This window comes from Photorhabdus sp. P32 (assembly GCF_038085095.1).
Classification (GTDB): domain Bacteria; phylum Pseudomonadota; class Gammaproteobacteria; order Enterobacterales; family Enterobacteriaceae; genus Photorhabdus; species Photorhabdus luminescens.
The window spans coordinates 1-57,671 of sequence record NZ_JAZGJN010000272.1; the positions used below are offsets into that span (position 1 = coordinate 1).

General features: G+C 43.7%; 55 protein-coding genes and 2 tRNA genes (1 of these 57 running past the window's edge). 25 read left to right on the plus strand and 32 right to left on the minus strand.

Annotated features, from left to right (window positions below; all coding sequences use genetic code 11):
• Positions 1–678: 678 nt before the first annotated feature.
• From V2H77_RS13880 to nrdG, 6 genes are all read left to right on the plus strand, one after another.
• Positions 679–1,923 carry a hypothetical protein gene (locus V2H77_RS13880; RefSeq protein WP_265378121.1) on the plus strand — a complete coding sequence of 415 codons (1,245 nt, stop codon included), beginning with the start codon at positions 679–681 and terminating at the stop codon, positions 1,921–1,923.
• 403 nt (positions 1,924–2,326) lie between these two features.
• The gene (locus V2H77_RS13885; RefSeq protein WP_265378122.1) at positions 2,327–2,878 is read left to right on the plus strand and encodes a class I tRNA ligase family protein; all 552 of its coding nucleotides are present in this window, start codon (positions 2,327–2,329) and stop codon (positions 2,876–2,878) included.
• Between the two features lie 285 nt (positions 2,879–3,163).
• Positions 3,164–3,628: an aspartate carbamoyltransferase regulatory subunit gene (gene pyrI, locus V2H77_RS13890; protein ID WP_323839386.1), complete on the plus strand. Its 465-nt coding sequence runs from the start codon at positions 3,164–3,166 to the stop codon at positions 3,626–3,628.
• Between the two features lie 216 nt (positions 3,629–3,844).
• Positions 3,845–4,231 carry a 2-iminobutanoate/2-iminopropanoate deaminase gene (gene ridA, locus V2H77_RS13895; RefSeq protein WP_088374136.1) on the plus strand — a complete coding sequence of 129 codons (387 nt, stop codon included), beginning with the start codon at positions 3,845–3,847 and terminating at the stop codon, positions 4,229–4,231.
• 255 nt (positions 4,232–4,486) lie between these two features.
• Positions 4,487–6,625, plus strand: a complete 2,139-nt coding sequence (gene nrdD, locus V2H77_RS13900; protein WP_341499274.1) for an anaerobic ribonucleoside-triphosphate reductase — start codon at positions 4,487–4,489, stop codon at positions 6,623–6,625.
• 18 nt (positions 6,626–6,643) lie between these two features.
• The gene (gene nrdG, locus V2H77_RS13905) at positions 6,644–7,108 is read left to right on the plus strand and encodes an anaerobic ribonucleoside-triphosphate reductase-activating protein (protein ID WP_341499275.1); all 465 of its coding nucleotides are present in this window, start codon (positions 6,644–6,646) and stop codon (positions 7,106–7,108) included.
• A gap of 2 nt (positions 7,109–7,110) precedes the next feature.
• On the opposite strand, the gene V2H77_RS13910 is transcribed toward nrdG, so the two are convergent.
• Both V2H77_RS13910 and bhsA read right to left on the minus strand, forming a co-directional pair.
• Entirely contained in the window at positions 7,111–7,542 is a 432-nt protein-coding gene (locus V2H77_RS13910) for a YhbP family protein (protein WP_341499276.1), read from the minus strand.
• A gap of 123 nt (positions 7,543–7,665) precedes the next feature.
• Positions 7,666–7,917 carry a multiple stress resistance protein BhsA gene (gene bhsA / locus V2H77_RS13915; RefSeq protein WP_088374133.1) on the minus strand — a complete coding sequence of 84 codons (252 nt, stop codon included), beginning with the start codon at positions 7,915–7,917 and terminating at the stop codon, positions 7,666–7,668.
• A 274-nt stretch (positions 7,918–8,191) separates the two neighbouring features.
• Between bhsA and V2H77_RS13920 the strand changes: the two genes are divergently transcribed.
• A complete protein-coding gene (locus tag V2H77_RS13920) occupies positions 8,192–8,506 on the plus strand; it encodes a GIY-YIG nuclease family protein (RefSeq protein WP_341499277.1) in 315 nt (104 codons plus the stop codon).
• Here V2H77_RS13920 and V2H77_RS13925 read toward each other — a convergent pair.
• Together V2H77_RS13925 and V2H77_RS13930 are read right to left on the minus strand one after the other, a co-directional pair.
• Positions 8,475–8,978, minus strand: a complete 504-nt coding sequence (locus V2H77_RS13925) for a GNAT family N-acetyltransferase (protein WP_341499278.1) — start codon at positions 8,976–8,978, stop codon at positions 8,475–8,477. The two genes, V2H77_RS13920 and V2H77_RS13925, sit on opposite strands and share 32 nt — an antisense overlap.
• Positions 8,972–9,268, minus strand: coding sequence for a hypothetical protein (locus V2H77_RS13930; protein WP_341499279.1), 297 nt, complete (start codon positions 9,266–9,268; stop codon positions 8,972–8,974). The genes V2H77_RS13925 and V2H77_RS13930 overlap by 7 nt, the downstream gene beginning before the upstream one ends.
• 620 nt (positions 9,269–9,888) lie before the next feature.
• On the opposite strand from V2H77_RS13930, the gene V2H77_RS13935 reads away from it, so the two are divergent.
• The 7 genes from V2H77_RS13935 to V2H77_RS13965 all read left to right on the plus strand — a co-directional run bounded on the left by V2H77_RS13935 (position 9,889) and on the right by V2H77_RS13965 (position 20,049).
• Entirely contained in the window at positions 9,889–10,833 is a 945-nt protein-coding gene (locus tag V2H77_RS13935; protein WP_341499280.1) for a prenyltransferase, read from the plus strand.
• A 20-nt stretch (positions 10,834–10,853) separates the two neighbouring features.
• Positions 10,854–13,358: a phosphotransferase gene (locus tag V2H77_RS13940; protein WP_341499281.1), complete on the plus strand. Its 2,505-nt coding sequence runs from the start codon at positions 10,854–10,856 to the stop codon at positions 13,356–13,358.
• Positions 13,359–13,521: 163 nt separating this feature from the next.
• Entirely contained in the window at positions 13,522–16,266 is a 2,745-nt protein-coding gene (locus V2H77_RS13945) for a phosphoenolpyruvate synthase (protein ID WP_341499282.1), read from the plus strand.
• Positions 16,259–17,314, plus strand: coding sequence for a hypothetical protein (locus tag V2H77_RS13950; RefSeq protein ID WP_341499283.1), 1,056 nt, complete (start codon positions 16,259–16,261; stop codon positions 17,312–17,314). The genes V2H77_RS13945 and V2H77_RS13950 overlap by 8 nt, the downstream gene beginning before the upstream one ends.
• The gene (locus V2H77_RS13955) at positions 17,311–18,897 is read left to right on the plus strand and encodes a fatty acid CoA ligase family protein (RefSeq protein ID WP_341499284.1); all 1,587 of its coding nucleotides are present in this window, start codon (positions 17,311–17,313) and stop codon (positions 18,895–18,897) included. The genes V2H77_RS13950 and V2H77_RS13955 overlap by 4 nt, the downstream gene beginning before the upstream one ends.
• Positions 18,894–19,517 carry a CDP-alcohol phosphatidyltransferase family protein gene (locus V2H77_RS13960; RefSeq protein ID WP_341499285.1) on the plus strand — a complete coding sequence of 208 codons (624 nt, stop codon included), beginning with the start codon at positions 18,894–18,896 and terminating at the stop codon, positions 19,515–19,517. The genes V2H77_RS13955 and V2H77_RS13960 overlap by 4 nt, the downstream gene beginning before the upstream one ends.
• The gene (locus V2H77_RS13965; RefSeq protein ID WP_341499286.1) at positions 19,507–20,049 is read left to right on the plus strand and encodes a CDP-archaeol synthase; all 543 of its coding nucleotides are present in this window, start codon (positions 19,507–19,509) and stop codon (positions 20,047–20,049) included. The genes V2H77_RS13960 and V2H77_RS13965 overlap by 11 nt, the downstream gene beginning before the upstream one ends.
• Positions 20,050–20,146: 97 nt before the next feature.
• Here the strand turns inward: V2H77_RS13965 and V2H77_RS13970 are convergent, their stop codons facing one another.
• The 3 genes from V2H77_RS13970 to V2H77_RS13980 are packed head-to-tail and all read right to left on the minus strand — an operon-like array spanning position 20,147 to position 23,416.
• Positions 20,147–21,292, minus strand: a complete 1,146-nt coding sequence (locus tag V2H77_RS13970; RefSeq protein WP_341499287.1) for an ABC transporter permease — start codon at positions 21,290–21,292, stop codon at positions 20,147–20,149.
• Positions 21,292–22,437, minus strand: coding sequence for an ABC transporter permease (locus V2H77_RS13975; protein WP_341499288.1), 1,146 nt, complete (start codon positions 22,435–22,437; stop codon positions 21,292–21,294). Before V2H77_RS13975 ends, V2H77_RS13970 begins: the two co-directional genes overlap by 1 nt.
• A 7-nt stretch (positions 22,438–22,444) precedes the next feature.
• Positions 22,445–23,416, minus strand: a complete 972-nt coding sequence (locus tag V2H77_RS13980) for an HlyD family secretion protein (RefSeq protein WP_341499289.1) — start codon at positions 23,414–23,416, stop codon at positions 22,445–22,447.
• A gap of 236 nt (positions 23,417–23,652) precedes the next feature.
• Between V2H77_RS13980 and V2H77_RS13985 the strand changes: the two genes are divergently transcribed.
• The 5 genes from V2H77_RS13985 to V2H77_RS14005 all read left to right on the plus strand — a co-directional run bounded on the left by V2H77_RS13985 (position 23,653) and on the right by V2H77_RS14005 (position 28,812).
• Positions 23,653–25,350: a sensor histidine kinase gene (locus V2H77_RS13985; protein ID WP_341499290.1), complete on the plus strand. Its 1,698-nt coding sequence runs from the start codon at positions 23,653–23,655 to the stop codon at positions 25,348–25,350.
• 2 nt (positions 25,351–25,352) lie between these two features.
• Entirely contained in the window at positions 25,353–26,069 is a 717-nt protein-coding gene (gene btsR / locus V2H77_RS13990; RefSeq protein ID WP_341499291.1) for a two-component system response regulator BtsR, read from the plus strand.
• A gap of 170 nt (positions 26,070–26,239) precedes the next feature.
• Complete coding sequence (locus V2H77_RS13995) at positions 26,240–28,042, plus strand: carbon starvation CstA family protein (RefSeq protein WP_341499292.1); 1,803 nt, start codon at positions 26,240–26,242, stop codon at positions 28,040–28,042.
• Positions 28,043–28,163: 121 nt separating this feature from the next.
• On the plus strand, positions 28,164–28,445 hold the full coding sequence (locus V2H77_RS14000; RefSeq protein WP_341499293.1) for an AbrB/MazE/SpoVT family DNA-binding domain-containing protein: 282 nt from the start codon (positions 28,164–28,166) through the stop codon (positions 28,443–28,445).
• Entirely contained in the window at positions 28,435–28,812 is a 378-nt protein-coding gene (locus tag V2H77_RS14005; RefSeq protein WP_341499294.1) for a type II toxin-antitoxin system PemK/MazF family toxin, read from the plus strand. Before V2H77_RS14000 ends, V2H77_RS14005 begins: the two co-directional genes overlap by 11 nt.
• A gap of 87 nt (positions 28,813–28,899) precedes the next feature.
• Here V2H77_RS14005 and V2H77_RS14010 read toward each other — a convergent pair whose 3' ends face one another.
• From V2H77_RS14010 to rlmE, 17 genes are all read right to left on the minus strand, one after another.
• Positions 28,900–30,801: a DEAD/DEAH family ATP-dependent RNA helicase gene (locus tag V2H77_RS14010; protein ID WP_341499296.1), complete on the minus strand. Its 1,902-nt coding sequence runs from the start codon at positions 30,799–30,801 to the stop codon at positions 28,900–28,902.
• Positions 30,791–30,871: a protein YrbN gene (gene yrbN, locus V2H77_RS23670; RefSeq protein ID WP_110742800.1), complete on the minus strand. Its 81-nt coding sequence runs from the start codon at positions 30,869–30,871 to the stop codon at positions 30,791–30,793. The genes V2H77_RS14010 and yrbN overlap by 11 nt, the downstream gene beginning before the upstream one ends.
• Positions 30,872–30,972: 101 nt before the next feature.
• Positions 30,973–31,857 carry a lipoprotein NlpI gene (gene nlpI / locus V2H77_RS14015; protein WP_036776503.1) on the minus strand — a complete coding sequence of 295 codons (885 nt, stop codon included), beginning with the start codon at positions 31,855–31,857 and terminating at the stop codon, positions 30,973–30,975.
• A 124-nt stretch (positions 31,858–31,981) separates the two neighbouring features.
• Entirely contained in the window at positions 31,982–34,111 is a 2,130-nt protein-coding gene (gene pnp, locus V2H77_RS14020) for a polyribonucleotide nucleotidyltransferase (RefSeq protein WP_341499297.1), read from the minus strand.
• Between the two features lie 246 nt (positions 34,112–34,357).
• Positions 34,358–34,627 carry a 30S ribosomal protein S15 gene (gene rpsO / locus V2H77_RS14025; RefSeq protein WP_015836102.1) on the minus strand — a complete coding sequence of 90 codons (270 nt, stop codon included), beginning with the start codon at positions 34,625–34,627 and terminating at the stop codon, positions 34,358–34,360.
• Between the two features lie 125 nt (positions 34,628–34,752).
• Positions 34,753–35,700 (minus strand): tRNA pseudouridine(55) synthase TruB, encoded by a 948-nt coding sequence (truB, locus tag V2H77_RS14030; protein WP_341499298.1) that lies wholly within the window; start codon positions 35,698–35,700, stop codon positions 34,753–34,755.
• Entirely contained in the window at positions 35,700–36,110 is a 411-nt protein-coding gene (gene rbfA, locus V2H77_RS14035; RefSeq protein ID WP_049585104.1) for a 30S ribosome-binding factor RbfA, read from the minus strand. Before rbfA ends, truB begins: the two co-directional genes overlap by 1 nt.
• A 68-nt stretch (positions 36,111–36,178) precedes the next feature.
• A complete protein-coding gene (infB, locus tag V2H77_RS14040; RefSeq protein WP_341499299.1) occupies positions 36,179–38,908 on the minus strand; it encodes a translation initiation factor IF-2 in 2,730 nt (909 codons plus the stop codon).
• A gap of 24 nt (positions 38,909–38,932) precedes the next feature.
• Positions 38,933–40,441 carry a transcription termination factor NusA gene (gene nusA / locus V2H77_RS14045; RefSeq protein WP_341499300.1) on the minus strand — a complete coding sequence of 503 codons (1,509 nt, stop codon included), beginning with the start codon at positions 40,439–40,441 and terminating at the stop codon, positions 38,933–38,935.
• Positions 40,442–40,462: 21 nt separating this feature from the next.
• Positions 40,463–40,915 (minus strand): ribosome maturation factor RimP, encoded by a 453-nt coding sequence (rimP, locus tag V2H77_RS14050; protein WP_023043415.1) that lies wholly within the window; start codon positions 40,913–40,915, stop codon positions 40,463–40,465.
• A gap of 211 nt (positions 40,916–41,126) precedes the next feature.
• Positions 41,127–41,203: transfer RNA gene (locus V2H77_RS14055), tRNA-Met, on the minus strand.
• Between the two features lie 58 nt (positions 41,204–41,261).
• A tRNA-Leu gene (locus V2H77_RS14060) sits at positions 41,262–41,350 on the minus strand.
• A 56-nt stretch (positions 41,351–41,406) separates the two neighbouring features.
• The gene (gene secG, locus V2H77_RS14065; protein WP_341499301.1) at positions 41,407–41,745 is read right to left on the minus strand and encodes a preprotein translocase subunit SecG; all 339 of its coding nucleotides are present in this window, start codon (positions 41,743–41,745) and stop codon (positions 41,407–41,409) included.
• Positions 41,746–41,921: 176 nt separating this feature from the next.
• Positions 41,922–43,259 carry a phosphoglucosamine mutase gene (glmM, locus tag V2H77_RS14070; RefSeq protein WP_341499302.1) on the minus strand — a complete coding sequence of 446 codons (1,338 nt, stop codon included), beginning with the start codon at positions 43,257–43,259 and terminating at the stop codon, positions 41,922–41,924.
• Positions 43,256–44,101, minus strand: a complete 846-nt coding sequence (gene folP / locus V2H77_RS14075; RefSeq protein WP_341499303.1) for a dihydropteroate synthase — start codon at positions 44,099–44,101, stop codon at positions 43,256–43,258. The genes glmM and folP overlap by 4 nt, the downstream gene beginning before the upstream one ends.
• An 84-nt stretch (positions 44,102–44,185) precedes the next feature.
• Complete coding sequence (gene ftsH / locus V2H77_RS14080; RefSeq protein ID WP_341499310.1) at positions 44,186–46,138, minus strand: ATP-dependent zinc metalloprotease FtsH; 1,953 nt, start codon at positions 46,136–46,138, stop codon at positions 44,186–44,188.
• Between the two features lie 57 nt (positions 46,139–46,195).
• Positions 46,196–46,825 carry a 23S rRNA (uridine(2552)-2'-O)-methyltransferase RlmE gene (gene rlmE / locus V2H77_RS14085; RefSeq protein WP_049585096.1) on the minus strand — a complete coding sequence of 210 codons (630 nt, stop codon included), beginning with the start codon at positions 46,823–46,825 and terminating at the stop codon, positions 46,196–46,198.
• A gap of 140 nt (positions 46,826–46,965) precedes the next feature.
• Between rlmE and yhbY the strand changes: the two genes are divergently transcribed.
• Entirely contained in the window at positions 46,966–47,259 is a 294-nt protein-coding gene (gene yhbY / locus V2H77_RS14090; protein WP_049585095.1) for a ribosome assembly RNA-binding protein YhbY, read from the plus strand.
• 133 nt (positions 47,260–47,392) lie between these two features.
• Here yhbY and greA read toward each other — a convergent pair whose 3' ends face one another.
• Positions 47,393–47,869 carry a transcription elongation factor GreA gene (greA, locus tag V2H77_RS14095; protein WP_049585094.1) on the minus strand — a complete coding sequence of 159 codons (477 nt, stop codon included), beginning with the start codon at positions 47,867–47,869 and terminating at the stop codon, positions 47,393–47,395.
• Positions 47,870–48,130: 261 nt separating this feature from the next.
• On the opposite strand from greA, the gene dacB reads away from it, so the two are divergent.
• Positions 48,131–49,579 carry a serine-type D-Ala-D-Ala carboxypeptidase gene (gene dacB, locus V2H77_RS14100; protein ID WP_341499304.1) on the plus strand — a complete coding sequence of 483 codons (1,449 nt, stop codon included), beginning with the start codon at positions 48,131–48,133 and terminating at the stop codon, positions 49,577–49,579.
• 57 nt (positions 49,580–49,636) lie between these two features.
• On the opposite strand, the gene cgtA is transcribed toward dacB, so the two are convergent.
• From cgtA to rplU, 3 genes are all read right to left on the minus strand, one after another.
• Positions 49,637–50,812 carry an Obg family GTPase CgtA gene (cgtA, locus tag V2H77_RS14105; RefSeq protein ID WP_341499305.1) on the minus strand — a complete coding sequence of 392 codons (1,176 nt, stop codon included), beginning with the start codon at positions 50,810–50,812 and terminating at the stop codon, positions 49,637–49,639.
• A 128-nt stretch (positions 50,813–50,940) separates the two neighbouring features.
• Positions 50,941–51,198 carry a 50S ribosomal protein L27 gene (gene rpmA, locus V2H77_RS14110; RefSeq protein WP_011148617.1) on the minus strand — a complete coding sequence of 86 codons (258 nt, stop codon included), beginning with the start codon at positions 51,196–51,198 and terminating at the stop codon, positions 50,941–50,943.
• Positions 51,199–51,217: 19 nt separating this feature from the next.
• Positions 51,218–51,526 carry a 50S ribosomal protein L21 gene (gene rplU / locus V2H77_RS14115; RefSeq protein WP_011148618.1) on the minus strand — a complete coding sequence of 103 codons (309 nt, stop codon included), beginning with the start codon at positions 51,524–51,526 and terminating at the stop codon, positions 51,218–51,220.
• A gap of 251 nt (positions 51,527–51,777) precedes the next feature.
• On the opposite strand from rplU, the gene ispB reads away from it, so the two are divergent.
• Positions 51,778–52,749 carry an octaprenyl diphosphate synthase gene (gene ispB, locus V2H77_RS14120; RefSeq protein ID WP_341499306.1) on the plus strand — a complete coding sequence of 324 codons (972 nt, stop codon included), beginning with the start codon at positions 51,778–51,780 and terminating at the stop codon, positions 52,747–52,749.
• A 21-nt stretch (positions 52,750–52,770) separates the two neighbouring features.
• On the opposite strand, the gene V2H77_RS14125 is transcribed toward ispB, so the two are convergent.
• Both V2H77_RS14125 and V2H77_RS14130 read right to left on the minus strand, forming a co-directional pair.
• Positions 52,771–53,151, minus strand: a complete 381-nt coding sequence (locus tag V2H77_RS14125) for a DNA-binding protein (protein WP_341499307.1) — start codon at positions 53,149–53,151, stop codon at positions 52,771–52,773.
• Between the two features lie 76 nt (positions 53,152–53,227).
• A complete protein-coding gene (locus V2H77_RS14130; RefSeq protein ID WP_283256217.1) occupies positions 53,228–53,575 on the minus strand; it encodes a DNA-binding protein in 348 nt (115 codons plus the stop codon).
• Between the two features lie 185 nt (positions 53,576–53,760).
• Between V2H77_RS14130 and V2H77_RS14135 the strand changes: the two genes are divergently transcribed.
• The gene (locus V2H77_RS14135) at positions 53,761–54,027 is read left to right on the plus strand and encodes a helix-turn-helix domain-containing protein (protein WP_011148622.1); all 267 of its coding nucleotides are present in this window, start codon (positions 53,761–53,763) and stop codon (positions 54,025–54,027) included.
• Positions 54,028–54,128: 101 nt separating this feature from the next.
• Here V2H77_RS14135 and mdh read toward each other — a convergent pair whose 3' ends face one another.
• Positions 54,129–55,067 (minus strand): malate dehydrogenase, encoded by a 939-nt coding sequence (mdh, locus tag V2H77_RS14140; protein ID WP_341499308.1) that lies wholly within the window; start codon positions 55,065–55,067, stop codon positions 54,129–54,131.
• A 456-nt stretch (positions 55,068–55,523) separates the two neighbouring features.
• On the opposite strand from mdh, the gene argR reads away from it, so the two are divergent.
• Positions 55,524–55,994, plus strand: a complete 471-nt coding sequence (gene argR, locus V2H77_RS14145) for a transcriptional regulator ArgR (protein ID WP_036776550.1) — start codon at positions 55,524–55,526, stop codon at positions 55,992–55,994.
• Between the two features lie 45 nt (positions 55,995–56,039).
• Here the strand turns inward: argR and mpl are convergent, their stop codons facing one another.
• Complete coding sequence (gene mpl, locus V2H77_RS14150; protein ID WP_341499309.1) at positions 56,040–57,410, minus strand: UDP-N-acetylmuramate:L-alanyl-gamma-D-glutamyl-meso-diaminopimelate ligase; 1,371 nt, start codon at positions 57,408–57,410, stop codon at positions 56,040–56,042.
• A 165-nt stretch (positions 57,411–57,575) separates the two neighbouring features.
• On the opposite strand from mpl, the gene fbp reads away from it, so the two are divergent.
• A protein-coding gene (gene fbp / locus V2H77_RS14155) for a class 1 fructose-bisphosphatase (RefSeq protein ID WP_112877177.1) crosses the window boundary here: on the plus strand, positions 57,576–57,671 show its 5' portion. It continues 909 nt past the right edge of the window; only the first 96 of its 1,005 coding nucleotides appear in the window; the start codon lies at positions 57,576–57,578; its stop codon lies off the right edge, out of view.

Below are 57,671 nucleotides of genomic sequence, written 5' to 3' on the forward strand. Positions count from 1 at the left end.
CATCATAGCCTATAAAAATGCTAAATAAGAAACCTTATTATGAATATTTTATAGATAAATGAACATATTCTAGCGGAAGTATTTATGACAAGATTTATCTAATAAATTATAACTACTGGTTTTTATTTAAATTATATACATCCATTATGATTTCATCATATTAGTGTGTTTCATATCACATTTTCATTTTATTTTAATTATAAATTGGATTGTAATGTGATAATTTTTTTAAATAGACTAGGCACTAAAAATATTAATTCTTCATGACTTATAAAAATGCCTGATAAGAAACCTTTTCCTGAGCCTTTTATCGTACCTGAATGGATATATCTGGGTGTAAATGTTCCTGACCAGGTTGTTATTATTATTGGAGATGATCCATCTTCATTTCAATTCGGAGCTGAGCTACGTGACGGACGATTAAAACACGATAGAAATAAAAATAACATTCGTTCGCAGCGCACGAGCACTGCCAGAAGCAGGCTATTACACTTATGCTGTCTTCTTCCCGATTGTACCCCGAGATAAAGCTGGCCTGAGAATTATGCCCAATGCCAATGTTTCTACCCCACAGATGCAGGATTTCTGCAATAAGGTCAGAGAAGTCTGTCATAAATACCGCCAGCCAGACACAACAGACACTAAACCCGAAATTATAATTCTACCAGTAGAGGAAACATGATGACTATTTGGACATTGAAACAAATTGTTGCACTAGCACAAGCAAATTCACCGCTTTACAGAGAACTTTACGCTGATCTAAGTCCTGAAAGCGCCACTCTGTTGGATCTGCCGGTCCTTTCTCATGAAAGATTAATGGAAATTGTTCACAACAAAGATGCCATCCGTTTCTTTAATACCGATACGAGCGCAGGCATTATCTATCAATCCTCTGCCACAACGGGGAAACCTAAAGCTACGCTGTTTGGGCGAGATGAATGGCAGACTGCAATGAAGATGCTAGCAAACTATTATTGGAAGTTTGGTTTCATAAAAGACGGAGATATCATCGCAAATCTGTGTGTGGACAATAGTGCTTCCTTTATGTTTGTTCACGGTACCATCGAACAGTTTCCGGGACGCTGTAGCGAATTACCACTTGGCTCTGATCAGCCTTTCGACTATCTCATCAGTACTTGGCAGAAGTTTTCGGCAAATGTCCTGACTGGTATCAACTCTATCTTTCTTGGCCTTGCACATCATCTACAAAGCCAAGGAATAACTGCACCTGAGGTAAAACGCATCTTATGTACGGGAGAGCTGTTTTATGGCAAACAAGCTGAACTTATTCAGGCTGCGTTCCCTGAAGCCGTTATTATCCCATTTATATATGCCACAACTGAGACTGGCCTGATTGGCCTACAGAAACATGGCTTCTCTCTGAACGAATTTTGCGTCTGTCCGCAAACATGCATCCTGGAAATTGTCGATCCAGTCACGAAGGAGGTCATTGAAGAACCGGGACAAACAGGGCTTGCTGTGGTGACCAGCCTGCTCCGTACTGCGGCACCGGCCATCCGCGTCGAGGTCGGAGATTACGCAGAATGGATCGATCCACCGGGACATGAAGATCGTAAGTTCAGTATTCATGGAAGACGCTACCTAAAACAATATCCTTTCGGCAATACGTTTATTACGGAAACCGACATCTATAAGCTGATTAAAGACATAGAAAACGAGCTACCTTTACTCAAGTTGTGTCTCGAAATTTATGATGACAAGGCTACGATTGTCGTTTCCTGTATGAATCACGATAAAAACCATATCGATCCTAGCACCGTTATTCACGAGTCTGTTAACCGGCTTTTCCCTCATGCAAAACTGCCACAACACTATCTAAGCATTGAACTTGTTCCTTTTTCTCGTTTTATGGATGGGATAAGACGTAAGGGAAGATTTATTACCGACTTACGTACACAGTAACGCTTCATAAACAGGATCTTTAGCAACAACCTGTTATTTTAGATAGAAAAAAGGCTTTATTTATGATCTGATAATTGTCGCCAAACAAAAGACCGAGATCAGAGAATAAAGCCGATGACAATTATCTCCACAAAACCTCAGTTAATACAATTCTTCAGTGACACTTTTCTTGAAAAAACCGCCCGCAATGAGGTACTGGATTTCATCTGTCGGCGTGGTCGATTCGAATTTCGGGTCATCCAGCGTTGGTTTGCACAGGAAAAGCGCTTCTGTTTTTGGCTCACCAAGTTACAGAAAAAGAGCTGGTTGATAGGAAGCTTCCCGAAGATAAAGATCCACCAGAGAAAAGAACCGAGATCAATTACTTTTTCAAAATGAGCAACTATCTGGAACATGTCACTATGTGTGGTTTGATGCCTTACTCATTTATGTATCCCCTCTGACGACTCGGGAAAACGCCCTTAACCATTTCTGGCCTACTGTCCGGCATATTATTGGCAAGGATATCCTAAAACCACATACATTATTCTGGCTTGCAATGTGTAAAGCCCTAGAACTAATGCCTTATAAAAAGCTTTATGTGTCAGGTCACCTCTTAGGCAGTGATGGCCGCAAAATGAGCAAATCGCTCGGCAATGGGGTTACTCCTTTTTCAGCCGCTGAGAAATACAGTACTAACGTTCTGCGTTTCGTTCTGGTGCGTGAAGTGCCCTTCGGCTCTGATGGCATTATTAGTGAAGCGGTTATCGAAAATCGTCTTGAAAAAGACTTGTCTAATGATCTTGGAAACTTGGTTTCTCGTATACTTTCTATGTTAGGTCTTTACTGTAGCAGCCAAGTGCCAATCAATATAACGCCAAGCACCAAAGAGCGGGAAATTATCGCCTTTCCAAAATCAAAACTTAATGCTCGCTGTTCATTTTCCCTGCGTTGTCATGATCAACGCAGGGTGTAAGTTGGTCCCTGGTAATCAGATCATCTCTGTACTTCAAAATAACTCATGAAACTTCATTATTTCTGTGCTAACTCACGCTCTCTGCGGTGATATGGCCTCCTAATATTCCTTGATAGATTGTCCTGTCAGGAGGAGATTGGGAACAATTTGTAGTACTGAATCACCGACGCTTTATCTGGATAAACGAGGTACCACCGCCTAAAATGAAAGACGTGTCGATTCCTAACAATATTCTGGAGGATGAATACAGAAAGTTGTCACTAAAATGTATTCATACAAAACACTATGACCCAAGATCATAAACTACAAGTCGAAGCTATTAGATGCGGTACGGTGATTGACCATATCCCGGCTCAGGTCGGCTTCAAACTACTCTCTCTGTTTAAGCTAACTGAAACCGATCAACGCATTACCATCGGCCTGAATTTGCCTTCCAATCGACTAGGTAAAAAAGATCTCATCAAAATCGAAAATACATTCCTGACAGAACAACAAGCTAACCAGCTTGCTATGTATGCGCCGAATGCAACGGTGAACTGTATTGAAAACTATGAAGTTGTGAAGAAACTCCCCATTAATTTGCCTGAGTGTATTGATAGCGTATTGGTCTGCCCTAACAGCAACTGCATCAGCCACAATGAACCCGTAGAAAGCAGTTTCCGAGTTAAAGTGACAGCAGAAGATGTGGTGCTAACCTGCAAATATTGCGAGAAAGAGTTTGATCGCAATGTCGTGATACTCAACGATTAACCCTCCCATGCCAGTTGCTGAGGCAGAAGCGGACACTATAATAGTACCTTGATGAAATATTCATTTATACCCTATGGATTTCAAGATGCATCGCGACGGCAAGGGAGCGAATCCCCGGGAGCATAGCAAACTATGTGATCGGGGTGAGTGAGTGCAGCCAACAAAAAGGCAACTTGAAAGATAACGGGTATAGTTATCACATTAACAGGAGAACCTATGTCATACGAGATTAATACCAATAAAGCCCCCGCTGCAATTGGTCCCTATGTTCAGGGGGTTGATCTAGGCAATATGGTCATCACTTCCGGCCAGATCCCAGTCAATCCCGAAACAGGTGACGTCGCAGAAGATATCGCCGCTCAAGCTCGTCAATCACTGGAAAATGTTAAAGCTATCGTTGAGAAAGCAGGTCTCACTGTAAGTGACATTGTTAAAACAACGGTCTTCGTTAAAGACCTGAATGACTTCGGTACCGTTAACGCAACTTATGAAGCATTCTTCAAAGAACACAATGCATCTTTCCCAGCACGTTCTTGCGTTGAAGTAGCTCGTCTGCCGAAAGACGTTAAAATCGAAATCGAAGCAATCGCAATTCGTAAATAATCTCTAGCCTGTTTTCTACACTCCCTTGGTTGATTACTGACCAAGGGATTCTACTTTTCACCGGACCTTAACCTTAAATATAGGTCTCCATTCTTTGTTTCAGATCAAATGAGATAGTGATTATTTCACTTCAATTTACTATATATTGTGCTTAAATATAAAAACAACCCCATATATAGCCTCATTCATCTTTAAGTTGAATATCAAAACGAGAATGCTTTGCCTTTTTGGATAACATTCTCAAGGAGTCATATTGTGAAAACTGTTGTGATAAAACGGGACGGTCGCCAAGTACCATTTGATGAAACACGTATCAGAGATGCCGTAAAACGGGCCGCTTCTGCCATTGGCATAACGGATGATGAGTACTGTATCCGAGCTGCATCCACGGTAACGCAATTAATGGCTGACTACAGGCAAGTTGATGTACAAAATATTCAGAACGCAGTAGAAAAACAATTGATAGCAGACAATCATGAACACCTTGCCCACCGCTATATGCAATATCGTCACGACAGGGATACTGTCCGAGAATTACACAGCCGACTTAATCAAGAAATCAGTGGGTTAGTTGAACAGAGTAACGTGTCCCTGCTCAATGAGAATGCCAATAAAGACAGTAAAGTGATTCCAACTCAACGGGATCTATTAGCCGGGATTGTTGCCAAACATTATGCCAAACAACATATTCTGCCCCGTAATGTGGTATTGGCTCACGAAAGAGGCGAAATCCACTATCATGATCTCGACTACTCCCCCTTTTTCCCAATGTTCAACTGTATGCTAATCGACCTGAAAGGCATGCTAACCGATGGGTTCAAAATGGGTAATGCTGAAATAGAACCGCCAAAATCCATTTCAACCGCAACGGCAGTAACGGCACAAATTATCGCTCAGGTTGCCAGCCATATTTATGGCGGTACCACTATCAACCATATAGATGAAGTATTGGCCCCTTTCGTTAAAGCCAGCTATGAAAAACACTTGGCAATTGCCGAACAGTGGGATATCAGCGATAAAAAATCTTACGCCGAAGCACGAACAGAAAAAGAGTGTTACGACGCTTTCCAATCACTGGAATATGAAGTTAATACCCTGCATACCGCCAATGGGCAGACTCCTTTTGTCACTTTTGGTTTTGGTTTGGGGATGTCAAAAGAGTCCCGCCTAATCCAGCAATCTATTCTGCGTAACCGCATTGCTGGTTTGGGTAAGAACCACAAAACAGCGGTATTCCCCAAACTGGTATTTGCTATCCGTGATGGCCTGAATCACAAACTCGGTGATCCTAACTACGATATCAAGCAATTGGCTCTCAAATGTGCCAGCAAGCGCATGTATCCTGATATTCTTAACTATGATCAAGTGGTTAAAGTCACAGGTTCCTTTAAAACTCCAATGGGATGTCGCAGTTTCCTCGGTGTTTATGAAGAAAAAGGTGAACAAATTCATGAAGGGCGCAATAACTTAGGGGTTATCAGTTTAAACCTGCCTCGGATTGCTATCGAAGCCAAAGGAGATGAAAAACATTTCTGGCAATTACTAGACAAACGTCTGGCACTAGCAAAACAAGCACTCATGACCCGAATCGCCCGCCTGGAAAGCGTCAAAGCACGCGTTGCACCAATCCTTTATATGGAAGGCGCCTGCGGGGTTCGCTTAAAAGCCGATGATAATATCGCTGAAATCTTTAAGCATGGCCGGGCTTCTATCTCTCTGGGCTATATTGGTATTCATGAGACCATTAACGCATTGCACGGCAATCAGGTTCATCTATTTGATGATCAACAATTACGTGTAAAAGCACTCTCAATTGTTGATCATCTGCGAAAAGCCACTGATCAATGGAAAAAAGAAACAGGTTATGGTTTCAGTTTATACAGCACGCCAAGTGAAAATCTCTGTGACCGTTTCTGCCGCCTTGATACCGCAGAGTTTGGTGTGATTGAAGGCGTGACAGATAAAGGCTATTACACCAACAGTTTTCATCTCGACGTTGAAAAGAAGGTCAATCCTTATGACAAATTGGATTTTGAAGCCCCTTATCCACCACTCACAAATGGCGGTTTTATCTGTTACGGCGAATATCCTAATCTGCAACATAATCTGAAAGCACTGGAAGATGTATGGGATTACAGCTACTCACGTGTCCCTTATTACGGTACCAATACCCCCATCGACGAGTGTTATGACTGTGGATTCACCGGTGAATTCTCCTGTACCAGCAAAGGGTTTACTTGTCCACGTTGTGGCAATCATGAACCTTCCAGAGTATCAGTCATCCGCCGCGTCTGTGGTTATCTGGGAAGCCCCGATGCCCGTCCATTCAATGCGGGCAAACAAGAAGAGGTGAAACGCAGAGTAAAACATCTGGCAAATGGGCAATTAGGTTAATAAAGGCAGGCTGACAAAGTGAATTACCACCAATACTACCCTGTTGATGTAGTCAACGGCCCCGGAACCCGCTGCACACTATTTGTCGCCGGGTGCGAACATCAATGCCCCGGTTGTTATAACAAAAGTACCTGGCGGGTGAATTCCGGCCAACCATTTACGCAGGAGATGGAAGACCATGTAATTTTTGATTTACAGGACAAGCGCATTAAACGACAAGGACTATCTTTATCTGGCGGCGATCCCCTACACCCACACAATTCACCCGCGATCCTGAAATTGGTAAAACGGGTTAAAACAGAGTGCTCAGACAAGGACATTTGGCTTTGGACAGGTTATCTGCTAAGAGAACTTAGCGAAATTCAACGGGAAATTGTTAGCTATATAGATGTGCTAGTGGATGGCAAATTTATACAAGATCTTTATGACCCCGGTTTACTATGGCGTGGTAGCCGCAACCAGATTATTCATAAATTAAGATAATTTTATCGCTGCCAGCAGATTTTCTTACCAAATCCAAGCGTATTATCAGTCATCTTTATTTCACTGAGATCCAGTTGCCAAATAGGAGTTTTAACAGCAATTGCCACAGGAAAACGACGGCAATAACGTGCTCTGGCAGCTTTATCTTTTTCGCCCTCAAGACGAATGACTTTCCCTTTGAACTGAACGCCTTTTATCTGTGCAATATTTCGAATCTGCCCGGCAATAGTTCCAGCAACTTGCGGGTTTATCTGCATCATTTCACCGTGGCGAGTATGAAGTTCAGTCATAAACCAGAAAGCGATCTCATCGGCATTGAAAACATAGAAGCAACTTGCACACCAAATATTATCACCGGTGGCTGTACAAAGCGTCAGGACATGCTGTCTTGCAAGGTATCTGTGGATAATCTGAAAGTTTTCAGTGGCGTTCACTCTCTCTCCAATAGCAGGATTTTATCTGCCTGGAATTCCAGAACCACGCCGGGATAAACATCATCCTACGGCGTGTTCTGATATCTCCTGACAGAGCCAGGGTTCAGTATGCTCTACTATAAATTAGTTATAGATTTCAGCAACACCTGATAATTGATTCTTACCGCCAGCAGAGATAATGCGGAAAGAAGACGCCCCTGCTTTGTCAGCTTTTTTGGACAATTCGGCACTTAGGGTTTCCAAAGTATCAGCCCCCGTTACAGAAACTACACCAACTTTAGGAGAGGAAGAGGTTTGAACTTCTTTTGCCGCCATACTGCCAAAAGAGATAGCACTTAAAGCTAAAGCAACAGCGATATATTTTACGTTTTTCATACTATGATCCTTGATCAATTTTTAGTGGAATGAGTTACTCTCTGTGATATGGATCATAGTATGCTCTAAAGGCCGGAATAAAAATTAGCAATTATTGCTATTCTATTTCAATTTTTTTGAATAAAAAATACAACGTATCGCAAATTGATATATAACGGGATTTATAAAACTGTTATATTATAATAACTTAGACTAAATTATTCAGAAAAATGATATAGAAAAACGTTCGAGTAAAATATAGATATCAAAAATAGAAAATTCAGAAAAAAATTATATGACTGAAAATCAATGGGTTCTTTACTTACTGAAAACAAAATCAGGCATGCTTTACACCGGGATAACAACAAATATTCACCGCCGTTTTGCACAACATGAAAACGGAAAAGGAGCAAAATCACTGAGGGGGAAAGGGCCGTTACAGCTAGTTTTCAGTAGTCATGCCGGAGACCGCTCCAATGCATCACGTCTGGAATATCAAGTAAAACAATTAAGTAAACAGCAGAAAGAGAGGCTGGTTATTTGCCAGCCCGTCTGTATAGCAGAATATTTAGCATCAATTAGAAACTGCCAAAGTGCGAGGAGTAAGTAACCAGTCCCTGATGATCAGCCAAAAAACTATCAGCTAATTCATATACCTGAAAATAAGATTCATACGTCGGCCACTGGCAATGCAACTGGTGCTCACTGGCAAGCGTAAAACCAAACCGACGATAATAGTGTGGATCACCTAAGACTACGACAACACCATAACCAAATTCATTCAGGCTATCCAACCCTTCATACACCAGCTTTTCACCAATCCCCTGCCGACGATATTCTTCAGCAACAGCTAATGGCGCCAAACCAACCCATTGGTGATCTTCACCATTAATATCCACCGGACTAAAAGCCACGTAACCGATTACCTGGCCTTCGTCATCTGTGGCAACCACGCCTAACGTCAATAATCCATCTTCCCGCAATTGTTGGACCAATTCCGCTTCTGCCGGGGTATCAAAAGATTTCCGTAATAACCGATCTATTCCCGCTGCATCTACCGGAATTTCTACCCTGATCAACATGATAATCGCGCAGGATCGTACTGATCCACGCCCTCCAGCAAACTCTCTTTTATATATTCAGCCAATTGCAATAAACCTGCATGAAGAGCAGAAAGCATGAATCTGAACGCTATTGCATCTACCCAATTTTTAACATTCCCACCTAACTCTTTACGGGCAGTTATTAAAATCAGATCATCGGCTTCGTCACTGAAACTAACCTCTTCCTGCTTATACTGGTTGACAACTAAATAACTATCACAAATGGCAGTAAACCAGCGCAGAGTAAGATTGTGGATTTTTCCTAACACAGCTCAGACTCCTTACTTGATAAAGTAACTTAGCTATTTAGCCAAAATATATCGGCCTTCCCCGATCCTACATCAAGAATCCAATACAGACCTAACTGTAAATTTTACCTTTTAATTATTAGGGTAATATCTGACTATAAACTGCGCTAAATCAAAACATCTCATCGCTCGGTCAATTACAATTACTAATCATTTATTATTTTATTCCGGTATTTTATATGGAGAAACTTTGTCTTACAAAAAATTTATTTACATGGCAAAGTTTTTGTAGATAACAAGCAGATACCCATCAATATCAGCTCAGAATATGATATCGCCGCTTGTCGTTTTTTGATCTAAGGCGGAAATAAAAATTCATATAAACATACAGTTATAGAAAAAAATGTAAACATAAGTTGCATACTAAAATTAAAATTTACACATACTGATTATAGCCGATTGCAAACTTTTGGCTTAATGTATGACATAAGTCCATACGTATTTCCTAAGTTATTTAGAGAGATAACGCTAAAAAGCACGTATAGACTTCATATAAGATTTGCTTTTGGATTGATTATCCTCGGGCTTAATTGTCACGAATGTATATAGTTTAATCTTTATACAAAAAATAGGAATGATGTATGGAAGGCCAAGATATTTATTCAAAATTTATTGGTAAGAGGATAAAGCTATGGATGGATGAACGCTTCCCGCTACAAAATGCGCCGCTTTTCTTTATCTTTTATATCATCAGCTATTCCGTAGCTTTTTATTCAATAGGAGAAAATCCAGTTTTATCATGGGAGATCCTGCTCGGTTGCTTGATGTCCTTCTCCTATTTTTTACTATTACGGATATTTGATGAGCATAAAGATTATCAACTGGATTGTGAACATCATCCACAGCGAATTTTACAACGCGGTATTATTACGCTGAAAAATCTACGAGTACTTGGTATCTGCTGTATCGCATTGCAATTAGGCGGAAGTCTACTTTTAGATCGGGGAATTGGTTCAGTTACTTTTGCCTGGCTGTTAGTCTTCATCTGGACCTGTCTTATGGGGAAAGAGTTCTTCATCGGTGAATGGTTAAACCAACACCTTACTTGGTACGCTATTTCCCATATGCTAGTAATGCCGCTCATTATCTGGTGGTTGGGCAACATCGCCAGCCCTGACCTCAAACTGACTTTTCCAATATGGGTTTTAATGGGGTTATGCTTTTTCTCTGGATTTAGTTTTGAAATTACACGCAAATGTAAAGGCCCAGACGAAGAACGCCAGGAAATACCAACTTATTCATCTATTTTCGGCAGAAAAGGAGCCGTCGCTATTATCGCAGCGTTACTCACTGTAATGCTGGCGTTACAAGTTTGGCTAATCAATATCACCACTGATGGTATAGCGTTATGGGCGTTAATTATCTTGGTCGTTTGTTATGTATTGTGTCTATGGCAATTAGGCAAATTCCTCTATAACCCCACCATCCAAAATCGCAAACGCGATGAAGCTGTCGTGGGAATATTCATGGTGCTAGGTTATTCCGTTTGCACTGCCAGCATCTTAATAAAGCTTGGGTTTGCTTAGGCATTAAAGGAAATACAATTATGTTGCAAAAAATTCTCCAATCATATGTACGTGATGCTTCAGATAATACCACTGCTCACATAGAAAACTGTGCGCGAAGTTCTATTCTAGAATTATCACGCGACATATTCAGCATTAAACACCAAGAAGCAACCCAAACAAAATTATTGCCCCGCCGCCACCTCTATACCTATACCGAGGAAGCTCGGCAAAAACGTCTGGATTATTTAGCAAAACACACCGGACATACATTGGAACACGTGGCAGAGACACATTTGGATGCAACGAAATTAACAAAAACCATTGAGGGATTTATCGGTTCAATAGAAATCCCTGTGGGAATTGCCGGCCCCATCTTGATAAAGGGGCAATATGCTCAAGGGGTATATTATGCGCCACTTGCCACCACAGAAGGCGCTTTAATTGCATCAATATCCCGTGGTTCCTCGGCCATTATGCAATCAGGGGGGACAACTGCGCGTGTACTTGGTCAACGTATGATACGTGCCCCTCGTTTCGAATTTTACAGCGTCTCGCACAGTATTATGTTCAGTGATTGGATCAACGAACATATCAGCGAACTACGGAATGAAATTGGACGCCATTCTAAACATGCACAATTGTTGGAAATAAAACCACAAATCATCGGACGCAGCGTCCATCTGCAATTTATCTATAATACAGCAGCAGCGGCAGGTCAAAATATGACCACCATCTGCACCTGGTATGCATGTCAGTGGGTCCAACAACAGTTAGCCAAAATGGCGTTTATACCACTGCGTCACTTTATGATCGATGGTAATACTTCGGGCGATAAAAAAGTCGCTTATCAATCTTTCATCGAAGGACGTGGAACGCGTGTCGCGGCCGAAGTTTACCTAAATGCTGAATCCTGTCAGCAAATATTGCGGGTCACTCCACAACAACTCGTCGCGGCTTATCACCATATCTGCGAGGGAGCGATCGCCTCAGGGATGGTCGGCGTAAATATTAATGCCGCAAATGTCATCGCCGGGATGTTTACCGCTCTAGGGCAGGACATCGCCTGTGTACATGAATCTTCAGTCGCCCATTTACACATGACATTAACTGCCGACAATCGCGTCTATTGCAGTGTCACACTACCCTCTTTGATCGTTGGCACCATCGGCGGCGGAACCTATTTACCACATCAACGTGAATGCTTGAACATGTTGGGCTGCGCCGATGAAAACGGCACTGCCCGCCTGGCTGAGATCATCGCCAGCTATTGCCTGGCCCTTGATATTTCAACACTGTCAGCGATTGCTGCGGATGAGTTTGCTCAATCGCATGAAAAACTTGGTCGCCACCGTCCTGCACCCACTAGCAACATTGTTCCGAACACCCCGCAGGAACTTGATTTGTCATTTTTCCAACAAGCAAGTTTTAACCCTGTTTTACAAGGCGCCCATTTGACCACAATCAAACCCAAGTTTTCTGGCAATGATGAACACAGCATGCTGACACATCTGAGTTCGAATTATGCGGAACGTTTAATTGGTCTATTTCCTTTTTCTATGACGACATCCGCACAGCATGATTTACCCGTGATGCTGAAACTGAAACCCTTGGGGACGGAAGTTGTCAAGATGGTGCTGGATATCGCCAAACACTGTTCTCCTGAGTTGTTTGCTGTTTTCCAAAATTTTGCACATCAGCTTGAATTTAACCAAAGCCATAACCGTGAATTGGCTATTATGAATCAGCAAGATCCACGGTTGATGCGCTATATTCCCGTTATCTACGGTGTGATCGAAAACGAAGCAACCGGAACTTATGCCCTGATTGAAGAATTGCTCCACGATATGGTGTTAATGAACAATATTAATTTGGAAACACCTTGGGAGCAGCGCCACCTTGAAGCCGCCATCCGAGGAGCCGCCGATATTCATTCTATCTGGTTGGGACGAGAAGAAGAGCTCACGTGGAAATTCCCACAACTGCAAATTCCGAATGCCGATACGGTTTCCCAAATGAAGCCCTTGTGGCAAAAACTAGGCAATTTTGTCCACCAAACATTCCCTGAGTTATTCACCGCCGAAGAAGAGAAAGATTTCCAGTACTGGGTAGACAATGCCGCCACCTGGTGGGAAGAAATCGAACAGATGCCAAGGACATTGATCCACGGTGATTTCAACCCACGCAATATTGCCTTCCGGCAACAGGAAACCGGATTACGTTTATGCGCTTGGGATTGGGAGTTGTCTACTGTGCATCTACCACAACGCGACCTGGCAGAACTTCTGGCCTTTAGCTTAGACCAACAAAGCGATGCGGATAAGGTGGCCTATTATATTGAACTACATCGGGTTGAGCTTGAGCAAAAATCGGGGTTCTCTCTTGATCCAATAAATTGGCGTCGTGGCTATGAATTAGCGCTGCGTGATTTATGGATGAGAAGGATCCCGCTTTATATGATGGCACACAATGTTGTTGGTTATCCATTTATGGAGCGCACAATGAAAACTCTCCGCTGGCTTATTTCATTGACACGGAATCAATAATCAACCGAATAAACTATTTAATTTTACTCTTCCTCTAAAATAAGGGTGCAGCAATAGCTTGTAATACATTCATATCTTATTGATCTATTCACGCCAACAATATTACGTGCAAATAAGACCATGATGTAAGCAAAGTATACTATTGCTGCATTGGTGGAATAATATGAAATATCTCTACACTCAAGATAACGCTATTGAATTGGCGGAACATTCCTTAGGTGGCAAAGCGGCTAATTTATTATGGCTTACGCAAAATGGTTTTCCTGTACCTAATTATTGGGTCATCAGCAGCGAAGTACTCAATAGCCTACTCATCAAAGATACATTTGCCAGCAACATCATAGAACAGTTGGCTACCGTACCAGATGATATCAATCAGGAAAAACTTGATGCTATTGCTGCGCCATTGCGTCAGTGGATACAGTCGATTCCATTGCCTACTGAATTAGAAGAAGAATTGGCTCTCTTATCAGAGAATCACCCAGATACATTTTTCGCTGTTCGCTCATCAGCCATTGGCGAGGACGCCGCCAATGCCTCTTTTGCCGGGCAGATGGACAGTTACCTATTTCAGCGGGGTAAATCCGCACTTGCGAATAGCTTACGTGCTGTGATGGCCTCAGCTTTTAACACGCGTGCATTACAATATCGCCTACACAAACGGCTACCGATGGGCAATATAAGTAGTGCTGTCATCATTCAGAACATGGTTGCCGGTGAGGTCTCTGGCGTCATGTTTACTGCACACCCAGTCACGGGCAGCAGGCAACATTGCCTAATCTCATCCGCCTGGGGCGCCGGCGAAGGTGTGGTTTCCGGCGAATGCGATACCGACGAATTCTCAGTTCATCTCACCACATCTGAGATTGAACGCCATATCACACAAAAAGAGACAACAACTGTTTTCGATACCGCTAATGGCAGCGGTACAGTAACAATACCCGTCGAGGAAGAAAAACAGTGGCAGCCGACCTTACTCGATAATGAAATCTATGCATTACGAAATATTGGCAAAAAAATCGCGGCAGCACGCGGATGCCCACAAGATATCGAATGGACGATTCAAAACCATAAAATCTTTATTCTACAGACCCGACCAATAACCCGATTGCCACGTCTGGATGATAAAAGCGAACGCCATATTATCTTCGATAATTCCAATATTCAGGAATCTTATTGTGGAATAACAACACCACTGACTTTTTCTTTTGCTCGCGCCGGTTATGCCACCGTTTATGAACAGACAATACGTGCCTTAGGTTGCTCGGATAAACAAGTTAACCAACATCGCTCCATGTTGGAAAATATGCTCGGTTTAATTAAAGGCAGGATCTATTACAACATCAACAATTGGTATAAAGGGCTATTATTACTCCCCTCTTTCCAAACCAATAAAAAAGATATGGAAAGAATGATGGGGCTGGAAGACCCGGTTGATTTTGTTGAGGATAAGACACTGTCACTGGGCGATAAAATAAAGAAACTGCCAAAAATGGGGTGGGCGCTTCTGCGCCTGTTATATGCCTTTAGGACGATGGATCAACGGGCAGAACTATTTTTAGAGCAGTTCAAATGGCATGCCGCCGCCATAAAACAAACAGAACCGCATAATTGTAACAGCGGCCAACTGATCGAGAAATTGAAATATCTGGATGAACATCTGCTACGGCGCTGGACGACGCCAATTTTGAACGACTTCTACGTGATGATGTTTAACGGCCGGGTAAATCGTGGGCTAATTGCTGCCGGTATTGAAAATTCATCCGCATTACTAGGTGATCTTCTCTCTGGAGATGAAGATATTGAAAGCACCCAACCAACCAAAGTGCTGCTAAAGATGTGCCAATATGTACGCCAACACCCTGAGTTGCGCAATCTATTGACCCACGGTGATGCTCGTACCCTGCTGACCCAAGTACGCCAACTCGATGAATCATTCCACCAGCAATGCATCGATTATATTAAAAAATATGGCGATCGCACGATGGGTGAATTGAAGCTGGAAACCATCACGCTAAAACAAGATCCCAGTTTTCTATTTCTGATACTAAAAAACTACCTTGCTATCGATACTCTCACGCCAGAAACCCTATCTAGCCGGGAAAGAAAATTACGCACTCAGGCCGAAAATACGGCATTTCAACAAATACACGAGCGATTTGGCTCCAGACGTATGAACGCCTTCAAAAAGAATTTGCAGAAATTGCGTCAGGCGATACGCCACCGGGAAAATATGCGTTTCACCCGGACCCGTATGTTTGGACTATACCGGGATATTTTCCTACAACTTGGTCAAGCCTATGCTCTAGAAGGTATTCTCGCTGAACCCCGTGATATTTTTTACCTCACGTTAGAGGAGATCTACAGTAGCTACGAAGGAACAGCAATACAAACCCAACTTAAGCCTTTAGTTGCTATACGCAAGCAAGAATATGCCAACTACGAAACCGAGGATGAACCCGCTCATCACCTTTTCATTAAAGGCTCACTGTATCAGCAGCAAGATTACAGCTATCCCTATCGGGAAAAACAGGCTCTAACTGATAGCAACGTGCTACAAGGCATAGGTTGCTACCCGGGACAGGTTGAAACAACTATCCGATTAATTAAAAACCCACAAGATGAAATGTCGCTGGCGGGTCAGATCCTGTGTACTGTGCGTACCGATCCCGGTTGGGCGCCGTTATTCCCTACAGCGGGCGGATTACTAATCGAACGTGGTTCCACACTTTCACATTCCGCTGTTGTTGCTCGTGAACTGGGAATCCCCGCCATCGTCGGTATTCCCGCCGTCACACAAATTTTGAAAGATGGCGATCGAGTACGCATGGATGGCGCAACTGGGAGCGTTATTCGTTTGCACGACACCACCACAGAAGAACTGACATCAAGGAGTGAACATGTCTAATATCTTCATGGGAGAATGGTCTCCGGCCAATCCACTGCCCGAAGGTTTTCTTGACCTCCCACCAATTATTTATCGCGACTGGCCGCTCTGGCCCGGCGAAGATCGGGAAAAAGTGCAACAACAGTTCAGCCCGAAGAATTCCTGGTTTGATCACAGCAAAGCTTGGATTGGCTGTATTCCGGGGAAAGCCCGCCTTGCTGGCTTTTTAGTACCTCATCTGGTTGATGGCCGCTCTGCCGCATTTTTCGGTTTTTGGGAAACTGATCATGACATAGCAAGCAACATCATGCTGTTTAGCGCCCTAGAACAATGGGCCAAGGAAAATGGCGCGCTCAATCTGTACGGGCCGATTAACTTTTCAACCTTCGGGCATTATCGCGTTCGGCTTGATCATTTTGATGTGCCCCCCTTTGAGCACGAGCCTTATAACCCTCCTTACTATCCCCTTTTATTGGAAGGATTAGGCTTTGAAACTCGCTATCGCTATACCTCGCTATTCGACGATACCCAAGCAATAGCAGTCAACTTTCAACAGGCTCATCAACGCGCACAAAAACTTCCTGATGTTCAAGCAACATTATTGCCATTAACAACAGAATTATGGATGCAAGAGCAAGTTAAACTTTATTCTTTTATCGACTCGGTGTTTGGTGAGAATTTCGCTTATACCACGCCATCTTGGTCAGCATTTCAACAGCACTGTGGTGAGGAGTTTATTAAACCTTTTTGCCGTTACCCTGCATCATTTCTGGCTAAAACTCCTGGTGGCGAAATTGCCGGGTTAATTTTGAGTCTGTCAGTCCTGCAAAAAGGTCAGCCCGCTATCGGGCTGTTAAAAACTGTGGCAGTCGCACCGCAATACCGGGGCAGTCGGTTATACAGCACGCTGTATTGCTCATTTGAACAGAGCGCCAAACGGATTCACCCCCGTCTGGGAGGAGTCCTAATGCGTGAAGATAATACCTCGCTCAAGACCGCAGGACGGCTTTTCAACACACCGGCTGCCACCAAACATCAATACGCGCTTTACTACAGGAGGATCGCATGACAAATATTTGTCAGCCCATTGTCGATGTAGCCCAAAAACATCCTGAGCATCTAGCGCTACAAGCGCCACATTCACTGGATCACGGTAGAGGTTTAAGCTTTCAGGAATTTTTTTCTCATGCCTCCCATTTCCAGCATCAGTTAACCCAAGCCGGGTTCGTCGCGGGCGATCGCTTATTGGTGATTATTCAACCAGGCTTAGTACTTTATCCATTGCTTATCGCCATTCTGGGGCTAGGGCTAGTTCCAGTTATGCTTGAGCGCGGGCTTTCCAAAAAGCAACTGAGGGAGATACTGCGCCGCAGTAAATTATCGGCGGTGATCACTCAACCTACGTTAGGAAAATTCTGGTTTCTGATCCCTGAACTGTGGCGACTGCGGCGTTTTGTCATCGGACAACGTATCTGGGGCATGAAAGCGCTGGAAGTACCCAGTCAACATTTATCTCTGAATAGTTTTATCTGTCGAGATTTACCGCCAGATACAACGGGGTTAATTACCTTTACCTCAGGTTCCACCGGCATACCCAAAGGTGCAAACCGCACCCATGACAGCCTGTTAGCACAACTTTATGCCATAACAGCGCTTTTTTCTGAGGGAAAGAGTGAGATTGACCTACACAGTTTCCCCGTTATGGTGCTGCACTCATTGTGCTGCGGCAACAGCAGTATTCTGCCTGATTTTGACTTTGCCCATCCCGCAACCGTCGATCCGCAGAAGATCGTCAAACAAGTGCAAGACAACGGCGTTACATGCCTCAGCGGCGCTCCCGCCTATATGGGCAAAGTCACCGGTTATGCTAAGAGCAAAGGATTGTCATTCCCCAATGTGCGAACAGTCATCGTAGGTGGTGCGCCTGCCAACAAGACTCTGCTTGAAAACTGCCTGACCGTCTTTCCACATGCTCGACATTTAGTGGTCTATGGTTCCACTGAGGTTGAACCGATCAGTACCGTCGAAATGACGACCCAATTAAACCACTGGGCAACTCATGATGGTTATTTGGTCGGAAAACCGGTGACACAAGCAGAAATATGTATCCGGGAAATAACAGCTAATCCCCAACAAATTATCCCATTGCCTGCCGGTAATGCTGGTGAAATCTTGGTTGCTGGGCCTCATGTGCTTAAAGACTATATTGATAACCCTCAAGCAACGAAAGAAAACAAACTCCCACGTAAACAGGGAGGTATTTGGCACTGCACCAGTGACGTTGGCTATCTGGATACCACAGGACAGCTCTGGCTACTTGGACGGGTAAAAGACAAAGTGGTGTTAGATGATGGTCGTATCATCCATCCCTACGTATTGGAAAAAAGGATCAATGAACTGCCTGAGGTCACTCAAAACGCATTCGTGTTACATCCTTTAGGCGGAGCCGCTCTGATACTGGAAAGCGCCACACTACCGACAGATTTATCCGCCATTTTAGACGGGTTGGATCTGACACGAGTTACCCGTATTTATTATATTAATTCTATTCCTGTCGACATTCGCCATAACAGCAAAATAAACCGCATTGCGTTGATCAATATGCTCGAGAAAGGCCAATTATCTTCCGTTCCACATAAGGAAAAATTATGAACAATAATCATTTCATCATTCATCTAAACAGAGCAGACTATATTACTATTGGCGGGGCGATATTTAGCGCTCTCTCCGTGGCAGCCGCATTACAACATTGGTATTACTTAGCTATTGCGTTTTTATATCTTGCCATGCTTGGCGACGCGCTCGATGGCATTCTAGCCAGAAATTTAAATATTGTCCGTCCGTTTGGTCGCTATCTTGATGGATTTATGGATCAACTTATTTACTTGATCTCACCAGCAATTATCCTCTATCTCTCTGGTTATCAATCTTGGTATTCCCTGTTTATTATCTTAATGATCATTAGTGGTTGTCTGCGATTATCTGTATTTAATGAAGTTGGGAATATTCAGAATGAAAATCAACTCTCCTATCTTGGTATGCCCGTATTCTGGAGCTTATTTATTCTCAGTGGTTACGCTTTGGTAAGCTTGATAGTCGAATCGTGGTTAAGCCATCTCTTGCTGACATTAGCGCTCTTTGGATTCAGCATCGCCATGCTATGGGATCGCCCGTTTTATAAGTTCAAGAGTCTCAACACTATCATCAGTACAACACTTGCAGGGTTTGTTTTATTTACCGGTCTTCATTTCTGGAGTCTTTATGCTCAATAGTTTTTATCACGGATGGATTTTACTGCTCCCCGTCATCCTTGGTGGTTGTTTACATATGGTGATTGTGACGAAAAACTATTTTTCCCACTGGGCTATTCCAATACATCAACGTTATTTCGGTCGCAACAAAACCTGGCGCGGTTTTATTGTTGTACCCATTATTACTGCGCTATTTTCGCTATTGTGGTTAGTTCTCGGCACCGGAACCCAAGACTCGATTATTCCCCAGACTATTTCCTCCTGTTTACTTACCGGGTTTCTGGCAGGTTGCGGTTATATTCTTTTCGAGTTGCCAAACTCCTGGCTAAAAAGAAGACTCGGCGCACCACCGGGACAACACCCAGAGCAAAATAAACGATTGTTTATTTTATTCGATCAGCTTGATTCCGCTATTGGCGTCACGTTAGTCTATTTTATTTATCTTAATCTCACTTATATCGATGCGCTTTTCTTTTTCCTCTTTTTTTTAATCAGTGCCTTTGTTATTAAAAATATATTATTTTTGTTTTCGCTGAAAAAAACGAGATTCTAGGTGGGAAATTCGATGAAAATACCGCAGCAAAATGGCTGCGGTTTTCGTAAATAATATAATAGCATTTAATTATATGGAAAATAAAAATGTGGAATCATTACTTAAACACCCTACGCAAATAATAGGTGATTTTCCTGAATTCACCATGACGCACCATAGCTATCAAAATTCCTAGCAGAGTATAAATCACGCCAAGAACCAGCATCATAGAAATATCTCCCAATACACTCTGTAATGGCAACCCCATCTGGTTAACACCGGCAATCGCTTTTGTCGCCCAAGTAGACGGCAAGGCGGAAGAGATTGCTCTTACCCAATCAGGCATTGCCTGTACCGGCCAAATGGTGCCGGAAATATAGAACACAGGCGTTGTAAGTAGAGCAATCGTCAAATAGATCATCTCTACACTACGCATACATTCTGTCACTAATTTCCCTAATCCGAGTACCGCCAACATAAACAGAAAAGTCAGCATTAATAGCAAAGGCATAGATGCTTCCTGCCGATATCCCAACACCCACGGCCAAAGAACAAAAAATATGATGGAGAGAAAAAGCCAGATTGGTAATAACGCCGATAATGCTCCCAAATAGACGGGCAATGGTGGTTTACCTTTCGGCGTACTGCGTATCGTAATACTGACCCGCACACAAGATATCAATAACGAGTGTTGTAATAACATCACCAACAAACCGGGAAAAACAATTGCAGCAAAGCTGACACCTGGGTTAAATAATCCAACAGTTTCACTACGAATCGGCATTAATAATAATTCTGTCTGTTCAGGGCTGAAACCATATTTTAGTAGTAATTTACTGTTATATTCATTCAATAATTGCCGGTGAGCAGAAGTCAATTCTTGCTGAATTTGTCCATTTGCAAGGCGGCTGGTTGCATCGCCATAAATCGGAAAAGTGATATTTTTTCCATTAAGGATATTTTTCTCCAAGTCCGCAGGAATAATAATGATTGCAAAAATTTCACGGAGCAGTAAATCGTGACGAGCATCAGCCAGATTGTCATAACTGTGGACAGCAATTTTAGCCGTGGAGTTGAGTTGACGTATCAAAGCACGGCTAGCAGAGCTGTGATCCTGGTCGATTACAGCAACCGGCAAATCCCATACTGTTGGCCGGACATATACCAGACTCATCATACACAAGGAAACCAGCATCAACATCCACATGGGCTTTTCCAACATTCCCATTAACACCCGGCGAAAAGTTTGCCAATACATCTGCATTATTCATTACCTTGTGGCAGGTTAAGCCGTTTAAATAACCGGTTTCGTACTAATAGAAAGCAAATGACCGGATAAATAAGTAATAAAGCACAAACAGATAAAATACCCAGTAAAGAAACCTCACGTAGAAAAATATCAAACATCGCATTTAGCGCATGCGTCAAAGGCTCAATATTGGCAATTATCCGCGCCGGCAATATCATTGATAATTCTGGCACTGACATACCTGAAAAAGTTGTCGCAATACTCACTAACACCCCGATTAAACTGTAAGCCGTCAGTACGCTATTAGTGAAAGTAAATAGCAACAGGCCAACACTTTGAGCAGCAATAACGTAGAAGAAACCCACTATCACCATATATATTGGGTTACCATTCACTTTTGCATCAAATACGCCAATCAGAGCGGCCAATTCAACAATCAACAACAGAGTAAAAAACAGGGTATAAGGTGCTAATTTTCCTAATAGCGCAAAAGTAAATGGTTTCATTGTTATCAACATCTTGCTACGTGCCATGCTATAAATCGTGCAAGTTACAACAAAAAGCTGTAACAAATGAATTGTGGCCGCAAACTGCTGATAATAGATGTAACTACCACTGGCATTAAAAAGGCTGTCATAAACGAGCGTAACATTGGCTAATGGTGGTAACTGATGGCCCATTTCTGTCGCCAATATGGAACGATATTTCGCATTAATCTCTGCCATTAATCCACTGAGATCTTGAATAGAATAACTTCCCGCACCATAAAACAACGCGTTGTAATACATACGCACTGTTGGCTGGCGCCCTCTGAGCGCATTAGCTTCAAAATCATGTGGGATATAAAGTAAGGAGTAATCCTTAGCACTGCTAAGCCGTTCAAGAGATTCCTGTAATCCCCCATCATAAGATTTAATCTGCGCATGAGAAGCCGCATCTAGGTTACGTACCAGATGACGTGATAGCGGGCTCTGATCATTATCAACCACCGATACCGGCAGATTGAGCAATGTCCCTTCTGAGAAATTAGCGCTGATCAGCACAAATAGCATCAACGGAAATAACCAGCTTAACCAGTGAAAAACTGGACTACGAATCACCGCCCGAATTTCTTGGCTAAAAGCGCGTTCGAAACCACGCCATGCAACCTTGATCCGCATCAGTCACCTACTTATCCCAACGCCACAAAGCACTCATTCCAGGACGTAAACCTTCAATAGGTTGTAAGGAATACAAGCGCACTTCAAAGGTTCTTAAATCGAAATCACCGGTGGCACGAGTTGCACGTTTAGTCGCATAATCACCCATCGGAGAGATATAACGAACTTCGGCTTCGATCTCTTTATCACCTAGCGCAGGAATACGAAGTTTGACTTTATCCCCTTTGTGCACCTTTGCCAGAATGTCTTCCCGCAGGTTATAAATAAAATAAGCTTCTGGTACACGGACTAATGTCACCAAGGGGCTATTAGCATTAAATAATTCACCAACTTCTGCCGGAATCGGCCCAACCTCCCCGGCAACAGGCGCTTTGACCTGTAAATCATCACTCTGGGTTTGTAACTCAATCAGTTGCTGTTCAGCCTGACGTAAAGCTGCTGCATATTTCTGACGCAGTTCAATCCTGTCACCATGCATACCTTCATCTAATGCCGCTTTTGCGCTCTGCATTTTCTGATAGGCAACATCCCTGCTTCTGTGGGCATTATCCAGATCGTTCCGTGAAACATAACCTTTAGATGCTACGTTCTGAACACGATCATATTCACGAACCGCGTTATCGTATTCAGCCTGAGCTTGCGCCAAACCCGCTTCCAGATTCCGAATACTTTCTTCACGTGTTCCATGAAGAGATTGCTCCAATTGAGCTTTGGCTTGATCACGAGCAGCTTCTAGTGAAGCAACCTGGGCCAGTAATTCCGGGCTTTCGAGTGTAATCAGCAATTGCCCTGCCTTAACATCATCGCCTCGTTCAACGTGACGCTCAACCACTCGCCCTCTAGCTTTAGATGCTACAATCACTTCCGGTGCATCAACTTCACCTTGCAACAATAAATATTGGTTATGAGAACGAAATAACACAGCCATTGCTGTGAGCAAAATAACCAGTAAAATCGTAAAAAATGTGCTTTTTTTCATGATGTTTTACACAACCAAAATTACCCGACCTGAAACTAACGCTATAGCTTCGCATTATTCCACGGAAAATTTCTTATATATTCGTGCGTATAATCACTGATAGAAAGGAAAACGCTTTACAATAGTGTAGTGGTTTATGATTCTTGTCAAATGTTAACCTACTTAAACTAAACTCTTAATAATATTATTAGCTGTTTCTGTAAACTAACAATATTCACGATTCTCTCGGAAAGTCTATGTACGCATTTAATCTTGTGTTGTTATTACTACAACAGATGTGTGTCTATTTAGTTATCGCCTGGCTACTAAGTAAAACACCTCTATTTATTCCACTGTTACAAGTTACTGTGCGTTTATCTCATAAACTGCTGTGTTATGTCACTTTTTCCATTTTCTGTATTATGGGAACTTATTTTGGTCTGCATGTAGGTGATTCCATTGCCAATACCCGTGCTATTGGCGCAGTCCTTGGCGGACTGCTAGGTGGGCCAGGCGTCGGCGTGCTGGTGGGATTAACCGGTGGACTGCACCGCTATTCTCTTGGCGGGATGACTGCTTTCAGTTGCATGATATCGACCATTATTGAAGGTTTAATCGGTGGCATTATTCACAGCTATCTGACGAAACGTGGTCAGATAAACCGACTGATTAATCCCTGGACAGCCGCTGTCGTCACGTTTTGTGCTGAAATAATACAAATGGGTATTTTACTACTGCTCGCTCGTCCATACAGTGAAGCATTAGCGTTGGTTAAAAATATCGCCACCCCCATGATCGTCACCAATAGTATCGGTTCAGCAATGTTTATACGTATCCTGCTTGACCGACGCGCGATATTTGAAAAATACACCAGTGCATTTTCTGCTCAAGCCCTGAAAATCGCTGTCTATACGGAAGGTATTCTGCGAAAAGGATTTAATGAAAATAACAGTATGAAGGTAGCAAAAGTTATTTATCAGCAACTGGAAATAGGCGCAGTTGCTATTACAGATAGAGAAAAACTCCTGGCATTTATTGGTATCGGTTCAGATCATCATCTCCCTGGAACACCTATTTCTTCAGAACAATCCCGTCGAGCAATTGAAAATAATGAAGTGGTTTATGCCGATGGCAATGAAATACCTTACCGTTGCTCAATTAATCCAACCTGCAAATTGGGTTCCACCCTGGTTATTCCACTACAGGGGGAAAATCAGCAAGTTATCGGCGCAATCAAACTTTATGAAGCTAAAAATCGTCTATTTAGCTCAATCAACCGCCCCCTAGGGGAAGGTATTGCCAGCCTGTTATCCGCCCAAATCCTCGCAGGACAATATGAACGTAATAAACAATCACTGCTGCAATCAGAGATTAAGCTGCTTCATGCGCAAGTGAATCCTCACTTTTTATTTAATGCCTTAAATACCCTGCAAGCCGTAATCCGACGGGACAGTTATCAAGCGGGTCAATTAGTGCAATATCTCTCAACTTTTTTCCGTAAGAACTTGAAACGGTCGGAAGAGATTGTCACGCTGGCTGATGAAATAGAGCATGTGAATGCTTACTTACAAATTGAGAAGGCACGTTTTCGTGATCATCTGCAAATAAGCATTGAATTGCCGGAATCTTTGCTTCACGCCAAATTACCCGCTTTTTCTCTCCAGCCAATAGTAGAAAATGCGATCAAACACGGCACATCACAGTTATTAGAAACCGGTAGGGTTACTATTCGCGCTCATCAACAGCATCAATTGTTAATACTGGAAGTGGAAGATAATGCCGGTCTTTATAAATCTGCCTCTATGGGGGATGGACTAGGAATGAGTCTGGTAGATAAACGACTACGACTTCGCTATGGTGAAAATTATGGCGTGCAAATAGATTGCCAACCAGAAAAATTTACCCGCGTAATTTTACGCTTACCACTCATTAAAGAGGTTAATAAAACTGTGTGAATATGAATATATTAATTGTCGATGACGAACCGCTTGCACGAGAAAACCTACGTTGTTTGCTAGAAGAAGAACATGATATTCAAATTATTGGCGAATGCGCCAATGCCGTTGAAGCCATTGGCGTCATACATCATCTAAAACCCGATGTTGTATTTTTGGATATCCAAATGCCACGTATCACCGGATTAGAAATGGTTGGTATGCTCGATCCAGAACATCGTCCCTATATTGTTTTTTTGACCGCATTTGATGAATATGCAATACAAGCATTTGAAGAGCACGCATTTGACTATTTATTAAAACCTCTGGAAAAAAACCGTCTAACTAAAACCTTACAACGATTACGGCAAGGACATCAGAAACAGGATATTTCCACCCTCAAAGCAGAAGAGCCGCTAAAATATATCCCATGCACCGGCCACAGCCGAATCTGGCTTATTCAATTGGATGAAATCCTTTACGTCACCTCCCGTCCAAGTGGGGTGTATGTTATGTGTACCAATGGGCAGGAAGGATTTACTGAACTGACACTTCGCACATTGGAAACCCGCACACCATTGATGAGAAATCATCGTCAATATTTGGTCAATATGACCCATCTGCGCGAAATTCTATTTGGTGATCACGGACAGGCCGAACTGATTCTACGCAATGGTAAAACTATTCCTGTCAGCCGCCGTTATTTAAAACCACTAAAAGAAGCACTAGGATTGAAGTAACCGTGACATTCATCACATTTTCAGCAGGTTAGTCAGTTCTTACTCACCGCTCACCTGCTGAATCTGACCACTTAACCCGCCATATAACCACTCACTCAGACACTCCCTTATAGCTTCCTTTACCTATGACAAGATACGAGTAAAAATTTATAACTCTCAGGAGAAGAGAAATGCAACACGCTCTCACATTTGTTATTGCAACGTTGTGTATTCTGGTTATCTGTTACCGCTTATACGGCGTATTCTTCGTTAAAAAAGTACTGAAAGCAGATGACAGCGAGGTTACGCCTTCCCATTTACTGGAAGACGGTAAGGATTATGTACCCACGAAAAAATGGGTCAATTTTGGTAGCCACTTCGCAGCAATCGCAGCCGCAGGACCGCTGGTTGGCCCTGTGTTAGCAGCTCAATACGGTTATCTGCCAAGTATGTTATGGCTGTTAATCGGCTGTGTTATCGGCGGTGCCGTACATGATACGGTTGTTCTGTTCGCCTCAATGAAACATAGCGGTAAGTCCCTGTCAGAAGTTGCCAAAACAGAACTTGGCCCAATTGCTGGTTGGTGCACCGGCCTTGCAATGTTGTTCATCATTACGATTACTATGGCAGGACTATCTATGGTGGTCGTTCACGCGCTAGAACGTAATCCCTGGGGAACATTTGCAGTATTTATGACCATTCCGGTCGCAATCGGAGTCGGTCTATGGGAGCGCTTCACAGGTAATATGCGCGGAGCAACTTGGGTAGGTATTATCACCATTATGGCTTGTGTGATTGCCGGCCCTTACATTCAGGCATCTGCTTTCGGTGAGTGGCTGAGTCTGCGTACATCAACTGTCAGCTTGGCGCTGCCAATCTATGCGTTTTTTGCCACCGCTCTGCCTGTATGGATGTTATTGACTCCCCGTGGTTATCTTTCCAGTTTTATGAAAATCGGTGTATTCGGTGCGCTGGTTGTGGGTGTCATCTTTATTAACCCGGAGATCCAATTCCCGGCAGTCACTGAATTTATTCATGGCAATGGCCCTGTACTGGCTGGTCCGGTGTGGCCGTTTATCTCCATCACCATTGCGTGTGGTGCTATTTCTGGTTTTCATGCATTTATCGGCTCTGGCACAACACCAAAACAGATCGATAAGTGGAGTGATATTCTGCCAGTTGGTTTCGGTGCAATGTTGGCAGAATGTGTTGTTGGCGTCATGGCCTTGATCGCTGCCACTTCCCTATATCCTGCTGATTATTTCGCGATTAATTCCACCCCAGAGGTCTTTGCCACACTAGGTATGGATGTTATCCATCTACCACAATTGAGTCAGGAAATTGGTCTGGATCTGTATGGCCGTACCGGTGGCGCAGTGACATTGGCGGTTGGTATGGCAGATATTTTCACCCGCATCCCTTGGTTCAGCCAGTTGGCATCCTACTTCTTCCAGTTCGTCGTCATGTTCGAAGCTGTATTTATCCTGACAGCGGTCGATTCTGGTACCCGTGTTGCCCGTTACTTGCTGCAAGATTTTCTGGGCGATATCTGGGCGCCTCTGAAACGCATTAACTGGTTACCAGGTTCCATTGGTTGCAGTATCGTTGCTTGTTTACTGTGGGGCTACCTACTGAATTCCGGCGATATCAATTCAGTCTGGGCGCTATTCGGCGTATCCAATCAACTGATGGCCTCCATCGGCCTGATGATTGGCGCAACCATTATCCTACGTCTGTCTGAAAAACGCTGGTATATGCTGACCTGCCTGATACCACTGGCTTACCTGTACGTGACTGTGAACTACGCTGCTTACTGGATGGTGAAGCATGTTTACTTCAACCCCGCAGCAAAAGGTTTCAACATCTTCAACGGAACTATCTCCATTGTGATGGTTATCCTCGGCGTTGTGATTACGGTCTCTTCCATTATGCAGTGGCTAAAACTGTGGCGCACCCGCAGTGCAGGTAATTCAGTTGAAGTACTGAATCACTGATTTTCCTTCCACGTATCAAAAGCTGCCCTTTGTATAGAGCAGCTTTTGCTGTTATAGACATGAATGAACATGTAATTTGTGCTATAATGTGCTACATAATGCGTCTTTTTAAGGAACAGTTATGGCTACATTGACTCGATTAAGAAAGCAAGGTGGAGCTGTTGTATTAACTATTCCCAGCGATATAGCTCAATCATTGGGTTGGCGCCCCGGTACAGAAATAGAGCTAAATAAACAGGGGGAATGTCTCAATATAATATCTGCTAAAAGGCAACGGAGAGGGAGAAAAACCCTATCCCAGCTTCTTACAGAAATCAATCCTCAGGAAATAAAAGTACTAAATCAATCAGTAGCATTCTGGAACGAAACTCCGGCAGTTGGTAAGGAATACAATGATGACTAAAAGGAAAAAATTCCCAGGACGAGGAGAAATCTGGTTTGTAGATCATGATCCAGTGACTGGCCGGAAATTAAAGGGAAAACATTACTTCATTATTATCACTGAAACTATATTGAATAAAGCTTTAGGAACTGCAATTTGTTGTCCAATAACAACAGGTGGGAGCAAGCCACGCTCATCAGGTACAACAGTTGTGGTTGATGGCCGTAGTACACTTTCTGGAGAAATCACAGGTGTCGTATTATGTCACCAAATCAGAGCACTGGATTTAGAAGGAACGAAAGCGACATATGCTACAGATGCAGAGGCTGAATTGCTTGATGAAATCATTGGCAAAGTAATTGATTTAATTGATCCCCAAGAAAACTGAATCATACCGCAATTGAAACAATTAACTGATAAAAAAACGGCTCCTGTAAAAAGAGCCGCTTTTATTATTTAAATATTAATCAGACAATTACTGCGCATTACTGTTGTTATAACGACGGCGTGGAGCAGATGAACCATGATCATCGCCACGACCACGGAAATTGCCACGGTTTTGGCCTTCACCACGACCTTCCCCACTGCGGCGCTCACCACTGAAGCGACGACCACCACCATTAAAATTCTCACGATCACGACGAGGACCATTGCCATTGCCGTTACGTGGACCACCGCGACGTTCGCGGCGCTCAAATGGCTGTGCATCACCCAGTAACTGCATATTCATTGGCTTGTTCAGAATGCGGGTACGGGTAAAGTGGGACAACAAATCACCTGGCATACCTTTTGGCAATTCAATCGTGGAATGCGTTGCAAACAATTTGATATTGCCAATATAACGGCTGCTGATATCACCTTCGTTAGCAATCGCACCAACGATATGACGAACTTCAACACCATCATCACGGCCCACTTCAATACGGTACAACTCCATTTCACCGACATCACGGCGTTCACGACGAGGACGATCACCACGTTCGCCACGATCATCCAAGCCATTACGACGACGATCATCGCGCTCATTGAATTCACGGCGAGGACGACGCACTGGATCTGGAGGCAGAATCAATGGACGCTCACCTTGCGCCATTTTTAATAATGCGGCGGCCAGCGTTTCTATATCCAGATCTTCCGCAGGTTGCAATTTAGACAACAGAGTACGGTACTGATCCAGATCGCTACTTTCCAATTGCTGCTGCACATTAGCGGCAAATTTTTCCAGACGACGCTGACTCAACAACTCAGCATTTGGCAGCTCAACTTCTGGAATAGTCAGCTTCATTGTACGTTCAACGTTACGTAACAAGCGGCGTTCACGGTTTTCTACAAACAACAACGCACGACCAGCACGCCCTGCGCGACCAGTACGGCCAATACGGTGAACATAAGATTCGGCATCCATTGGAATGTCATAGTTAACAACCAGGCTGATGCGCTCAACATCCAGTCCACGCGCTGCAACATCAGTTGCAATCAAAATATCTAAACGGCCATCTTTCAGACGTTCCAATGTCTGCTCACGCAGTGCCTGGTTCATATCACCGTTTAGCGCCGCACTGTTGTAACCATTACGCTCCAGTGCTTCTGCCACTTCCAACGTTGCGTTTTTAGTGCGCACAAAAATAATCGCGGCATCAAAATCCTCTGCTTCAAGGAAACGCACCAAAGCTTCATTTTTACGCATACCGTAAACAGACCAATAGCTCTGGCTGATGTCAGGACGAGTCGTTACACTCGCTTGGATACGTACTTCCTGCGGATCGTTCATAAAACGACGAGTAATGCGACGGATAGCTTCTGGCATAGTTGCAGAGAACAACGCAGTCTGATGTTCAGCAGGGATCTGGCTCATGATGTTTTCAACATCTTCGATAAAGCCCATACGCAACATTTCGTCTGCTTCATCCAAAACTAAGCCGCTCAGATTAGACAGATCCAAAGTACCACGCTTCAGATGATCCAGAAGACGCCCAGGTGTACCCACAACAATTTGTGGCCCTTGACGCAAAGCGCGTAACTGAACGTCATAACGTTGCCCACCATACAGCGCAACAACATTCACGTTACGCATATGTTTAGAAAAATCTGCGCACGCTTCGGCTACCTGTACCGCCAGTTCACGGGTCGGCGCCAACACAAGGATCTGCGGAGCTTTCAACTCAGCATTGATGTTATGCAGTAAAGGCAGACTAAATGCCGCGGTTTTACCACTCCCCGTCTGCGCCATACCCAGTACGTCACGACCATTTAATAGATGGGGAATACATTGTTGCTGAATTGGAGATGGCTTTTCATAGCCAAGATCTTCCAGTGCAGAAAGGATAGGTGCTGATAAACCCAGATCAGCAAAAGAGATTTCAGTCTCAGTGGTCATGTAATGGTGCCTCATTAGTTATGGCGGCCAGTCTACATAACGCATTGAAAAAAATTTCGGTCATTTTCATTTAAAATGTGAACTGGCTCAAAGTATTTAATTAAACGAACAAATAAGCCCTCATCGATCAAGATGATGGACTTTGTTAATCGATATCGAAATGTTCGTCAGCTATTGCTGGTCCGATTCTGATAGGTCATCTTGTTCCTGGCCTAACAGCGCCAATTCCAACAATGCATAGCGGTGCTCAACAAAGTTATGTGCGTTGTTAGCTACCGTCAGCTTGAATAACGCAGATGCGCTATCCTTGTCCCCCAGACTTAGGTAATGCTTACCTAAATAGAAGTCAGTTTCACTGAGATGCTCAGCGAGCGAAGTGTTATCCGTTGCATTCTCTTTCAAGCGATTCATCAATGTATATTCACTAATTTTGCCTAAATAGAATTCAACTATATTCCAGCCCCATTGCCCCCGGTTCGCTTTTTCGTAGTGTTGCGACAAATTCAACATTGCCCCTTTAGGATAAAATTCTTTTTCCACCAGGTACAACCACAGCGAACGGAAAGGATCATTTGGATCGTCTTGATAAAACGCCTGCAGATCATCCTGCGCTAACTTATACCTACCACCGTAATACAACGCGATGCCACGGTTAAGACGCGCGTAATTGTAAGTTGGATCAAGCTCTAATACAGAATCAAACGCTTCATAGGCAGCATCAAAATTGCCAGCCTGTGTGAAGTAAATTCCCAGATAATTAAAAATCTCTGGAATATTAGGCCGAATAGATAAGGCAACAGAAAAATCATTTCGTGCCAAAGCTCTCAGGCCGAGACTATCATACAGCACACCTCTCTCATATAAAAGCTGTGCGTACTCATCTTCTGTCAATGACCGACTCGCAAGAATCTGTTCCATGCGAGCCAGAATGACTTCTTGTTGCAATGAAGGTTGTAACGGAATAGCAAAAACTTCGTTTTTACGCCAATCCTTGCTGCTGCATCCTGCCAAAAGAAGTATTGCTACAGCATAACACCAGCGCAGAAAAAGATTCATTTCCTACTCCCGAAAGTCAGACATTAAATTAAGAATGCCCTATCACCCATATTGCATTTATTGGGCCTCCTGCCCTGAGTCTATAAACGGCGCCTTTCTAAAGACACCGTTTATGACATCAAATTTATTCTGCTGATTGTGGCGCCACGGGTGTATCCTCGACAATTACGCCGGCTGTCGCTTCTTTAATGCTCAGGCGAACACGACCCTGGCGATCAATTTCCAGAACTTTAACTGAGACTTCCTGACCAACCTGCAAATAATCTGCCACTTTCTCAACACGCTTATCAGCAATCTGAGAAATATGTACCAGACCTTCTTTACCGCCACCAATAGCAACAAATGCGCCAAAATCAACGATGCGGGTTACTTTACCAGTGTAAATACGAGCAACTTCGATTTCAGCAGTGATTTCTTCAATACGACTGATGGCATGTTTTGCTTTTTCACCATCAGTTGCAGCAATTTTCACTGTGCCATCATCTTCGATCTCAATGGTAGTACCGGTTTCTTCTGTCAGCGCACGGATAACTGAACCACCTTTACCGATAACATCTTTGATCTTATCAGGGTTGATCTTAATAGTGTGAATACGTGGTGCAAATTCAGAAATTTCATTACGTGGGCTGTGAATTGCCTGCTCCATTACACTCAGGATGTGCAAACGCGCGCCTTTTGCCTGATTCAGAGCAATTTGCATGATTTCACGGGTAATGCCTTCAATTTTGATGTCCATTTGCAGTGCGCTGATGCCTTCACAGCTACCCGCGACTTTAAAGTCCATATCTCCCAAGTGATCTTCATCACCCAAGATATCAGACAGAACAACAAAATTATCGTCTTCTTTCACTAACCCCATTGCAATACCAGCAACAGCAGCTTTAATCGGCACCCCTGCGTCCATCAACGCAAGAGATGCGCCACAAACAGATGCCATTGAAGATGAACCGTTTGACTCCGTGATTTCAGAAACTACACGAACAGTATATGGGAATTCGTTAGCTTTCGGCATGACTGCCGCTACACCACGTTTAGCCAGACGACCATGACCAATTTCACGACGCTTTGGCGAACCCATCATACCTGTTTCACCCACAGAATATGGCGGGAAGTTGTAATGTAATAGGAAACGATCTGTGCGTTCTCCCATTAACTCGTCAATGATCTGTGCATCACGTTCTGTACCCAAAGTCGCAGTAACCAAAGCCTGAGTTTCACCACGGGTAAACAGAGCAGAGCCATGAGTTCGGGGCAGAACACCAGTACGTACGTCCAATGCGCGAACCATATCTTTTTCACGACCATCAATACGTGGTTCGCCACGTAAGACACGACTACGAACGACTTTTTTCTCTAAGCTACCCAGAATTTCATGGATTTCGGCTTCCTCTAAAGCTTCATCCTGTTCCAACAGCGCTGCCGTGACTTCCTCTTTGATAACATCAACCTGAGCATAACGCTCCTGTTTTTCAGTGATACGGTAAGCATCACCCAGACGGCTTTCTGCCAATGCAGCTACACGGTCATGCAACACTTGATTAACAGGCTCCGGCGCCCAATCCCATTTTTCTTTACCTGCTTCCGCAGCCAACGCATTGATGTTATCAATAACCACCTGTTGTTGATCATGGCCGAATACTACCGCACCTAACATTTGCTCTTCAGTTAGAATGTCTGCTTCCGATTCAACCATCAAAACAGCACCAGCAGTACCTGAAACCACCAGATCCAAACGGCTGTTTTTCAGCTCATCACTGGTTGGGTTAAGCACATACTGATCATTAATATAACCAACGCGAGCAGCGCCAATTGGACCATTGAACGGAATACCAGATAGTGCCAAAACAGCAGAAGCTCCAATCATCGCAACAATATCTGGGTTAACTTGCGGGTTAACAGAAACAACTGTTGCTACAATCTGCACTTCGTTCAGGAAACCCTCCGGGAACAGAGGACGCAGAGGACGATCAATCAAACGAGCGACTAACGTTTCACCTTCACCAGGGCGACCTTCACGACGAAAAAAGCTGCCTGGAACACGACCAGCAGCATAAGTACGCTCCTGATAGTTAACAGTCAGTGGAAAGAAATCCTGACCTTCTTTTACTTTTTTCTGACCAACAACGGTAACAAATACAGCGGTGTCATCCATATTGACCATGACAGCCGCTGTAGCCTGGCGAGCCATCATACCTGTTTCGATAGTAACGGTATGTTGACCATATTGAAATTTACGAACAATCGGATTAAGCAAAATAATATCCTTTCGTTAACATTGCCTGTTATATTCAACAGACAAAAATGAATAATCTCTTCATGCCACATCCTCGCGACTAACGACAGGTCTTACTCCCTTAAGCACTCTCATTAGCCGCGCGAACCTCTGTAACTGAAGAGCCTTAACAAAAACCACCACCAGCATTTTTTGTGCTGTTGCCTATGATGGCTTCTCAGAAGAAAAGGGGCCATATATGGCCCCTTTCCACTGAAACTTGCTTGATTAGCGACGCAGGCCAAGACGCCCAATCAGCGCAGTGTAACTTGTTACATTTTTACGCTTCAGATAGTCCAGAAGTTTACGACGCTGAGAAACCATGCGCAGCAGACCACGACGGCTGTGGTGATCTTTTTTATGCTCTGAAAAGTGGCCTTGCAGGTGGTTAATCTGCGCAGTTAACAAAGCAATCTGTACTTCACTGGAACCACTGTCATTCGCATCACGACCAAATTCAGCAATAATTTGCGCTTTTGCTTCAGTACTTAGAGACATAATTACAAACTCCAAAAATATATAAACTAAAATTACGGATGGCCGATCTCTAATTCAGCTACCCAACATATAACTGCGCCATTCTACGCTGCAAATAAGTTAAGCGCAAGATAGCCCCAAATACCCTAATCCCGGCTTTCAACAACTAAACGGCGGGGAGCAACAAGCCCATCGTCATTGATAACAGCAATGCCAATAAATTTCCGTTCATCACCTTCAGTTACACGTACCATACTTTCAACCAGAGCCGGAGATTTGGCACTGCGCACCGCCTGACCTTGTTTAAAATAAGCCGCCACTACTGGAATCAAATTAACCTCTGGGAAATGAGCAATTGCGCTATCCATTGGTAATAGTAATGAATCAATTAATTCGCCCACAGGTATTTCCTGATCTTTGGCCTGCTTTTGCAATTCATATAATTGCTCAAGTGTCACCATGCGATCATTTGGATAATGCGCTACCTGTAAACGTCTTAAATAAATAACGTGAGCACCACAGCCTAATAATTCACCTAAGTCATCAATAATAGTGCGAATATAAGTTCCTTTCGAACAATGTATTTCTAATTCCAGTTCATCATCTTCCCAACGGATAAACTGTAATTCATAGACTGTAATCGGCCGTGCTTCACGTTCTACCTCAATACCTTGACGAGCATACTCATACAATGGTTTTCCCTGATGTTTCAGTGCAGAATACATGGAAGGAATTTGCATGGTATCACCACGGAATTTATCCAAAGCTGCATCAAGTTGCGCCTGATTTAGCAGGATTGCTCTTTCACTGATGATTTGCCCGTGTGAATCAGATGTGTCAGTTCGCTGACCAAGACGGGCTATCACTCGATAACGCTTGTCAGAATCAAGTAAGAACTGGGAAAACTTCGTGGCTTCACCAAGGCAAACCGGTAGCATACCCGTTGCCAGTGGGTCCAACGCGCCGGTGTGACCAGCTTTGCTAGCGTTGAAAATACGTTTTACTTTTTGTAACGCATCATTAGAAGAAATATCCTGCGGCTTATCCAGTAACAACACACCATGTATATCACGACCGCGACGACGACGCCCCATTACTTCTCCTCTTTGTGATCCGCAGAAGCCCGGCGCTGTTCATCATTCTTCACAACATTAGTAACCAGATTAGACATCCTCATCCCCTCTACCAGGGAATTATCGTAGGAGAAAGTCAGTTCTGGTACGACACGCAAACGCATTGCTTTACCCAGCAGGGAACGAATAAAACCAGAAGCTTCATTCAATGCTTTAATACCATTTTTTACCACATCGGAATCATGTTCTTCAGTCAACACATTCAGAAAAGTGACGAATACTTTGGCGTAAGCCAAATCACGGGAAACTTCAACGCCAGAAACAGTCGCCATACCGATTCGGGGATCTTTCACTTCTCGCTGTAAAATGATGGCAATCTCTTTTTGCATTTCCTGTGCAACGCGCTGAGTACGACTGAATTCTCTTGCCATTGTTATATCTCCTGACATTTGGGGGGCAAAAGCCCCCCAATAATAATGAAATTAACCAGTGGTAGGAATTAAGCGATAGATCGTTTAACTTCGATAACTTCAAATACTTCGATCATGTCACCAACACGAACATCGTTGTAGTTCTTAACACCGATACCACATTCCATACCATTACGGACTTCGTTAACGTCATCTTTAAAGCGGCGAAGGGATTCCAATTCACCTTCGTAAATCACTACGTTATCACGCAATACGCGAATTGGATTATTACGTTTAATCGTACCTTCGGTTACCATACAACCTGCAATCGCACCAAATTTCGGTGACTTAAACACATCACGAACTTCTGCTAATCCCATGATTTGCTGTTTATATTCAGGCGCCAGCATACCACTCATTGCCTGTTTAACTTCATCAATCAGGCTATAAATAACAGAGTAATAACGCAGATCCAAGCTTTCATTTTCAACAACCCGGCGTGCAGAAGCATCGGCACGAACATTGAAGCCCAGAATAATTGCATTAGAAGCAGCAGCCAGTGTTGCATCAGTCTCGGTAATACCACCTACGCCAGAGCCGATGATTTTCACTTTCACTTCATTGGTAGACAATTGCTCCAATGCTTCGCGGATCGCTTCACATGATCCCTGAACGTCAGATTTCAGAACAATATTCAATTCAGAAACCTCACCTTCTTCCATGTTAGCAAACATGTTTTCCAGTTTAGATTTCTGCTGGCGAGCCAATTTGACCTCACGGAATTTACCCTGACGATACAGAGCAACTTCACGAGCTTTCTTCTCATCACGTACAACAGTCGCTTCATCACCAGCCGCAGGTACATTGGACAGGCCAAGGATCTCCACTGGAATAGATGGGCCCGCAGAGAACACTTCGCGACCTAGCTCGTCACGCATTGCACGAACTCGTCCATATTCAAAGCCGCAAAGTACAATATCACCTTTGTTCAAAGTACCTTCTTGAACGAGTACTGTCGCAACCGGACCACGGCCTTTATCCAAGAATGATTCGATAACAACGCCGCTTGCCATACCAGAATGGACTGCTTTTAGTTCAAGAACTTCAGCTTGAAGCAAGATTGCGTCCAGCAATTCATCAATACCAATACCAGCTTTAGCAGATACATTGATAAACTGCGTTTCACCGCCCCATTCTTCAGGCTGAACACCGTGCTGAGAAAGCTCATTCTTCACGCGATCCGGATCAGCTTCGGGTTTGTCAATCTTATTAACCGCAACAACCACAGGCACATTCGCTGCTTTTGCATGCTGAATAGCTTCGATAGTCTGAGGCATCACACCATCATCGGCAGCAACAACCAGGACCACGATGTCGGTAGCTTTTGCACCACGTGCACGCATTGAAGTAAATGCAGCATGCCCTGGGGTATCTAGGAAAGTAATCATGCCACTTTCAGTTTCAACATGGTAAGCACCGATATGCTGAGTAATACCACCCGCCTCACCAGAAGCAACTTTCGTAGAACGAATGTAATCCAGCAGAGAAGTTTTACCGTGGTCAACGTGCCCCATGATAGTCACAACCGGCGCACGAGATTCAGCAACAGCTTCGCCGGTATCACGGTCGCTCATCAGCGCTTCTTCCAGCTCATTCTCACGACGCAGGATAACCTTATGACCCATTTCTTCAGCAACTAGCTGTGCAGTTTCCTGATCGATCACCTGGTTGATGGTTGCCATTGCACCCATTTTCATCATGGCTTTGATGACCTGAGAACCTTTGACAGCCATTTTATTAGCCAACTCAGCAACAGTAATAGTTTCACCGATCACAACATCACGGTTAACAGCCGCTACAGGCTTATTAAAACTTTGTTGCAATGTACTGGTTTTACGTTGCTTGCCTTTTGTACGGCCAACTGCGCGGGCTTCTTCACGATCTGCTTTAGATTCAGAATGCTTATTATTTTTCTTCTGGCGAGTAGCCTTACCGCTACGACCACGAGCACGACGATCGCCTTCAACTTTAGCATCGTTTTCGTCTTCTGCTGCACGGGCATGACGGGAGGTAGTGACATGATAATCATCGTTATCAATGGAATCTGAATCACTTGACCACTTGTCCTGATTCTCTTCAGCCATACGACGAGCTTCCTCAGCAACGCGTCTAGCTTCTTCCTCTACCTTACGACGCACCTCTTCTTCTGCTTTACGCTTAAGATCAGCAGCTTCTGCTTCACGACGTGCTTTTTCACTTTGAGCTGTTTTGTCAGTCTGGACTGGTTTTTGCTTATGTTCGGTATGTTGATTGGTCACTTTTTCATTTTCCGCTGCCTGGCGCTTAGCTTTTTCAGCTGCTTCACGTTTGGCTTTTTCTTCTGCCTCACGTTTAGCCTGCTCTTCAGCGAGTTTCTTCGCTGCTGCTTCGGCTTCACGTTGCGCTTTTTCTTCTGCTTCGCGCCGTGCTTGCTCTTCCGCTTCACGCTTCGCCTGCTCTTCCGCTTTAGCCTGTTCAACTGCATCACGGTTCACATATGTACGCTTTTTGCGGACCTCAACGGCTACCGGTTTGCTTTTACCATCGGTGCCTGAAACATTCAGTGTACTACGAGTCTTACGCTGCAATGTTAATTTATCGGGCTTACCAGCCGAACCACCTTGCTCGCGGTTCAAATGCGCCAGTAAAGCTTCTTTTTCTTTCTGAGAGACAAAATCAGTTTCGTTTTTTTTAATCCCTGCATCAGCAAATTGCTGTACCAGGCGATCAACCGAAGTCTGGATCTCTTCTGCCAGTGATTTTACGGTTACATCTGTCATGCTGTTCCTTCCTGCTACGGTTTATTACGCATCATCGCCAAACCAACAGATATTTCGGGCTGCCATGATGAGCTCGCCTGTCTTCTCATCATTCAAACTTTCAATATCAGATAGGTCGTCGATACCCTGCTCGGCAAGATCTTCCAGCGTACAGATGCCACGGGCAGCCAGGTCAAATGCCAGAGTACGGTTCATACCAGTCAGATTTAACAACTCTTCAGTTGGTTGTTTATCACTGAGACTCTCTTTCTGAGCCAGTTCCAGAGTAGTTAAAGCAGCTTTCGCACGTTCACGCAGGACTTCGATAGTTTCCTCATCAAGGCCTTCAATTTCCAGAAGTTCCTTAATTGGTACATAGGCCAATTCTTCCAGAGTTGAGAACCCTTCTTCGACTAGAACAGTAGCGAATTCTTCATCAATATCGAGATGCTTAGTGAATGTATCAATAGAAGCGTGAGCTTCTGCCTGATGTTTTGCTTGTAGCTCTTCAGCAGTCATGACATTTAATTCCCATTTGTCATCACTACGGTGTCTTTTCAACAACTGCGCAGCCAGACGCACGTTTTGGCCATTACGGCCGATAGCCTGCGCTAAATTGTTGCTTTCAACGGCAACATCCATCGTGCACTTGTCTTCATCGACAACGATAGATGCAACATCAGCCGGAGCCATAGCATTAATGACAAACTGAGCAGGATTATCATCCCACAGTACGATATCGATTCGTTCGCCGCCCAATTCGCTGGAAACAGCCTGTACTCGAGCACCACGCATACCAACGCAAGCACCAACCGGATCGATACGTTTGTCATTCGTTTTTACTGCAATCTTGGCGCGAGATCCCGGATCGCGAGCAGCAGCTTTAATTTCAATTAGTTCTTCACCAATTTCCGGAACCTCAATACGGAACAATTCAACCAGCATTTCCGGACGGGAACGGCTGACAAACAGTTGCGCACCTCGCGCTTCAGGGCGAACATCATACAGTACGCCACGCACACGGTCACCTGGGCGAAAATTTTCCCTTGGTAACATATCTTCGCGAAGGATAACTGCTTCAGCATTATTGCCCAAATCAAGAGTGATATTCTCACGATTGACTTTCTTAACCACACTGGTGATGATCTCACCTTGCTGTTCGCGGAACTGGTCAACAACCATAGCGCGCTCAGCCTCACGTACTTTTTGTACAATAACCTGTTTAGCGGTTTGCGTTGTAATACGATCAAATGTCACTGATTCAATTTGATCTTCGGTATAGCTACCCAAATCGATTTCAGGCTCTTCAAATCTAGCCGCTTCTAGCGTAATTTCACGAGTCGGCTGAGTCACTTCTTCAACAACTAACCAACGACGGAAGGTGTCAAAATCACCAGATTTACGGTCAATGCTGACACGAACATCAATATCTTGTTCATATTTTTTCTTGGTGGCTGTGGCCAATGCTGTTTCCAGCGCCTCGAAGATCTTTTCGCGTGGAAGGGATTTTTCGTTGGAAACCGCTTCCACAACAGCCAGAATTTCTTTATTCATCCTAGTTGCCTCATCCGAACTTTAAAAGTGGGGTACCAGGTTCGCTTTCTGGATGTTGCTCAGTGCGAACACTTCATCTTTTCCATCCACCGTAACCGTGATCATTTCGCCGTCGACAGTTTTGATAATGCCCAGCCATTTCCGACGGTTTTGCATTGCTATACGTAAAACCAGACTGACTTCCTCACCAATAAAACGCTGGTAATGTTCAGCCGTGAACAAAGGACGCTCCAAGCCAGGTGAAGAAATTTCCAGGTTATAAAGCACTGAAATAGGATCTTCGACATCCAATACCGCACTGACCTGGTGGCTAACATCAGCACAATCATCAACAGTGATACCATTCTCACTATCAATATAAATTCGCAGTGTAGAAACACGTGCACGAATAAACTCCAAGCCGACTAACTCAAAGCCTAAAGCTTCAACTGGTGCTGAAATCATCGCTGTTAATTTTTGCTCTAATGTGGACAAGCCCACCCCCAAGACATAAAAAAAGGGCTAATTAGCCCAGTAGTTCTGTTGTCAAATAACAAAAAACCCCGATATTCGGGGCTTTATGCGACTGGACCCTATTTGCTGCCAGTGGCTTCAACCACTCACTTCATGCCCCTTTAAATCAGAATCAATATTTCAAATATTGCTGAATTATTTCGCTCAAAAAGGTGCATCTTAATTTAAGAAGTGGTTGCGGGAGCCGGATTTGAACCGACGACCTTCGGGTTATGAGCCCGACGAGCTACCATGCTGCTCCATCCCGCGTTCGAAAACGTGGCAAATATTACGCCGATAACTGCCAAAACGCAAGCTATCCGAATAATGGTACCGAGGACGGGACTTGAACCCGTAAGCCCTAGTGTGGGCACTACCACCTCAAGGTAGCGTGTCTACCAATTTCACCACCTCGGCACTACATGAGGCCATCGCTGATCCAACAGCCCCGTTTCAATTCTTTCTTGTGATGATTACTGCGGAATATCACTATTTGGTGTTGCTGGCACTGCCGGAATCTCCGTTGATTTCTCAACTTTAACAGGCTCGCCAATATTTTCCCACTTGCTGCTTGTGCCGGTTTGGTTACTCGTCAGATTACCAAGCACCAAACTAATGATAAAAAACAGAGTAGCGAAAATCGCAGTCATACGAGTCATAAAGTTACCAGAACCCGATGAACCAAACAGCGTTGCAGAGGCACCCGCGCCAAAGGAAGCACCCATATCAGCACCTTTACCTTGCTGTAGCATAACCAAGGCGACTAGCCCGATAGCAACCAGCAAGAAAATAACTAAAAGAGCTTCATGCATATGTCTTACCTATGTCCTCGTGGGGTTTACCACAATCTATGTGGCTACCTTATACCACATCACCCACTCAAACAGGCTAATCACCTGACCGAGTGGGTGTGAATACTAACCAAACCACATCTGATACGCAAGGTTAATTTCAATAATCAGAATCACTTGAGGAAAAAAACAACAAATTAACCCGCATGTTTCACTGCATCAGCAATACGATGGGCCAAAGCAGTGACTTGCACATCATCTTCCCCCTCGACCATGACACGAATCAATGGCTCAGTACCAGATTTACGTAATAATACCCGTCCACGACCATTTAATTCAGCTTCAACAGATTTAGTAATATTAATTACATTTTCCGATTTAAGTGGATCGTGTGAACCGGAGAAACGAACATTTACCAGCACCTGCGGCAAAAGTTTCATACCACTACACAGATCGTGCAAACTCATATGGTTGCGTACCATAGCACTCAAAACCTGAAGGCCAGCAACAATACCGTCCCCCGTAGTTGTTTTATCTAGCAAAATAACATGACCAGAATTTTCGGCGCCTAAGCGCCACCCCTCTTCTTGCAATTTTTCCAGCACATAACGGTCCCCCACTTTAGCACGCAAAAACGGGATACCAAGCTGCTTCAATGCCAGTTCCAATCCCATATTACTCATCAGCGTACCAACCACTCCGCCACGCAGCTGCCCTTGTCTCAATGCTTCACGGGCAATAATATAAAGGATTTGGTCGCCATCAACTTTCTGCCCTACATGATCAACCATAATAACGCGGTCACCATCACCATCGAATGCCAGACCAACATCCGCCTTCTCTTCTACAACACGTTGTTGCAATAAACGAACATCGGTAGCGCCACATTTTTCATTAATATTGATACCGTTCGGCTCGCAGCCAATCGTCACAACATTAGCTCCCAGTTCTCTGAGCACATTTGGGGCAATGTGGTAGGTCGCACCATTAGCGCAATCAAGTACAATTTTCAATCCATTAAGACTTTGCTCACTTGGAAATGTACCTTTACAGAATTCAATATAACGGCCAGCAGCATCAACAATACGATTTGCACGCCCCAACTCTGCTGATTCCACGCAAGTCAGCGGTTTTTCCATTTCAGCTTCAATTGCCTCTTCCACATCATCCGGCAGTTTCGTACCGTCAATAGAGAAGAATTTAATACCATTATCATAATAAGGATTATGAGAAGCAGAGATAACAATTCCAGCCTCAGCACGGAAAGTACGAGTCAAATAAGCAACAGCAGGTGTTGGCATAGGACCAGTGAACGAAGCCGACAAACCAGCCGCCGCTAAACCTGCTTCTAAAGAAGATTCCAGCATATAGCCAGAAATACGGGTATCTTTACCGATAATGATCTTACGAGAACCATGACGAGCCAGTACTTTACCCGCAGCCCAACCAAGCTTTAACACAAAATCTGGCGTAATTGGGCTATTGCCCACTTTGCCACGGATACCATCAGTACCAAAGTATTTGCGGTTACTCATAATTTCTTTTCTTCCTTTGCTGAAAGTGTTGCTTCGACAATTTGCATTGCCTGCACGGTTTCTTTAACATCATGCACCCGGATAATTTGCGCTCCTTGCATAGCAGCGATAACAGCGCAAGCTACACTACCGACAACCCTTTCTTGCGGCGGTACATGAAGCAACTGACCTATCATAGATTTACGTGACATTCCTGCCAGCACAGGTAAACCAAATTGATGAAATTGGTTTAAATGTGCCAGTAACTGATAATTATGCGCCAAGCTCTTGCCAAAACCGAAGCCCGGATCAAGAACAAGTTTATCTTTTGCTATCCCTGCCATCACACAACGTCCAATTTGTTCGGTAAAAAATTGTTTCACTTCACTTAACAAATTTTCATAATGTGGCGCATCCTGCATCGTCCGTGGTTGGCCCTTCATATGCATCAAACAAACGGGTAAGCCAGATTTAGCCACACTTTCCAAAGCACCAGGCTCTTGCAATGCACGAATATCATTAATCAAATGAGCACCAGCTTTTGCTGACTCACTCATCACCAATGCTTTCGAGGTATCAACAGAAATCCAAATATTAAATCGTTGGGCTAAAGCCTCAACAACCGGAACAACACGCTCCACTTCTTCCTGTTCACTGACTTCATCAGCTCCCGGACGGGTAGATTCCCCACCGATATCAATGATTGCAGCCCCTTCATTAATCATCTTTTCAGCATGTCGTAAGGCCATATCCAGAGTATTATGAGCACCACCATCAGAAAATGAATCTGGAGTCACATTCAAAATACCCATTATTTGTGGACGAGAAAGATTGAGAACATTATCTCTGACTCTGAGGTTCATGTCAGGCTACCTTCAATGTCAAAACCCCAGGACTTACCTGGGGTTTCATGAATATATCAATCAGATTACGAAACAATGGAACAATTACTGATCTTTATTTCCTGACTGCCCTACTTGTTCACCACCTTGCGCCAATGTATTGACATCACCAGTTGGTTTTATAGTCTGCGGAGGAGGTGTATTACCTGTTGGGCGACTGTTATTATTGCTGCCGTTATCACTTTCCCATCCAGCTGGTGGGCGCACATTTGTACGATTCATTAAGTCATCAATCTGGGGGGCATCAATAGTTTCGTACTTCATCAATGCATCTTTCATCGAATGTAGAATATCAAGGTTGTCCATCAGAATCTGACGAGCACGTTGATAGTTATGATCGATAATTGCCTTCACTTCCTGATCGATAAGACGAGCAGTTTCATCAGACATGTGCTTAGCTTTAGCAACTGAACGGCCAAGGAACACTTCTCCTTCTTCCTCTGCATAGAGTAATGGGCCGAGTTTTTCCGAAAAACCCCACTGCGTCACCATGTTACGAGCAATTGATGTCGCCACTTTGATATCGTTAGATGCGCCAGTAGAAACACTGTCTGGACCGTAAATAATCTCTTCCGCCAGACGGCCTCCATATAAGGTTGAAATCTGACTTTCCAATTTCTGACGACTAGCGCTGATCTGATCTCCTTCCGGTAGGAAAAAAGTCACACCCAAAGCGCGGCCACGCGGAATGATAGTAACTTTATGAACAGGATCATGCTCAGGAACCAGACGGCCAATAATAGCATGACCTGCTTCATGATAAGCAGTTGATTCTTTTTGCTCCTCCGTCATCACCATCGAGCGACGTTCTGCGCCCATCATGATTTTGTCTTTCGCTTTTTCGAATTCAACCATAGAAACTACGCGTCTGTTACTACGAGCAGCAAACAAAGCAGCTTCGTTCACCAGGTTAGCCAAATCAGCGCCAGAGAATCCGGGAGTACCGCGAGCAATGACAGAAGCATCAACATCAGTATCCAGAGGAACCCGGCGCATATGAACTTTCAGAATCTGCTCACGACCACGCACGTCTGGCAAGCCAACAACAACCTGACGGTCAAAACGACCAGGACGCAGCAACGCAGGATCAAGTACGTCAGGACGGTTAGTCGCGGCAATAACGATAATACCTTCGTTGCCTTCAAAACCATCCATCTCAACCAGCATCTGGTTCAGCGTCTGCTCACGTTCATCGTGACCTCCGCCCAAACCAGCGCCACGCTGACGGCCCACCGCATCAATCTCATCAATAAAGATGATACAAGGTGCTGCTTTTTTCGCCTGCTCGAACATATCACGAACACGGGATGCACCAACACCAACAAACATTTCAACAAAGTCGGAACCAGAGATAGTAAAGAACGGCACTTTTGCCTCGCCAGCAATTGCTTTTGCCAGTAAAGTCTTACCCGTACCCGGAGGCCCAACCATCAGAATACCTTTCGGAATTTTTCCACCCAACTTCTGGAAGCGGCCTGGCTCTCGCAGATATTCCACTAGCTCACCAACTTCTTCTTTCGCTTCGTCACAACCAGCAACATCAGCAAAAGTGGTTTTAATCTGATCTTCTGTCAGCATACGGGCCTTGCTTTTACCAAAAGACATTGCCCCTTTACCGCCGCCGCCTTGCATCTGACGCATAAAGAAAATCCAGACCCCAATAAGCAATAACATCGGGAACCAGGAAATGAAAATAGAAGTTAGCAGACTTGGTTCCTCAGGGGGTTCACCAACCACTTTTACGTTTTTATTCAGTAACGTATCTAACAGTTTTTCATCCTGTACTGGTAGGTAAGTGGTGTATCTGCTGTTATCTTTCCTACTAACGTTAATTTCACGACCTGTGATACGAACTTCGCGCACCTGATCCTGGGCTAATTCATTGATGAAGGTAGAATAATCCACCCTACGACTATTGGAATCGCTGGGACCAAAACTCTGGAATAACGACATCAGCACAACTGCGATAACTAACCAGAGAATCAGGTTTTTCGCCATGTCACTCAAGGGATTAACCTCATATTACAACTGTGTTAACAAATAGCATTCAGGGTACTATAGTTTCCGCCCTGTCGCTACAATGTATACTTCACGCGATCGTGCCCGCGAAGCGTCTGGCTTACGAATTTTCACGTTCGTAAATAGGGAGCGAATTTCCCTCAGGTATTCATCAAAGCCCTCTCCCTGAAACACTTTGACAATAAAACTCCCCCCGGGGGCCAGCACATCACGACACATATCTAACGCCAATTCAACCAGATACATGGATCGAGGAATATCGACCGCAGGTGTTCCGCTCATATTGGGCGCCATATCCGACATGACGACCTGGACTTTGTTATCACCAACTCGCTCAAGCAATGCTTTCAATACAAGTTCATCTCGAAAATCACCCTGAAGGAAATCGACGCCAACAATGGGATCCATCGGTAAAAGATCACAGGCGATCACTCGCCCATTATCATTAATTTGACTCACTGCGTACTGAGACCATCCACCAGGAGCTGCGCCTAAATCGACAACGGTCATGCCAGGCTTAAAAATTTTGTCACTTTGTTGAATTTCATCAAGTTTAAACCAAGCGCGAGAACGAAGCCCTTTTTTCTGTGCTTGCAGAACATATTTATCACTAAAGTGTTCTTGTAACCAGCGACTGGAGCTTGCCGAACGTTTTTTATTGGCCATTGTCCTTTCCAACTATACTACGAATAAAGAGCCAGATATCTATTGCTCCATACACCAAAACCACAACACACTATTTATGGTGATAGAGATGAGATGGCGGTAGAATGTCCCGTTTTCAATCCTAACTAAGCAAAAAAACAATGACCCTTAACAAAAAACAAGTACAACACCTGAGAAGTCTCGCTCACCCGCTAAAACCTGTCGTCATGATTGGTAATAACGGCCTGACCGAGGGTGTGTTGGCCGAAATTGAGCAAACACTGTCACACCATGAGCTTATCAAAGTCAAAATCGCAGGCGAAGATCGTGAAACCAAAAATTTGATCGCCGATGCAATTGTCCGCGAGACCGGCGCATATAATGTGCAAATTATCGGTAAAACCTTGGTTCTTTACCGTCAATCGGAAGAACGAAAAATTATTTTACCTAAATAATCAAACCTCATTTATATAAAATGCCGTGCGCATATTATGATAAAAAAGGCCATATCCGGCCTTTTTTACTTTCTCCACGATCCTTGTGCAGCTTTACCTAACGTAAACCAATAGCAACAGGACAATCCTGAAGTTAAATATATTCAACTTTCAGGATTTCATATTCAACTTCACCACCTGGTGTTTTGATAATAACAACGTCATCAACTTCTTTACCTATCAAACCACGGGCAATGGGTGAATTCACAGAGATTAAATTTTCTTTAATATCTGCCTCATCATCACCCACAATCCGGTAAGTCTGCTCTTCATCAGTATTAATATTCAAAACCGTAACTGTAGTCCCAAAAATAACACGTCCAGTCTTAGGCATTTTTGTGACATCAATCACTTGAGCATTAGAAAGCTTAGCTTCGATTTCTTGAATACGACCTTCGCAGAAACCTTGTTGTTCACGAGCAGCGTGATACTCAGCGTTTTCTTTCAGATCACCATGTTCACGCGCTTCAGCAATGTCTGAAATAATTTTTGGACGGCGTACATTCTTTAGATAATCTAACTCTTCGCGCAACTTATCCGCGCCACGTACCGTCATTGGAATCTGTTTCATTTATTAATCCTCTAAATCTTTCCTGAGCAAAAAAACAAGCATCATCCTGATGTTTTCAGATAACAGCACAATGAGCACACCTTGTCGGGCGGGCTTCCAGACAATAAACAATGGTGCAAACTACAGGGCTACCCAGAGTTCACAATCATATTTTACATATTAATATATCATTCTAACGTAGACTTGGTGATGGGTCATCGTTTACTTTTCCCCACTTTGCGCCTTAGTATTGTGGTACGTCTACATCCATATGCGAAATTTATGTCCTTCTTTAAAATTGCCAGCAGATTAGTTTGCGTTACCGCTCTGTATTTAATTACACTCAACGCAAACGCCACACCCGTTGAGGAATATACGCAATATCTGCCTGATGGTACTAATCTGGCGTTAATCGCCCAAAAAGTCGGTGCTAATACCCCGTTAATTGATTATCACGGGCAGCAAATGGCGCTACCAGCGAGTACGCTGAAAGTTGTCACAGCTCTTGCCGCATTGTTACAACTGGGTAAAGATTATCGCTTTATCACCACACTGGAAAGTCACGGGAAAATTTCAAACGGTGTCCTGAAAGGGAATTTGATCGCTCGTTTTGTTGGAGATCCAACACTAACCCGTCAACAACTTCGCAATATGGTCACCGCTCTAAAACAATCTGGCGTGGAAAAAGTTGACGGCGATCTTCTCATCGATGTTTCCGCTTTTGCCAGCCACGATAAAGCTCCCGGTTGGGTATGGAATGACATGACCCAATGCTTCAGTGCTCCCCCTGCTGCCGCAATTGTAGATCGAAACTGTTTTTCAGTTTCGGTATATAGTGCTGAACGCCCCGGTGATACCGCATTTATCCGCGTAGCATCCTTTTATCCTGTGAATATGTTCAGTGAAGTAAAGACGTTGGCAAAAGGCTCTCCCGAAAGCCAGTACTGTGAACTGGATGTCGTTCCCGGAGAACTTAACCGTTTTACACTCACCGGATGCCTTACCCAACGCAGTGAACCGTTGCCACTAGCTTTCGCGATTCAAAATGGTACTAGCTATGCGGGGGCAATTCTCAAAAATGAATTACAAATTGCAGGAATTGAAATCACAGGTAATCTCAAACGCCAAAGCTTACCAACTGAACCGGGAAAAATTCTGGCTCAAAATCAATCAGCACCATTACATGATCTGCTGAAAGTTATGCTAAAAAAATCCGACAATATGATTGCCGATACCGTATTTCGGACAATAGGCCGACAACACTTTGATATACCAGGAACCTGGCGTTCAGGCTCTGATGCGGTACGGCAAGTGTTAAAACAAAAAGCAGGTATCGATCTAGGAAATACCGTGATGGTGGATGGCTCAGGATTATCCCGCCATAATCTGATTACTCCTGCAACCATGATGGAAGTATTGCAGTTTATCGCTCAACATGATCAAGAATTAGACTTTATTTCCATGCTGCCATTGGCGGGTCATGATGGCACATTAAGATACCGGGGAGGGCTGGATGAAGCAGGAGTAAACGGAAAAGTTTCGGCTAAAACCGGTGCTCTGCAAGGAGTTTATAATCTGGCTGGTTTTATAACCACTGCTAGCGGACAACGAGTTGCTTTCGTGCAATTTATTTCTGCTTACGCCGTACCGCCAAAAGAGCATCGCAACCGTCGAGCTCCTTTGATTCGATTCGAAAGCAGGTTATACAAAGATTTATATCAGTACAACTGATAAAATTGGCGCCATTTCAAATATGGCGCCCTTAACTATGACGAGAAAGTAAAAGAATCAGCGTTTATAAATAACCTCAACACCTTCATCGTCATCTTCGTCCCAATCGTCATCCCAGTCATCGTCTATTTCCGAAACCTGTTCCAATTGTTTTTTATGGTAGTCATCCCACATAAATTCAACTTTTTCAGGTTGAGCTTCACCTTCTGTTGAGCCCATATTACGAGGCTGAGTTTTCATAAACTCCATAATATCCCAGCAAAGCGCTTTAACGCCCAAACGATTTATCGCTGAGATCATATAAAAATCGCCTTCCCAACCCAATTCATCAGCAATAGCTTGGGCACGCTGTTTAGCTTCTTCTGGTTCCAACAGATCAACTTTATTGAATACCAACCAACGCGGTTTTTCTGCCAATTTTTCACTGTATCGTTGTAGCTCATTGACAATAATCCGGGCATTTTCAACAGGATCTGATTCATCAATAGGACAAATATCGATTAAGTGCAGTAATACCCGACAACGTTCCAAATGTTTCAAAAAACGAATACCCAAGCCAGCGCCGTCGGAAGCGCCTTCAATGAGCCCTGGAATATCAGCCACAACGAAACTCTGCTCGTTATCCATCCTTACTACGCCCAAGCTTGGTACCAGAGTGGTAAATGGATAATCTGCAACTTTTGGTTTAGCAGCAGAAACAGCACGGATAAATGTAGATTTGCCCGCATTTGGCATTCCTAGCATACCAACATCTGCCAACAGCATCAGCTCCAGCATCAATTCACGGGTTTCACCTGAAGTCCCCATCGTTCTTTGACGAGGAGCCCGGTTAACAGAAGATTTAAAGCGGGTATTGCCAAGCCCGTGGAATCCACCTTTCGCTACCATTAGGCGCTGTTCATGACGAATCATATCGCCTAGAACCTCACCAGTTACCGCATCACGGACACGAGTCCCAACAGGGACTTTAATCGTGATATCCTGACCACGCTTGCCTGTACAATCACGGCTTTGACCATTTTGTCCACGTTCTGCCCGAAAGGATTTTTCAAAACGATAATCAATCAGTGTATTGAGATTTTCATCTGCTAGCAGATAGACATCTCCGCCATCTCCACCATCTCCACCGTCTGGCCCACCTTTCGGAATATATTTTTCACGACGGAAGCTGACACAACCATTGCCGCCATCCCCCGCAACAACCAATATTCTGGCTTCATCTACAAATTTCATATTTTTTCTCCGTATGATAGCCATTACAATGCTGGACGGCCGTTGTTACCCAGAGATGGCGTATTTTAGAATATAAAAAGCCCCGCAACACATGCAGGGCTTCTGATTCGGTTTATAACTCGAAAAACTTATTCAGCTTCGATGCTGATAAATTTGCGGTTTTTCGGGCCTTTAACTTCGAATTTAACTTTCCCGTCAGCTAATGCGAACAGGGTGTGATCGCGACCACAACCAACGTTATTGCCAGCGTGGAATTTAGTGCCACGTTGACGAACAATGATGCTGCCTGCTAATACAGACTCGCCACCAAAACGTTTTACACCCAGACGTTTGCTTTCAGAATCGCGGCCATTACGAGTTGAGCCGCCAGCCTTTTTGTGTGCCATTAATCTGCTCTCCTAAATCTTAAGCGATGCCAGTGATTTTAACATCGGTGAACCACTGACGGTGGCCTTGCTGCTTACGGCTGTGTTTACGACGACGAAACTTAACGATTTTAATTTTCTCGCCACGACCGTGGGCAACCACTTCAGCTTTGATTTTAACGCCTTCAACGACAGGAGCGCCGATTTTGATGTCATCACCATTAGCGACCATCAGAACCTGGTCAAACTCAACAGTTTCACCCGTTGCGATGTCCAGCTTTTCCAGGCGAATTGTTTGACCTTCGCTGACTCGGTGTTGTTTACCACCACTTTGGAAAACCGCGTACATATAAACTCCGCTTTCCGCACGCCCCCTTAAATATCATTCCAGAGCGCGCTATAAATATTCATAATAGGGCGCGAATTCTACGCAAAAAAGCCTAAGAAGACAAGTGCAGAATTAGAGCAGATGATAAAAAAACATAGTTGCTGAATTGTCATTTATTTAGACTGTTTTTCGAGTACAATCAAGACACAGCAATAACTATTTTAATGTTAATATGAACACAGCTCTGCATTAAAACCCATAGCCGAAAAAATATGAATTTAGAATCTATTATCAAGCTAACCGCTGATGATATGGCAGCGGTAAATGAAACCATTCTTAGTCAGTTGAATTCTGACGTTACGCTTATTAATCAGTTGGGCTACTACATAATCAGCGGCGGTGGAAAACGCCTCCGGCCAATCATTGCCATCCTAACCAGCAGAGCATTGGGTTATCAGGGTGATAAGCATATTACTGTCGCTGCATTGATTGAATTTATCCACACAGCGACTCTGTTACATGATGACGTCGTGGATGAATCAGACATGCGACGTGGCAAAGCGACTGCCAATGCTATGTTTGGCAATGCAGCAAGCGTACTGGTTGGTGACTTTATATACACACGCTCTTTCCAGATGATGACAGCTCTTAACTCCATGCGAGTTCTTAAGTTGATGTCAGAGGCAACCAATGTTATCGCTGAAGGCGAAGTTTTACAGTTGATGAACTGCAATGATCCAAATATTTCTGAAGATGATTATATGCGGGTGATTTACAGTAAAACAGCCCGATTGTTTGAAGTCGCCGCTCACTCTTCCGCAATTCTTTCTAATGCCACCCCAGAGCAAGAAACAGCTTTACAAAATTACGGATGTTATTTAGGCACTGCATTCCAATTAATAGACGACTTACTCGATTATGATGCCGATAGCGATACATTAGGCAAAAACACTGGAGATGATCTTAACGAAGGTAAACCGACATTGCCTTTGCTGCACGCTATGAATCATGGTTCTCCAGAACAATCAGCACTTATTCGTGAAGCAATTGAAAAAGGTAATGGCCGCCATTTACTCGAAACCGTGCTGGCAACCATGAAACAATGCGGCTCACTGGAATATACCCGTAAACGAGCAGAGGAAGAAGCAGATAAAGCAATAGCTGCTTTGCAGGCGCTGGAAAACTCCCCATACAAGCAAGCACTCGTGGGGTTAGCCCATATTGCCGTACAACGCCTTTCTTAATCGATAGAACAAAACCTGGGGTTAATCTGACTCCAGGTTTTTCTCTGCGTCTTCAACACCTACATCAATATAACCAATAAGTTTTGCCAGCCCCTCTCGAAGGATAAATTTCACCATTTTTTCCCGCTCAACTTTAGTTAATTGATAGTAAGCCTCAATCCAAATTAAGAATGGGTCTTGCCGTTTGTTTGCATAATCAATAGTGCTTTCCCCTACGGATAACACATTAAGTACATCCTCAGGCAAACTATTTATATGGTATTCAAGAGCCTTGCCCTGAACACCCCGTTTACGTCTATATTCCCATCCTTCCCGCCTTGCCATCAGATTTATTCCCTGTGGCGAAGAAGGAAGTCCGGCAATACCAACCAGCTCTTTAGCTGAGTACCATTCTTTTTTCATACTTTTCTTCTCACTTTGCACCGGGATAATGAAGAAGAATCCAAGTTAGTTGGCATTTTTAATTTCCAAAAATGGGTTAAATAACAGAAATTTTTTCTAAAAAACTTCTGATACCATCCCGTAAGATCATGGCTGTCACAGCCTGTTTCTCAGATTCTGATAACTGATGGAAAGCTCCAACCCAAATCGATAAAGGATCTTGCTTCTGTACCTGATACTCAGAAGATGATTCATGAAGCTCCAATGCTGCAATGGTCGTTTCCGGGAAACAGGAGTAGTGATACTCGACTGCTTTACCTTGCACACCTTGTCTTTTCTGACGTAACCACTCCTCGCGTTTTGCTCTGGCATTAACTCCTTGTGGTGATCCAGGTAACTCACCCACGCCGATTAACTCCTTGGCCGAATACCACTCTTTTTTCATCACGTTTCTCTATTTTTGTTACCAAGTTCAAAAAAGAAGCCTTTAAGAAAAAATTTGGAAATATTTTTAGAAAAATAATGCTATTTTATTTCTCAATAACAGGTTTAAGTTCGTTATTGCTCTCATGCGTACCTGTTATTTATACCACTAAGATAGCATCAAATTTAATAAAAAAAGGATTAAAAATGATTTCAAGGAAATCTGATTGGCATCCTGCCGATATAATTGCAGCTTTACGCAAGCGGGGAACAACCTTAGCTGAAGTATCACGCAGAGCAGGGCTTAGCTCATCGACCCTAGCTAATGCGCTATCTCGCCCGTGGCCAAAGGGGGAATGGATAATTGCGAATTATCTGGAAATACACCCTTCAGAAATTTGGCCAAGTCGTTATTTTGATCCAAATACTGGAGAGTTATTAGAAAGGAAAGTACGTGAACAAACAAATAATTAGCTAACGAATTATATTAGTTGAATAAAAACCGCCGGTAATTCGCTATACCAGCGGTTTTATTATTTCATAGATATATATTTTTTACTTATAAAATATATTAATTAGTTATTAATAAATTTTTCGCCTAATTCTATATCTTTTCTCAATACATCCAGCATGCCTTCCAGTGCTGCCTGTTCAAAATCACTCAATTGACCAATGTCCAAACGCTCTTCTACACCATTTTTACCCAAACGAATCGGCTGAGCGAAGAAGCGAGCATATTCGCCATCACCTTCAACATAAGCACATTCCACAACATCACTTTCGCCTTGTAAGCCGCGGACTAGAGAGAGGCCCAGACGAGCCGCAGCTTGCCCCATAGACAGAGTTGCAGACCCTCCACCCGCTTTAGCTTCTACCACTTCAGTACCGGCATTCTGGATACGTTTAGTCAAGGAAACCAGCTCTTCATCAGTAAAGCTCACACCAGGGACCTGAGACAACAGAGGTAAGATTGTCACACCAGAATGACCACCGATAACGGGTACTTCGATTTCCTGTGGTTTTTTACCTTTCAATTCAGCAACAAAAGTATTAGAGCGAATAACATCCAGGGTCGTGACGCCAAACAGGCGGTTTTTGTCATATACACCTGCTTTTTTCAGCACTTCGGCTGCAATAGCTACAGTTGTGTTGACTGGGTTAGTAATAATCCCAATCAGTGCTTTCGGACAAGTTTTAGCCACTTGTTCTACCAGGTTACGAACGATCCCCGCATTAACATTAAACAGATCTGAACGATCCATACCTGGTTTACGGGCAACCCCGGCAGAAATCAATACAACATCTGCTCCTTCTAATGCGGGAGTTGCATCTTCACCAGCAAAACCTTTAATTTTCACTTCCGTTGGAATGTGGCTCAGATCAACAGCCACCCCAGGCGTCACCGGAGCGATATCATATAAAGAGAGTTCTGAACCTGAAGGAAGCTGGGTTTTTAGTAGAAGAGCAAGAGCCTGACCAATACCACCGGCTGCACCGAGAACTGCAACTTTCATCCTGATACTCCTTAAATCGTTTATACTTTAAAATGCTGTGAATTCATCTGGTTAAGAACCATAGATTACTACGTTTTTGAAAACAATCTGTTAACAGCCAAATTGTGGACTTACGCTCTAATAGTGGGACGCAAAAGTCGCCGTATTCTAGGCAAAATGCTTATCTGTTAATGAGATAATGGACACTATTTTGAGAATTTCTCTACGATTTCACGAAATAATAGGCTAAATACCTTACACCCAACAACAACGCCAAACAACATCATTTGATTAACAATATATTTACCTGATAACCAACTAAAAAAAGCAAATTTTCATATTCATGTTTTATGAATTTCTATATAACATAAGACCAATTTTGCATGGTTCAAACTGGCTATAAAATCATTATTATTGCATAAAAATTCATTTATATGCATAATAGCAAGCTTCATAGCTGATTGAATATGGTGAAATATGCGTACTCCCTCTAAACAGGAAGATTTAGTAAAAGCTTTCAAGGCGTTATTGAAAGAAGAAAAATTTAGCTCTCAAGGTGAAATTGTCACCGCTTTACTGGAAGAAGGTTTTGAGAACATTAACCAATCCAAAGTGTCCAGAATGCTCACTAAATTTGGAGCTGTTCGCACCCGTAATGCCAAAATGGAGATGGTCTACTGTCTACCTGCTGAACTTGGCGTCCCAACAGCCACTAGCCCACTAAAAAACTTGGTACTGGACGTTGATCACAACCATTCAATTGTTGTCATTCGCACAAGTCCCGGTGCTGCACAGCTTATTGCCCGTCTGCTAGATTCTCTTGGTAAAGCAGAAGGTATACTTGGCAGTATCGCTGGTGATGACACCATTTTTACCACACCGGCTAGAGGTTTTACGGCAGAACAGCTACGTGAAGCAATTCTTGGGCTATTCGAACAAGAACTTTAAATGAACGCGCCAACAATGGCGCGATTCATTTTCCCGCAGTTATTTTCAGGATCGACAAGCTTTTTTATTCAGTGCAAATAGCAATTTTTCATGAATACCACCAAACCCACCATTACTCATAACCAGAATATGATCACCCTGTTGTGCCTTATCAACAATCATATTTACCAGTGAATCGATATCAGCACTCCAGTAAGCAGGCTGAACACAGCGATCTGCAATTTCTGATACATGCCATTTAATATTAGCTGGCTGAAATAAGAACACTTCGTCAGCACGTCCTAATGCTGGCGCGATCTCATTCTTACTGATACCCATTCTCATGGTATTTGAACGTGGCTCCAACACAGTAATAATACGCGCAGTTCCACCAACCTTGCTACGCAGAGCTTCCAAAGTTGCCAGCATTGCTGTCGGGTGATGTGCAAAGTCATCATAAACAGTGATGCCATTCTCCTCACCACGTAATTCAAGGCGACGACGTGCGTTAATAAATTCACTTAGAGCACAACAGGCATCTGCTGGCTTGACGCCAACATGATGCGCAGCGGCAATTGCAATTAGCCCGTTGCGCATATTATGTTCACCCACCAGCGACCAGTTCACTTCTCCAATAACTTTACCATCATAAAACACCTGATAATTACGGCTGTCTGTACTGATCTTCTTTGCCTGCCAGTTACCGGTTTCACCTACTAGCTCCAATTCGCTCCAGCAGCCCATAGACAAAACCTGTTTCAGATTAATATCGTTATCCGGCGCAAGGATCTTACCGCTACCCGGAACGATCCTGACAAGATGATGGAACTGTTTCTGAATAGCCGCCAGATCGCCAAAAATATCGCCATGATCGAATTCCAGATTGTTCATGATCAGAGTACGTGGGCTGTAATGCACAAACTTAGATCGTTTATCAAAAAAAGCGCTGTCATATTCATCAGCTTCTATTACGAAAAACGGACTCTCCCCGATCTGAGCTGATGTTTCAAAATTCCCCGGAACACCACCAATTAAGAAACCGGGTTTATAACCACAAGTTTCCAAAATCCAGGCTAACATACCCGCAGTTGTTGTCTTGCCATGCGTCCCCGCAACCGCCAGCACCCAACGTTCAGATAAAACATAATCATGCAGCCATTGTGGGCCGGAAGTATAAGGGAGCCCACGCTCCAGCACAGCTTCTACACAAGGATTCCCACGGCTCATAATATTACCGATGATGACCATATCTGGCTCAGAATCCAACTGTGCCGGGTCATATCCCTGAATCAAATTAATCCCATGTCTTTCCAGTAAGGTACTCATTGGTGGATAAACATTGGCATCAGAACCAGTCACTTCATGGCCAAGAGAACGAGCCAAAATTGCCAGTCCACCCATAAAAGTGCCGCAGATACCAAGAATATGAATACGCATTGATTTCCTATTCCATAGTATAAAGTTAGTCACTATTCTAACCATCAAAAGCAAGATAAGAAATGGAATAGCCTATGAATCATCCCTTTCTTTGGCTAAACTGCCCGCGTAAGAGTGCAATGGACACTCTAAAACCACTATCAAATCACATTCAGGACTTTCGTCATGAAAACATTAGGCGAATTCATCGTCGAAAAGCAGCACGATTTTTCTCACGCTACAGGTGAACTCACTGCATTACTTTCCGCTATTAAGCTCGGA

What these genes read in the sequence shown, in the direction of transcription:
- V2H77_RS13880 (WP_265378121.1), top strand. Translation starts at nt 679, where the DNA reads ATGATGACTATTTGGACATTGAAACAAATTGTTGCACTAGCACAAGCA.
- pyrI (WP_323839386.1), top strand. Translation starts at nt 3,164, where the DNA reads ATGACCCAAGATCATAAACTACAAGTCGAAGCTATTAGATGCGGTACG.
- ridA (WP_088374136.1), top strand. Translation starts at nt 3,845, where the DNA reads ATGTCATACGAGATTAATACCAATAAAGCCCCCGCTGCAATTGGTCCC.
- bhsA (WP_088374133.1), bottom strand. Translation starts at nt 7,917, where the DNA reads ATGAAAAACGTAAAATATATCGCTGTTGCTTTAGCTTTAAGTGCTATC.
- V2H77_RS13920 (WP_341499277.1), top strand. Translation starts at nt 8,192, where the DNA reads ATGACTGAAAATCAATGGGTTCTTTACTTACTGAAAACAAAATCAGGC.
- V2H77_RS13925 (WP_341499278.1), bottom strand. Translation starts at nt 8,978, where the DNA reads ATGTTGATCAGGGTAGAAATTCCGGTAGATGCAGCGGGAATAGATCGG.
- V2H77_RS13935 (WP_341499280.1), top strand. Translation starts at nt 9,889, where the DNA reads ATGGAAGGCCAAGATATTTATTCAAAATTTATTGGTAAGAGGATAAAG.
- V2H77_RS13940 (WP_341499281.1), top strand. Translation starts at nt 10,854, where the DNA reads ATGTTGCAAAAAATTCTCCAATCATATGTACGTGATGCTTCAGATAAT.
- V2H77_RS13945 (WP_341499282.1), top strand. Translation starts at nt 13,522, where the DNA reads ATGAAATATCTCTACACTCAAGATAACGCTATTGAATTGGCGGAACAT.
- V2H77_RS13950 (WP_341499283.1), top strand. Translation starts at nt 16,259, where the DNA reads ATGTCTAATATCTTCATGGGAGAATGGTCTCCGGCCAATCCACTGCCC.
- V2H77_RS13955 (WP_341499284.1), top strand. Translation starts at nt 17,311, where the DNA reads ATGACAAATATTTGTCAGCCCATTGTCGATGTAGCCCAAAAACATCCT.
- V2H77_RS13960 (WP_341499285.1), top strand. Translation starts at nt 18,894, where the DNA reads ATGAACAATAATCATTTCATCATTCATCTAAACAGAGCAGACTATATT.
- V2H77_RS13965 (WP_341499286.1), top strand. Translation starts at nt 19,507, where the DNA reads ATGCTCAATAGTTTTTATCACGGATGGATTTTACTGCTCCCCGTCATC.
- V2H77_RS13970 (WP_341499287.1), bottom strand. Translation starts at nt 21,292, where the DNA reads ATGCAGATGTATTGGCAAACTTTTCGCCGGGTGTTAATGGGAATGTTG.
- V2H77_RS13975 (WP_341499288.1), bottom strand. Translation starts at nt 22,437, where the DNA reads ATGCGGATCAAGGTTGCATGGCGTGGTTTCGAACGCGCTTTTAGCCAA.
- V2H77_RS13980 (WP_341499289.1), bottom strand. Translation starts at nt 23,416, where the DNA reads ATGAAAAAAAGCACATTTTTTACGATTTTACTGGTTATTTTGCTCACA.
- V2H77_RS13985 (WP_341499290.1), top strand. Translation starts at nt 23,653, where the DNA reads ATGTACGCATTTAATCTTGTGTTGTTATTACTACAACAGATGTGTGTC.
- btsR (WP_341499291.1), top strand. Translation starts at nt 25,353, where the DNA reads ATGAATATATTAATTGTCGATGACGAACCGCTTGCACGAGAAAACCTA.
- V2H77_RS13995 (WP_341499292.1), top strand. Translation starts at nt 26,240, where the DNA reads ATGCAACACGCTCTCACATTTGTTATTGCAACGTTGTGTATTCTGGTT.
- V2H77_RS14000 (WP_341499293.1), top strand. Translation starts at nt 28,164, where the DNA reads ATGGCTACATTGACTCGATTAAGAAAGCAAGGTGGAGCTGTTGTATTA.
- V2H77_RS14005 (WP_341499294.1), top strand. Translation starts at nt 28,435, where the DNA reads ATGATGACTAAAAGGAAAAAATTCCCAGGACGAGGAGAAATCTGGTTT.
- V2H77_RS14010 (WP_341499296.1), bottom strand. Translation starts at nt 30,801, where the DNA reads ATGACCACTGAGACTGAAATCTCTTTTGCTGATCTGGGTTTATCAGCA.
- yrbN (WP_110742800.1), bottom strand. Translation starts at nt 30,871, where the DNA reads ATGAAAATGACCGAAATTTTTTTCAATGCGTTATGTAGACTGGCCGCC.
- nlpI (WP_036776503.1), bottom strand. Translation starts at nt 31,857, where the DNA reads ATGAATCTTTTTCTGCGCTGGTGTTATGCTGTAGCAATACTTCTTTTG.
- rpsO (WP_015836102.1), bottom strand. Translation starts at nt 34,627, where the DNA reads ATGTCTCTAAGTACTGAAGCAAAAGCGCAAATTATTGCTGAATTTGGT.
- truB (WP_341499298.1), bottom strand. Translation starts at nt 35,700, where the DNA reads ATGGGGCGTCGTCGTCGCGGTCGTGATATACATGGTGTGTTGTTACTG.
- rbfA (WP_049585104.1), bottom strand. Translation starts at nt 36,110, where the DNA reads ATGGCAAGAGAATTCAGTCGTACTCAGCGCGTTGCACAGGAAATGCAA.
- infB (WP_341499299.1), bottom strand. Translation starts at nt 38,908, where the DNA reads ATGACAGATGTAACCGTAAAATCACTGGCAGAAGAGATCCAGACTTCG.
- nusA (WP_341499300.1), bottom strand. Translation starts at nt 40,441, where the DNA reads ATGAATAAAGAAATTCTGGCTGTTGTGGAAGCGGTTTCCAACGAAAAA.
- secG (WP_341499301.1), bottom strand. Translation starts at nt 41,745, where the DNA reads ATGCATGAAGCTCTTTTAGTTATTTTCTTGCTGGTTGCTATCGGGCTA.
- glmM (WP_341499302.1), bottom strand. Translation starts at nt 43,259, where the DNA reads ATGAGTAACCGCAAATACTTTGGTACTGATGGTATCCGTGGCAAAGTG.
- folP (WP_341499303.1), bottom strand. Translation starts at nt 44,101, where the DNA reads ATGAACCTCAGAGTCAGAGATAATGTTCTCAATCTTTCTCGTCCACAA.
- ftsH (WP_341499310.1), bottom strand. Translation starts at nt 46,138, where the DNA reads ATGGCGAAAAACCTGATTCTCTGGTTAGTTATCGCAGTTGTGCTGATG.
- rlmE (WP_049585096.1), bottom strand. Translation starts at nt 46,825, where the DNA reads ATGGCCAATAAAAAACGTTCGGCAAGCTCCAGTCGCTGGTTACAAGAA.
- yhbY (WP_049585095.1), top strand. Translation starts at nt 46,966, where the DNA reads ATGACCCTTAACAAAAAACAAGTACAACACCTGAGAAGTCTCGCTCAC.
- greA (WP_049585094.1), bottom strand. Translation starts at nt 47,869, where the DNA reads ATGAAACAGATTCCAATGACGGTACGTGGCGCGGATAAGTTGCGCGAA.
- dacB (WP_341499304.1), top strand. Translation starts at nt 48,131, where the DNA reads ATGTCCTTCTTTAAAATTGCCAGCAGATTAGTTTGCGTTACCGCTCTG.
- cgtA (WP_341499305.1), bottom strand. Translation starts at nt 50,812, where the DNA reads ATGAAATTTGTAGATGAAGCCAGAATATTGGTTGTTGCGGGGGATGGC.
- rpmA (WP_011148617.1), bottom strand. Translation starts at nt 51,198, where the DNA reads ATGGCACACAAAAAGGCTGGCGGCTCAACTCGTAATGGCCGCGATTCT.
- rplU (WP_011148618.1), bottom strand. Translation starts at nt 51,526, where the DNA reads ATGTACGCGGTTTTCCAAAGTGGTGGTAAACAACACCGAGTCAGCGAA.
- ispB (WP_341499306.1), top strand. Translation starts at nt 51,778, where the DNA reads ATGAATTTAGAATCTATTATCAAGCTAACCGCTGATGATATGGCAGCG.
- V2H77_RS14125 (WP_341499307.1), bottom strand. Translation starts at nt 53,151, where the DNA reads ATGAAAAAAGAATGGTACTCAGCTAAAGAGCTGGTTGGTATTGCCGGA.
- V2H77_RS14130 (WP_283256217.1), bottom strand. Translation starts at nt 53,575, where the DNA reads ATGAAAAAAGAGTGGTATTCGGCCAAGGAGTTAATCGGCGTGGGTGAG.
- V2H77_RS14135 (WP_011148622.1), top strand. Translation starts at nt 53,761, where the DNA reads ATGATTTCAAGGAAATCTGATTGGCATCCTGCCGATATAATTGCAGCT.
- mdh (WP_341499308.1), bottom strand. Translation starts at nt 55,067, where the DNA reads ATGAAAGTTGCAGTTCTCGGTGCAGCCGGTGGTATTGGTCAGGCTCTT.
- argR (WP_036776550.1), top strand. Translation starts at nt 55,524, where the DNA reads ATGCGTACTCCCTCTAAACAGGAAGATTTAGTAAAAGCTTTCAAGGCG.
- mpl (WP_341499309.1), bottom strand. Translation starts at nt 57,410, where the DNA reads ATGCGTATTCATATTCTTGGTATCTGCGGCACTTTTATGGGTGGACTG.